Source organism: Youngiibacter multivorans (genome assembly GCF_017873395.1).
Taxonomy (GTDB): Bacteria; Bacillota; Clostridia; order Clostridiales; family Clostridiaceae; genus Youngiibacter; species Youngiibacter multivorans.
Map to the genome: position 1 here is coordinate 1 of NZ_JAGGKC010000009.1, position 57671 is coordinate 57671.

At 46.9% G+C, this 57671-nt stretch carries 55 protein-coding genes, 2 tRNA genes, 1 other RNA gene and 1 riboswitch (1 of these 59 running past the window's edge); of the genes, 40 read left to right on the forward strand and 18 right to left on the reverse strand.

The genetic code is table 11. The features are described 5' to 3' along the window. Both J2Z34_RS06515 and J2Z34_RS06520 read left to right on the forward strand, forming a co-directional pair. A partial coding sequence (locus J2Z34_RS06515; RefSeq protein WP_209459063.1) for a Cna B-type domain-containing protein occupies positions 1 to 1059 on the forward strand: 1059 nt, incomplete at its 5' end. 352 nt (positions 1060 to 1411) lie between these two features. Further along, positions 1412 to 2080, forward strand: a complete 669-nt coding sequence (locus tag J2Z34_RS06520; protein WP_209459064.1) for a hypothetical protein — start codon at positions 1412 to 1414, stop codon at positions 2078 to 2080. Positions 2081 to 2112: 32 nt separating this feature from the next. On the opposite strand, the gene J2Z34_RS06525 is transcribed toward J2Z34_RS06520, so the two are convergent. The 3 genes from J2Z34_RS06525 to J2Z34_RS06535 all read right to left on the reverse strand — a co-directional run bounded on the left by J2Z34_RS06525 (position 2113) and on the right by J2Z34_RS06535 (position 3620). Then, positions 2113 to 2700, reverse strand: coding sequence for a DedA family protein (locus J2Z34_RS06525; protein WP_245250541.1), 588 nt, complete (start codon positions 2698 to 2700; stop codon positions 2113 to 2115). 146 nt (positions 2701 to 2846) lie between these two features. Further along, positions 2847 to 3440, reverse strand: coding sequence for a 4Fe-4S binding protein (locus J2Z34_RS06530; RefSeq protein ID WP_209459066.1), 594 nt, complete (start codon positions 3438 to 3440; stop codon positions 2847 to 2849). A gap of 24 nt (positions 3441 to 3464) precedes the next feature. Next, positions 3465 to 3620 carry a DUF6132 family protein gene (locus J2Z34_RS06535; protein WP_245250542.1) on the reverse strand — a complete coding sequence of 52 codons (156 nt, stop codon included), beginning with the start codon at positions 3618 to 3620 and terminating at the stop codon, positions 3465 to 3467. A 262-nt stretch (positions 3621 to 3882) separates the two neighbouring features. Here J2Z34_RS06535 and rd point away from each other — a divergent pair, with 262 nt between their 5' ends. Beyond that, positions 3883 to 4044: a rubredoxin gene (rd, locus tag J2Z34_RS06540; protein ID WP_209459067.1), complete on the forward strand. Its 162-nt coding sequence runs from the start codon at positions 3883 to 3885 to the stop codon at positions 4042 to 4044. Between the two features lie 62 nt (positions 4045 to 4106). On the opposite strand, the gene J2Z34_RS06545 is transcribed toward rd, so the two are convergent. Further along, a tRNA-Arg gene (locus J2Z34_RS06545) sits at positions 4107 to 4181 on the reverse strand. A gap of 130 nt (positions 4182 to 4311) precedes the next feature. Then, positions 4312 to 5091 (reverse strand): prolipoprotein diacylglyceryl transferase, encoded by a 780-nt coding sequence (lgt, locus tag J2Z34_RS06550; RefSeq protein WP_209459068.1) that lies wholly within the window; start codon positions 5089 to 5091, stop codon positions 4312 to 4314. A gap of 108 nt (positions 5092 to 5199) precedes the next feature. Between lgt and J2Z34_RS06555 the strand changes: the two genes are divergently transcribed. Next, positions 5200 to 5580: a VOC family protein gene (locus J2Z34_RS06555; RefSeq protein WP_209459069.1), complete on the forward strand. Its 381-nt coding sequence runs from the start codon at positions 5200 to 5202 to the stop codon at positions 5578 to 5580. Between the two features lie 31 nt (positions 5581 to 5611). Here the strand turns inward: J2Z34_RS06555 and J2Z34_RS06560 are convergent, their stop codons facing one another. Continuing rightward, a complete protein-coding gene (locus J2Z34_RS06560) occupies positions 5612 to 6268 on the reverse strand; it encodes a VTT domain-containing protein (RefSeq protein ID WP_209459070.1) in 657 nt (218 codons plus the stop codon). 251 nt (positions 6269 to 6519) lie between these two features. On the opposite strand from J2Z34_RS06560, the gene ord reads away from it, so the two are divergent. The 15 genes from ord (at position 6520) to J2Z34_RS06635 (ending at position 22834) form a co-directional block, all read left to right on the forward strand. Then, positions 6520 to 7599, forward strand: coding sequence for a 2,4-diaminopentanoate dehydrogenase (ord, locus tag J2Z34_RS06565; RefSeq protein ID WP_209459071.1), 1080 nt, complete (start codon positions 6520 to 6522; stop codon positions 7597 to 7599). Beyond that, positions 7562 to 7876 (forward strand): 2-amino-4-oxopentanoate thiolase subunit OrtA, encoded by a 315-nt coding sequence (gene ortA, locus J2Z34_RS06570; RefSeq protein WP_209459072.1) that lies wholly within the window; start codon positions 7562 to 7564, stop codon positions 7874 to 7876. The genes ord and ortA overlap by 38 nt, the downstream gene beginning before the upstream one ends. Next, the gene (gene ortB, locus J2Z34_RS06575) at positions 7863 to 9284 is read left to right on the forward strand and encodes a 2-amino-4-oxopentanoate thiolase subunit OrtB (RefSeq protein WP_209459073.1); all 1422 of its coding nucleotides are present in this window, start codon (positions 7863 to 7865) and stop codon (positions 9282 to 9284) included. Before ortA ends, ortB begins: the two co-directional genes overlap by 14 nt. 13 nt (positions 9285 to 9297) lie before the next feature. Beyond that, the gene (locus tag J2Z34_RS06580; RefSeq protein ID WP_209459074.1) at positions 9298 to 9687 is read left to right on the forward strand and encodes an ornithine aminomutase subunit alpha; all 390 of its coding nucleotides are present in this window, start codon (positions 9298 to 9300) and stop codon (positions 9685 to 9687) included. Beyond that, positions 9668 to 11854 (forward strand): D-ornithine 4,5-aminomutase subunit OraE, encoded by a 2187-nt coding sequence (gene oraE / locus J2Z34_RS06585; protein WP_209459075.1) that lies wholly within the window; start codon positions 9668 to 9670, stop codon positions 11852 to 11854. The genes J2Z34_RS06580 and oraE overlap by 20 nt, the downstream gene beginning before the upstream one ends. A gap of 21 nt (positions 11855 to 11875) precedes the next feature. Beyond that, positions 11876 to 13231 (forward strand): GlmL-related ornithine degradation protein, encoded by a 1356-nt coding sequence (locus J2Z34_RS06590; RefSeq protein WP_209459076.1) that lies wholly within the window; start codon positions 11876 to 11878, stop codon positions 13229 to 13231. 24 nt (positions 13232 to 13255) lie between these two features. Next, a complete protein-coding gene (gene orr, locus J2Z34_RS06595; RefSeq protein ID WP_209459077.1) occupies positions 13256 to 14374 on the forward strand; it encodes an ornithine racemase Orr in 1119 nt (372 codons plus the stop codon). Between the two features lie 140 nt (positions 14375 to 14514). Then, entirely contained in the window at positions 14515 to 15597 is a 1083-nt protein-coding gene (gene serC / locus J2Z34_RS06600) for a 3-phosphoserine/phosphohydroxythreonine transaminase (protein WP_209459078.1), read from the forward strand. Positions 15598 to 15624: 27 nt separating this feature from the next. Beyond that, positions 15625 to 16533 carry a D-2-hydroxyacid dehydrogenase gene (locus tag J2Z34_RS06605; protein ID WP_209459079.1) on the forward strand — a complete coding sequence of 303 codons (909 nt, stop codon included), beginning with the start codon at positions 15625 to 15627 and terminating at the stop codon, positions 16531 to 16533. 99 nt (positions 16534 to 16632) lie between these two features. Continuing rightward, positions 16633 to 17880, forward strand: a complete 1248-nt coding sequence (locus tag J2Z34_RS06610) for a DUF1015 domain-containing protein (protein WP_209459080.1) — start codon at positions 16633 to 16635, stop codon at positions 17878 to 17880. A 375-nt stretch (positions 17881 to 18255) separates the two neighbouring features. Beyond that, complete coding sequence (locus J2Z34_RS06615; RefSeq protein WP_209459081.1) at positions 18256 to 19431, forward strand: ABC transporter substrate-binding protein; 1176 nt, start codon at positions 18256 to 18258, stop codon at positions 19429 to 19431. A gap of 22 nt (positions 19432 to 19453) precedes the next feature. Beyond that, a complete protein-coding gene (locus J2Z34_RS06620; protein WP_209459082.1) occupies positions 19454 to 20347 on the forward strand; it encodes a branched-chain amino acid ABC transporter permease in 894 nt (297 codons plus the stop codon). A gap of 4 nt (positions 20348 to 20351) precedes the next feature. Further along, a complete protein-coding gene (locus J2Z34_RS06625; protein ID WP_209459083.1) occupies positions 20352 to 21374 on the forward strand; it encodes a branched-chain amino acid ABC transporter permease in 1023 nt (340 codons plus the stop codon). Continuing rightward, on the forward strand, positions 21358 to 22125 hold the full coding sequence (locus J2Z34_RS06630; RefSeq protein WP_209459084.1) for an ABC transporter ATP-binding protein: 768 nt from the start codon (positions 21358 to 21360) through the stop codon (positions 22123 to 22125). The genes J2Z34_RS06625 and J2Z34_RS06630 overlap by 17 nt, the downstream gene beginning before the upstream one ends. A gap of 1 nt (position 22126) precedes the next feature. Continuing rightward, positions 22127 to 22834, forward strand: coding sequence for an ABC transporter ATP-binding protein (locus J2Z34_RS06635; protein WP_209459085.1), 708 nt, complete (start codon positions 22127 to 22129; stop codon positions 22832 to 22834). 98 nt (positions 22835 to 22932) lie between these two features. On the opposite strand, the gene clpB is transcribed toward J2Z34_RS06635, so the two are convergent. The 4 genes from clpB to dapF all read right to left on the reverse strand — a co-directional run bounded on the left by clpB (position 22933) and on the right by dapF (position 28365). Beyond that, the gene (clpB, locus tag J2Z34_RS06640) at positions 22933 to 25527 is read right to left on the reverse strand and encodes an ATP-dependent chaperone ClpB (protein ID WP_209459086.1); all 2595 of its coding nucleotides are present in this window, start codon (positions 25525 to 25527) and stop codon (positions 22933 to 22935) included. Between the two features lie 17 nt (positions 25528 to 25544). Next, on the reverse strand, positions 25545 to 26177 hold the full coding sequence (locus J2Z34_RS06645) for a hypothetical protein (RefSeq protein WP_209459087.1): 633 nt from the start codon (positions 26175 to 26177) through the stop codon (positions 25545 to 25547). A gap of 151 nt (positions 26178 to 26328) precedes the next feature. Continuing rightward, positions 26329 to 27516: an LL-diaminopimelate aminotransferase gene (locus tag J2Z34_RS06650; protein ID WP_209459088.1), complete on the reverse strand. Its 1188-nt coding sequence runs from the start codon at positions 27514 to 27516 to the stop codon at positions 26329 to 26331. 9 nt (positions 27517 to 27525) lie between these two features. Further along, a complete protein-coding gene (dapF, locus tag J2Z34_RS06655; RefSeq protein WP_209459089.1) occupies positions 27526 to 28365 on the reverse strand; it encodes a diaminopimelate epimerase in 840 nt (279 codons plus the stop codon). Positions 28366 to 29207: 842 nt separating this feature from the next. Between dapF and J2Z34_RS06660 the strand changes: the two genes are divergently transcribed. Beyond that, positions 29208 to 29624 (forward strand): VOC family protein, encoded by a 417-nt coding sequence (locus J2Z34_RS06660; protein ID WP_209459090.1) that lies wholly within the window; start codon positions 29208 to 29210, stop codon positions 29622 to 29624. 60 nt (positions 29625 to 29684) lie between these two features. Here J2Z34_RS06660 and J2Z34_RS06665 read toward each other — a convergent pair whose 3' ends face one another. Beyond that, positions 29685 to 30002 carry a hypothetical protein gene (locus J2Z34_RS06665; protein ID WP_209459091.1) on the reverse strand — a complete coding sequence of 106 codons (318 nt, stop codon included), beginning with the start codon at positions 30000 to 30002 and terminating at the stop codon, positions 29685 to 29687. 113 nt (positions 30003 to 30115) lie between these two features. Here J2Z34_RS06665 and J2Z34_RS06670 point away from each other — a divergent pair, with 113 nt between their 5' ends. The 7 genes from J2Z34_RS06670 to J2Z34_RS06700 all read left to right on the forward strand — a co-directional run bounded on the left by J2Z34_RS06670 (position 30116) and on the right by J2Z34_RS06700 (position 38760). After that, positions 30116 to 30844, forward strand: a complete 729-nt coding sequence (locus J2Z34_RS06670; protein WP_209459092.1) for a FadR/GntR family transcriptional regulator — start codon at positions 30116 to 30118, stop codon at positions 30842 to 30844. A gap of 98 nt (positions 30845 to 30942) precedes the next feature. Beyond that, positions 30943 to 32409, forward strand: coding sequence for an NAD(P)/FAD-dependent oxidoreductase (locus J2Z34_RS06675; protein WP_209459093.1), 1467 nt, complete (start codon positions 30943 to 30945; stop codon positions 32407 to 32409). Further along, complete coding sequence (locus J2Z34_RS06680; RefSeq protein ID WP_209459094.1) at positions 32390 to 33634, forward strand: NAD(P)/FAD-dependent oxidoreductase; 1245 nt, start codon at positions 32390 to 32392, stop codon at positions 33632 to 33634. The genes J2Z34_RS06675 and J2Z34_RS06680 overlap by 20 nt, the downstream gene beginning before the upstream one ends. Further along, positions 33631 to 33993: a DUF1667 domain-containing protein gene (locus J2Z34_RS06685; RefSeq protein WP_209459095.1), complete on the forward strand. Its 363-nt coding sequence runs from the start codon at positions 33631 to 33633 to the stop codon at positions 33991 to 33993. Before J2Z34_RS06680 ends, J2Z34_RS06685 begins: the two co-directional genes overlap by 4 nt. Positions 33994 to 34115: 122 nt before the next feature. After that, complete coding sequence (locus J2Z34_RS06690; protein WP_209459096.1) at positions 34116 to 35891, forward strand: sigma-54-dependent Fis family transcriptional regulator; 1776 nt, start codon at positions 34116 to 34118, stop codon at positions 35889 to 35891. Positions 35892 to 36119: 228 nt separating this feature from the next. Beyond that, on the forward strand, positions 36120 to 37304 hold the full coding sequence (locus tag J2Z34_RS06695) for an iron-containing alcohol dehydrogenase (RefSeq protein ID WP_209459097.1): 1185 nt from the start codon (positions 36120 to 36122) through the stop codon (positions 37302 to 37304). A gap of 13 nt (positions 37305 to 37317) precedes the next feature. Next, on the forward strand, positions 37318 to 38760 hold the full coding sequence (locus J2Z34_RS06700; protein WP_209459098.1) for a CoA-acylating methylmalonate-semialdehyde dehydrogenase: 1443 nt from the start codon (positions 37318 to 37320) through the stop codon (positions 38758 to 38760). A gap of 43 nt (positions 38761 to 38803) precedes the next feature. On the opposite strand, the gene J2Z34_RS06705 is transcribed toward J2Z34_RS06700, so the two are convergent. After that, the gene (locus J2Z34_RS06705) at positions 38804 to 39295 is read right to left on the reverse strand and encodes a MogA/MoaB family molybdenum cofactor biosynthesis protein (RefSeq protein WP_209459099.1); all 492 of its coding nucleotides are present in this window, start codon (positions 39293 to 39295) and stop codon (positions 38804 to 38806) included. Positions 39296 to 39524: 229 nt separating this feature from the next. Further along, a riboswitch (molybdenum cofactor riboswitch) is annotated at positions 39525 to 39642 on the forward strand. Here J2Z34_RS06705 and J2Z34_RS06710 point away from each other — a divergent pair. The 9 genes from J2Z34_RS06710 to J2Z34_RS06750 all read left to right on the forward strand — a co-directional run bounded on the left by J2Z34_RS06710 (position 39634) and on the right by J2Z34_RS06750 (position 47664). After that, positions 39634 to 40509 carry an ABC transporter substrate-binding protein gene (locus tag J2Z34_RS06710; protein WP_245250543.1) on the forward strand — a complete coding sequence of 292 codons (876 nt, stop codon included), beginning with the start codon at positions 39634 to 39636 and terminating at the stop codon, positions 40507 to 40509. (Overlaps the previous riboswitch by 9 nt.) Before the next feature lie 20 nt (positions 40510 to 40529). Then, positions 40530 to 41246: an ABC transporter permease gene (locus J2Z34_RS06715; RefSeq protein ID WP_209459100.1), complete on the forward strand. Its 717-nt coding sequence runs from the start codon at positions 40530 to 40532 to the stop codon at positions 41244 to 41246. Beyond that, on the forward strand, positions 41221 to 41931 hold the full coding sequence (locus J2Z34_RS06720; protein ID WP_209459101.1) for an ATP-binding cassette domain-containing protein: 711 nt from the start codon (positions 41221 to 41223) through the stop codon (positions 41929 to 41931). Before J2Z34_RS06715 ends, J2Z34_RS06720 begins: the two co-directional genes overlap by 26 nt. Further along, positions 41924 to 43147, forward strand: a complete 1224-nt coding sequence (locus tag J2Z34_RS06725; protein ID WP_209459102.1) for a molybdopterin molybdotransferase MoeA — start codon at positions 41924 to 41926, stop codon at positions 43145 to 43147. The genes J2Z34_RS06720 and J2Z34_RS06725 overlap by 8 nt, the downstream gene beginning before the upstream one ends. A gap of 11 nt (positions 43148 to 43158) precedes the next feature. Continuing rightward, complete coding sequence (locus tag J2Z34_RS06730; RefSeq protein ID WP_209459103.1) at positions 43159 to 45063, forward strand: molybdopterin biosynthesis protein; 1905 nt, start codon at positions 43159 to 43161, stop codon at positions 45061 to 45063. Between the two features lie 13 nt (positions 45064 to 45076). Then, on the forward strand, positions 45077 to 46036 hold the full coding sequence (moaA, locus tag J2Z34_RS06735; protein ID WP_209459104.1) for a GTP 3',8-cyclase MoaA: 960 nt from the start codon (positions 45077 to 45079) through the stop codon (positions 46034 to 46036). Next, positions 46033 to 46509, forward strand: coding sequence for a cyclic pyranopterin monophosphate synthase MoaC (gene moaC, locus J2Z34_RS06740; RefSeq protein WP_280922309.1), 477 nt, complete (start codon positions 46033 to 46035; stop codon positions 46507 to 46509). Before moaA ends, moaC begins: the two co-directional genes overlap by 4 nt. A 12-nt stretch (positions 46510 to 46521) precedes the next feature. After that, positions 46522 to 46959: an MOSC domain-containing protein gene (locus J2Z34_RS06745; RefSeq protein WP_209459106.1), complete on the forward strand. Its 438-nt coding sequence runs from the start codon at positions 46522 to 46524 to the stop codon at positions 46957 to 46959. 15 nt (positions 46960 to 46974) lie between these two features. Further along, entirely contained in the window at positions 46975 to 47664 is a 690-nt protein-coding gene (locus J2Z34_RS06750) for a HesA/MoeB/ThiF family protein (protein ID WP_209459107.1), read from the forward strand. A 36-nt stretch (positions 47665 to 47700) separates the two neighbouring features. Here J2Z34_RS06750 and J2Z34_RS06755 read toward each other — a convergent pair whose 3' ends face one another. The 3 genes from J2Z34_RS06755 to ypfJ form a co-directional block, all read right to left on the reverse strand. After that, on the reverse strand, positions 47701 to 48108 hold the full coding sequence (locus J2Z34_RS06755; RefSeq protein WP_209459108.1) for a VOC family protein: 408 nt from the start codon (positions 48106 to 48108) through the stop codon (positions 47701 to 47703). A 108-nt stretch (positions 48109 to 48216) separates the two neighbouring features. Further along, positions 48217 to 48438: a hypothetical protein gene (locus J2Z34_RS06760; RefSeq protein ID WP_209459109.1), complete on the reverse strand. Its 222-nt coding sequence runs from the start codon at positions 48436 to 48438 to the stop codon at positions 48217 to 48219. 79 nt (positions 48439 to 48517) lie between these two features. Further along, positions 48518 to 49360 (reverse strand): KPN_02809 family neutral zinc metallopeptidase, encoded by an 843-nt coding sequence (gene ypfJ / locus J2Z34_RS06765; RefSeq protein WP_209459110.1) that lies wholly within the window; start codon positions 49358 to 49360, stop codon positions 48518 to 48520. A 438-nt stretch (positions 49361 to 49798) separates the two neighbouring features. Here ypfJ and J2Z34_RS06770 point away from each other — a divergent pair, with 438 nt between their 5' ends. Then, complete coding sequence (locus tag J2Z34_RS06770) at positions 49799 to 53245, forward strand: pyruvate carboxylase (protein WP_209459111.1); 3447 nt, start codon at positions 49799 to 49801, stop codon at positions 53243 to 53245. Positions 53246 to 53317: 72 nt separating this feature from the next. Here J2Z34_RS06770 and J2Z34_RS06775 read toward each other — a convergent pair whose 3' ends face one another. Further along, positions 53318 to 54802, reverse strand: a complete 1485-nt coding sequence (locus J2Z34_RS06775; RefSeq protein WP_209459112.1) for a UbiD family decarboxylase — start codon at positions 54800 to 54802, stop codon at positions 53318 to 53320. Positions 54803 to 54929: 127 nt separating this feature from the next. Then, the gene (locus J2Z34_RS06780) at positions 54930 to 55748 is read right to left on the reverse strand and encodes a MerR family transcriptional regulator (protein ID WP_209459113.1); all 819 of its coding nucleotides are present in this window, start codon (positions 55746 to 55748) and stop codon (positions 54930 to 54932) included. A 261-nt stretch (positions 55749 to 56009) separates the two neighbouring features. Here J2Z34_RS06780 and J2Z34_RS06785 point away from each other — a divergent pair. Both J2Z34_RS06785 and ffs read left to right on the forward strand, forming a co-directional pair. Further along, positions 56010 to 56099, forward strand: a tRNA-Ser gene (locus tag J2Z34_RS06785). A 2-nt stretch (positions 56100 to 56101) separates the two neighbouring features. Beyond that, an RNA gene (ffs, locus tag J2Z34_RS06790) (signal recognition particle sRNA large type) lies at positions 56102 to 56365 on the forward strand. 101 nt (positions 56366 to 56466) lie between these two features. On the opposite strand, the gene J2Z34_RS06795 is transcribed toward ffs, so the two are convergent. Next, on the reverse strand, positions 56467 to 56820 hold the full coding sequence (locus J2Z34_RS06795; protein ID WP_209459114.1) for a DUF6954 family protein: 354 nt from the start codon (positions 56818 to 56820) through the stop codon (positions 56467 to 56469). A 215-nt stretch (positions 56821 to 57035) separates the two neighbouring features. On the opposite strand from J2Z34_RS06795, the gene J2Z34_RS06800 reads away from it, so the two are divergent. After that, positions 57036 to 57671: the 5' portion of an alpha/beta hydrolase gene (locus tag J2Z34_RS06800; RefSeq protein ID WP_209459115.1), read on the forward strand. 168 nt of this gene lie beyond the right edge of the window; only the first 636 of its 804 coding nucleotides appear in the window; its start codon is at positions 57036 to 57038; the stop codon falls past the right edge of the window.

A 57671-nucleotide genomic window follows, 5' to 3' on the forward strand; every position in this document is an offset into this window, starting at 1 on the left:
TACACTGTAGGACTTGACGAGAGTGAAGTGCCTTCAGGATGGGTACTGTCAGGACCTGTAATGAATGATGCGGGCGTATGGGTATTCACAAATACTAACAACGAGACAACATCACTGTCAGTGCTTAAGACTTGGGTAGGTGCACCTGCTCCGACAAGCGGAACAATAACTGCAAATGTCTATAGAAATGGAGGAGCAACACCTGTAGCTACCTTTGAACTGACATCGCCGACATGGGCACATACCTTCACAGGATTGGACAAGTACGATGATGCAACAGGATTGCCATATACTTACACTGTAGGTCTCGATGAGGCCGATATTAATGCAGCGCTCTGGATGCTGACTGGACCGGTACAGAATGACGCAGGCGTATGGGTATTCACAAATACTTACATCCCGCAGGATGAAACGGCATGGGCAGCAAATACAATGGAGCCAGGAACTATCAGATACACTAACAAGAGCTGGGCAACTTATCTGCAATATACTGGAGGAACTAAGACGGTCGCTATATTCACCGGACAGACTACTTATGTTGGTACTGCAACATTATCACCTATATCAGGCGGAGTAAGGATAGTTATCGCACTTGATGGTTATGAATTCCAGGAAGGTGGAGTTGTTCACATCCAGGGTTACACAAGTACTCCTCCAAAGAAGAATCCTGCAATTGGTAGCTTTACAGCAATTCCAGCATCGGGAACCAGCTTCAGCTTTGACTATCTTGGATCGTATAGCTACTATGGAATCCATATGATGGTGCATGAGGCAACAAATGGAGCTTTGGGTGCCATGATGATTGCTCCGATGGAAATGACTGAAGTAATAACTGCAGACGCGATGATTGAAGAACCTGCTCCAGAAGTACTTGCTCCTTTGGAGGAGCCACCAGCAGAACAGCCACCAGCAGAGCAACCGTTAGTAGAGGAGCTGCCAGTTGAGGAGCTGCCAGTTGAACAACCACCAGTTGAGGAGCCGCCAGTTGACCAACCTCCTGTTGAAGAAAAGCCCGGTAATGGAAATGACAAGGAACCGAATCCCAACAAGAAGGGCTGATCAGCAGGTATGACTCTGATGTTGTAATGTATGAAGCAGTAGTGTCGTTCAGAATGTATTGATGTCGAACTATGGGGTTGTGGGCTACCATGACCCCATTTCAAATGTCAGTTATAATAAATAATTCGATTTTCTCCTCGAAAATCGAAAGGAAAAGTATCCTGTGGATTTACATTGATACAACTCTTAAGCGATAGCAGCTTGTCATATAGGACCAGCAAGGGCCTCGGTGGTAACACCGGGGTTTCCTTTGGCTAATTTATGTACGCTGTAAATTTTCCATGAAGCTGTTTGGAGACGAACTGTCGTGTTATAGAGGGTATATAATGGAGATAAATAAGGAGGTGGAATCATGGGTCTGTTCAGTAAATTGACTGGTAAGGACAGGGCAGAAAGCTGGAAACTTCTAAGCGAGGAGATGGGTGCTCAATTCATTGACAGAGGGATGCTAAAGGGTGGTCCTAAGGTTGTAGCTACCTACAAGAACTGGGAAATCGAAATGGATATGTATAGTGAGACTAATAATACCGGACCTGCTGGCCATGATAACCATAATCACAGCACAACGACTAATTACACAAGGATAGTGGCTCCATTTGTGAAAAAGAGTGACTACAATCTTACAGTATATCGGGAACATGGCTTGAGTAAAGCTATGAAGATATTCGGTGGCCAGGACATTGAGATTGGCAATCCTGAATTTGACAAGAACTACAGGGTGAAGAGCAATGATGCAGAGCAGACGGTAGGACTTTTCATGAATGAGAAATTCAACAAAATGGTAACCGAAAATATTGGTAATGGTATGTTGGAGATTAGCGACATCAAGGGAATATTTACGAAGAAGGAAAATGTCACAATGGGCAAAGTATCTTATGTGGTAGTCGGTGAGATACTCGACCATGAATGGCTGAAATCATTGTTTATGATGATGGGCTATACACTTGATCAGATGGTTGAGATCGGGAAGGCATCTGAGAAGCCGGTAAGTGAAGTTGCTTATGCGCATGATGACAAATGAAAAAAATCCTGGGCTTTAAACCCAGGATTTTTCTATGCCGCTTTTCTGCCAGTGTAAATCTTGTATCCGATGAATCCTGCTATGGCAATGAAAATGGCGCCATATGCCACATTGCTGTAGATGTCCATGAACTCGAGCACCTTTTCCCAGTTTTCACCGAGCATTGCACCCGCAGTTACAAGTGCTGTATTCCAGATCAGAGTACCGAGAGTAGTATATAGAAGGAATAAATTGAATTTCATCTCAGCCATTCCGGCTGGGATAGAAATCAGACTCCTTAATATCGGCACCATCCTGCAGAAGAAGATTGTCCTGTAGCCATATTTGTCGAACCATGCGTCAGCCTTGTCGAGGTCTGATACCTTAAGCCTGAGGATATGGCCGTATTTTGTTACTATGACATCAAGCCTTTCCCTGTTCAGGATATGACCAATGTAGTAGAGGATTACGGCTCCAAGAAGGCTTCCGATTGTCGCTGCAATGATGGTTCCAATTACCGTCATGCTTGTGCTTGTGGTCATGAATCCTCCGAAGGTAAGTATGACCTCGGAAGGAATGGGAGGGAAAACATTTTCGAGCAATATCAGTAAAAATGTTCCTATGTATCCGAATTTTTCCATGATTTCAATGATATAAGATTGCATTTGTGTACCTCGCTATAATATTAGGCTAAAAGCCATACCCACATATTATAACCCAAATATTAACAGCATCTGAAATAATTGATGAAATTCTTCAGCAAATATGGTGAAAACTCCTGGAAAAATCAGGCACTATTCTTAAGTGATGTATTTGGTTTTTTTCCATCGATAATAATCATGTCTGATATGGTTGATACAGGACACACGGTACACCAGGTCCTCGGCCTGTAAAGGGCTCCCAGGATAAGACCGAATATGGTTGTGGTCATCATCATGGAGTACATCCGAAATGACAGGTGCGTCAGCCATGGGGCTAAACCTTCTATGCTAAGAAGCTGAGGGAATTGAATGGGTATTGGTATTACAATCATGAACCTTGGATAGAGTATAGGCATCATCTTTCCTGCAGCAACCCTTATTGTAGACATGGTTACAAAAAACAGGCTGATGCTGAAATATACCAGTATGATCTTCTTAAGGTCACCGTTAAGGATGAACTTGGGAATCATTCTTGTGCTTTTCTTCTTGAACTTTCCAAGTGTCGTAAAAAGACTTGCCCTTGGACAGTAGCCTGTACACCAGGTTTTCTTTTTATCCCTGTATGCGAGGACAAATGGCAGAACCATGCATATGGTTCCGAGAATTGAAAAATGAATGTTGATTATGCCGAGTGTAAAAAACGCGACAGTGGCAAGATAAAGATATTTGTTGTTTCGCAAATTGTCACCTCTGTTTTTCTTTTGTTATGCCAGAATCAATCCCATAACAGCACCGTATATTATTGATCTTATTGGACTTGATGTTATCGGACAGCTTCCGGTTCTGCAACCTACAATTTTGTAATAAAGGAATCCGAGGACTCCACCTATGATCGTACCGGTAATGTATCTTAATATCATTCTTTTCACTCCCTGTTGTTTGGATTCGTTGGATAATTTTATTCTGATTTGCTCTATCATCCATGGGGACGATACTTGAATTATACGCAGCGCTGCATAGGGTGTCAATAATTGTTTATTGATTATCAAGGATAATTGGTTTATAGATTAAACAATAGTTAACTGGATGTTAAAAATCAATGCGAGAATGATTATCCATTGTATATGCTTTTTTATAGGAATATAATGTTGTCATATCAAATGAGGAAGAGAGGTAACTATTATGAAAGGCTATGTTTGTATGGTTTGCGGCTATATCTATGATCCGAAGGTTGGGGATCCTGATAACGGAATAAAGCCAGGAACTTCTTTCGAGGATCTTCCTGATGACTGGGTATGTCCACTGTGTCAGGCACCAAAGAGCGACTTCGAACCAGAAGAGTAAGACAAGTTCCAAAAGAATTGCAAAAACAACAAAACCCCTTGATAATCAAGGGGTTTTGTCCATGGTACCCTCAACGGGAATCGAACCCATATCTAATCCTTAGGAGGGACTTATTCTATCCATTGAACTATGAGGGCGGGTACAAAAGCTATTGTATAATAATGGGACTGGGATGTCAATAAAATGTGCGGGTTGTATTGAAAATTTTTCGGCATTTTCAGCCGGATTTTCAGTGCCCGCACTTGGTTATCAGGTAATAGTTTACTTCTATGCCTTTTTCTTTCGGGTCAATATAAGCATTACTATTCCGAATGCTATCGCAAGGAGCGAGATTATCTGGGCCTGCCTTAGTCCCAGGAACATCAGGCTGTCGGTCCTGAGACCTTCAACTGCGAATCTGCCAATTGAGTACAGAATCATGTACCAGTAAATGAGGCTTCCATCTGCGCCTTCCTTCTTCTTCCCGTACAGATACATCAGGACTGCGAAGACCAGAAGGTTCCATATGCTTTCATAAAGGAAGGTTGGATGGTAATAGGTTCCCCCTATAAACATTCCGTTTTGGATGAATTCAGGGAACATTGATATGAATTCTTTGGTTACCGGCCCGCCGTGGGCTTCCTGATTGAAAAAGTTGCCCCATCTTCCTATAGCCTGAGCAAGGGGTATTGTAACAACTGCTGCATCAGCCATCTTGAGTACGTAGCTGAGAGTCTTCTTGTGGACGGCCTTGTATATTAGTACACCGATTGCAGCTCCAATAAGACCGCCATGTATCGCAAGACCTCCGCCTCTCACATCAAGTATCTTGAGCAGGTCTCCCTTGTACTGGTCCCACTCGAAAATTACATAGTAAAGTCTTGCGCCAATCAGAGCGATAGGGAATGCATAAAGGAAGGCATCTGTAATGTGGTCGAAGTCAGCTTCCTCCCTCCCCCTTTTTGTGTTGAACCAGGTAGCTGTTAGAGCTGCCAGGACTCCAATGGTTATCATTACGCCATACCAGGCGATTTCTAATCCGAAAATATCAAATGCGACAGGGTTCATATTGCACCTCGTGTTCTTTTTTGTTCAATTATATCACAGCCAACCTTTAAGATTTCTTATAAGGCAACCAAGGTGTATCATGGAGTAAACGGATAGAGGTGAATTACTATGAGGATAGCCCATGTAGCAATCTGGACCAGAGACATCGAGGTTATGAAGGAGTTCTACTGCACATATTTCAAGGGAGTGGCAAATGAAAAGTATGTAAATGAGAAGAAGGGCTTTGAGTCGTATTTTCTTAGGCTTGAAGGTGATGCGAGCCTGGAGCTCATGAGGAGAACAGACATTAAAGGTGAGCCGTCTGCAGGATCAGTAGGATTTGCACATATTGCATTTGATGTAGGCAGCAAAGAAGCGGTAGACCAGATGACAGAAAGACTGGCTGATTCGGGATATGTCCATAAGGATGGTCCAAGGACTACGGGAGACGGGTATTATGAGGCGGTGTTCCTCGATCCGGAAGGCAACCTGATTGAAATAACATGCTAGAAATTAAGGGATGCAATTGAGCATCCCTTTTTCATGCCTTATTTTTCCAAAGTCCCTCCATCCTTCGCCGAACGAGGAAAACAGTGGCAGGTACCATTGAAATTCCCATAATCAGAAATATAAGGAGATGAAATTTGTCCTGCACAGCTTCAATGTTTCCGAAAAGAAATCCCACTAAAGAGTAGAGTAAGGCCCATATTATATTACCAATTATGTTGAAGACAGCAATATCCCTGTACTCAACGCGGGTGAAACCAGCAACGAAAGGATTTAGTCCTCTGGCTACAGGCACGAACCTGGAAATGAGGAATGAACGCCTTCCCTTGTGCTTATAGAAGTTTTTTGCCCGTTCCCAGTCATCATGCCTGATAAACCTGTGGAATGTAGCAGCGTCATATCTGCCGCCGAAATATCTACCTATATGAAAATTTAGCAAATCTCCAAGTATGGTTGCGATAATGAATCCTGCAATGAGTATTGGAAGAGACAAATCTCCCCTTGCAGCGAAAGCCACTGCTCCGACAAGAAGCGAGTCTCCGGGCAGGAATGCAGTTATGACACCACCAGTCTCCATGAAGATCATCACGAAAAGCACCAGATAGGCGTAGGGTCCAATATTTTGGATCAGATCTGCAATGTGAGTGTCAAAATTGGACAGGTACCTGATAGTTTCGTATATCCAGCTCATCCTTTACCTCCCTTGCCCTTTATATAACTGTATAGCAAGAATCAGGGATTTGTCTGAACCAAATCTTACCAATTGGTAAACAATTGCGAAAAATAAACTTATGGAGTTGCTTGTCCAATCACCTCAGGGGGTTACAAAACATCAGCGCATTTGATATGCTTAAATTAGATGAATAAAAGGTTTACATTGCATAAAGACAATAGATAATTGGTATAAGAAGTATATTTTATTTTAATAGAGGTGAGTTTTTGATGATCAAGGTGGTTGGATGGGGCGTAGGGAAAATGGGCAGGGGTATCCTGGACATGCTCATGAAAAAGCAGGGAATCGAAGTAGTCGGTGCGATAGGGAGGACAACCGGGGTCGGGAAGGATCTTGGCGAACTTCTGGGATTTGACAGCCCTGTTGGAATTAAGGTTGATAATGATGCGGAGAAGGTGCTCTCATCTGCAAGACCTGATGTAGTGATACTTTCAATAAGCTCATACGTAAGGGGAGTTGCAGATGAAATAGAGCTTTGCGCAAGATATGGAGCAGATGTCATTACCATTGCGGAAGAGATGGCATATCCATTCCGGACCGAACCCGAATTGTCTAAGAAGATAGACAGCATGGCCAAGGACCATGGCATAACTGTACTTGGGACAGGGGTAAATCCGGGCTTTGTGCTGGATTCCCTTATTGCCGCACTTACCTATGGGACAAGGAGCGTCAGGCAGATCAAGGCCAGAAGGGTGAATGACCTGTCGCCTTATGGGAAGACGGTCATGGAGGAACAGGGAGTGGGACTATCCATGGAGGCGTTCATAGAAGGAGTGAAAGATGGACAGATACACGGCCATATCGGGTTCCTGCAGTCAATACCAATGATCGCTGATGCATTAGGTCTGGAGTATGACGAGATAGTTGAGACAAGGGAACCTATAATGTCCACTGTTGAAAGAAAGACTGACCTGGTCGACATAAAACCTGGAATGACGGCAGGCTGCAGCCATTCTGCTGTCGCATACAGGAACGGGGTTCCTGTGATAACCCTTGAGCATCCTCAGCAGGTGAGGCCGGAGCTTGAGGGGATAGAGACCGGTGATTTCATTGACATTTATGGCGATCCGGACCTGCATGTGGTGATCAGGCCTGAGACTCCTGGCGGTATAGGTACCATAGCATCCGCAGTCAACATAATTCCGCAGGTTCTGTCATCGCCTCCAGGGCTCCTTACAATGATGGATATGACTATACCACACTGCATCATGGATGACTTCAGGAATCACATAGGCAAAGGAGGAAATATCCGTGAAGGTTCAAAAGGGGACATGGGTCAGGATACATAGAGTTATCCTAAAGCCTGAAGAAAGGGCTGAAAACCTGCCTGAGGATACTGCGAAGGTTCCTCTCGAAGCCTGGACAAAGGGATTTCTTATGGAGGGGTCTGAAACTGGGGAGAATGCTGTAATCCAAACCCTGACCGGAAGGACGGTATCCGGCACCCTTGTACAGGTCAATCCAACCTATGACCATGGATTCGGAGAAGAATTCATCCCGGAGATACTATATATAGGAAGGGACTTAAAAAAACTCATCGGGGAGGGCAGCCATGACGAAGGATGATAGCTACCGGGCAGTAATGGACAGAAGAAACGAAATCATGAAAAAGGCGATTGGCATGGATTATTCCAGCTTCGAGATTTCGCCGCTTTCATTCGATTATGAGGCTCTTATGTCATCAACCGGCTATTCCCTTGAAGACTGCATCAGAATCCAGCATGACGCAGGAGTAGGCAATTCACCTCTTCTTGAGCTTAAGAACCTTACAAATGCTGCAAGGCTTGTTGCAGGTGGAAGGAAAGGCGCAAGGATATTCATCAAGGATGAAGCATCCAACCCTTCCGGAAGCTTCAAGGACAGGAGAGCTGCAATCTCAGTACACCATGCAAAAAAGCTTGGATACAAAGGGGTGGTGGCTGCAACCTCGGGCAATTATGGCGCAGCCGTAGCGTCGCAGGCAGCCATGAAGAACCTCAAATGCATCGTGCTACAGGAATGCTTTGATTCAAAGGGAGTTGGTCAGCCTGAAATACTTGAGAAACAGCGAAAGTGTGAATCACTTGGTGCTGAGGTAATTCAGCTGTCAGTAGGACCGGAACTTTTTCACACATTTCTCCTTATACTTGAGGAGACTGGGTATTTCAACGCATCGCTTTATTCGGCATTTGGGATAGCGGGAATTGAGACTCTTGGATATGAGATAGCGGAGGAGACTTTGAGACGGTTCGGCAAGCATCCTGAAGCAGTGGTTATAACCCATGCCGGGGGAGGAAACCTTACTGGTACAGCAAGGGGTCTTTTAAAGGGTGGGGCAGCTGAAACTAAGGTGATCGGCGCAAGTGTCGACCTTTCAGGCCTCCATATGGCATCAGATACAGACTTCAACAGGAAGTCCTTCACCACAGGCCACACTGGTTTCGGAGTGCCCTTCGCATCATACCCGGACAGGTCCGACGTACCGAGAAGCGCAGCCAGGGCCCTGAGATACATGGACAGGTACCTTACTGTTAGGCAGGGCGAAGTATTCTACATGACTGAGGCACTTGCCCAGCTGGAGGGACTTGAAAGAGGACCTGCAGGCAATACATCGCTTGCTGCAGCGTTTGCCTTATCAATGGAGATGGACAGGGATGAGATCATAGTGGTGCAGGAGACAGAATACACAGGTGCAGGAAAGCATCATCTTGCCCAGCTTTCATTCGCAAGACAGCACGGCATTGAAATATCAATAGGTGACCCGGCAACTGAGGTTCCAGGAAGATCAATAGTGCTGCCTTCTTCGCCGGAGCTTATTCGCCCGGTTGAAATAGACATGCTGAAGCTGAGAAGGTCTCTGGCTGGAAATCTCCTGAACCTGCGACAGGTAAAGTCAGTTGATCAAAGAGATATCCGGTTTCTCCTGGATGAGACGAGGCTTGACCTCAAAGAGGTTATAGGGATACTTGACGACAATGGGGTGGTTCATCCCTGATGGAGGGATAAATATGGCATTGAAGAGAGAAGATGATTTTGAATTAAGAAGAGAGCACCTTAAATCCCTTAGCGATGATGAGCTGAAGGAAAGGTTCTTTATGCTTTCAGAAGTTGTGACAGACCCGCTCATAGAGCTTGCAAAGAATAGCACAACCCCATCGATCGAGAGGTCTGTGCTGCTTAGGATGGGATTTTCGAGCATTGAAGCGAAAGAGATTGTGGAGAGGATAATCGATGCCGGCCTCATGGGAAAAGGAGCGGGGAATGTGGTCCTAAGGGTTTCAGAGAAGCTCGGGACTTATTATCTGACCACAGGACGCGAGATGGCAGAAGGATTGCACATGGATCTGGCAATTGAAGCCTTCAGGGGAGGTTTGGGAAATGGATCTCAGAAAAGATGAAAAGATAGACATCGATGAGATACTGAAGGATCTTGCCTCTTACAGGCCGAAGCGATATGGCTGGCACTGGAGGGAGAAGGCGGAAGGCATCAGAATGGGTCCGTTTGAATACAGGGAAATGACGAAGCCCCTTGAAAACAGCGTACCGCTTCCTTCATCCAAGTATTTTGGTGGAATTGACCCGCAGTGCGGTCCTGTCATTACAACTGAAATAGCTTCGGGAAGATTTGAGGATGATATTCGCAGGATGAGGATGGCAGCATGGCATGGCGCAGACCATATCATGGTGATAAGGACTGCCGGGCAGAGCCACTATGACGGACTCATAGAGGGTACGCCGCAGGGGATAGGAGGCATTCCCATAACCAGGAAGCAGGTGAGGGCACAGAGGAAGGCTCTCGACCTGATAGAGGAAGAAGTCGGACGGGAGATAAACTATCATTCCTATGTGTCTGGAGTTGCAGGTCCTGAGATTGCTGTCATGTTCGCCGAAGAAGGAGTCAATGGGGCACATCAGGATCCTCAGTACAATGTGCTGTACAGGAACATCAACATGGTCAGGTCCTTCGTTGATGCGGGAGAAGCCAAATGCATAATGGCATATGCTGGAATGGCTCAGATTGACGGGGCCCACAATGCAAATGCGACTGCCAGGGAGGCGTGGAAGGTGCTTCCGGAGCTGATAGTGCAGCATGCTATTAATTCAGTGTATTCCCTTAAGGCTGGTATCAGTAAGGAGAACATATGCCTTTCCACTGTGCCGCCGACAGCACCTCCGGCACCATGCATGAGGCTGGACCTGCCATATGCAGTGGCCTTGCGTGAGCTGTTTAGCGGCTTCAGGATGAGGGCGCAGCAGAATACAAAGTACATGGAGTCTGACACAAGAGAAGCTACTGTAACCCATGTCCTAAATCTCCTTATATCCGAGCTGACAGGAACTGACATACAGTCAACAATAACCCCTGATGAGGGAAGAAACGTACCGTGGTCCTATAACAACATTGCGGCGGTTAGCACAGCAAAGCAGGTTTTTGCAGGACTTGACGGTCTGATGGACATGATATGCCTGAAGGATACAGGTGACCTAAGGGAGAAGGTCAGGGAAATCAAGGAGAGGGCAGTCCTCTTCATGGAGGAGATAATAGAGGCGGGGGGATACTTCAAGGCGGTGGAGAATGGATTCTTCGTGGATTCGGGGTACTATCCCGAGAGAAATGGAGATGGAATAGCAAGGCGGATTGATGGCGGAGTTGCGGCAGGGACAGTTTACAAGAGAGACGATGACTATATGGCTCCTGTAACGGCACATTTCGGTAATAATCAACTGCCCGAAGGGACATTAAGACCATCAGACCTCATTGGAGGTTCAACATTCGAAAGGCATGAGAAGATAGCGTACATCGACGAGCTTGATCCGGAAGACAATGTCACAGTCAGGCTCAATGATTCAAGGCAGTATTTCTCGAGGGAGCATATAATGCCCGAGGCGGAATGGGCCGGGGACGGGGTAGTACTTCAGACCATGATGCTTCCTTTTGATGAAGAGACCGCAAAGGCTGCTGCCCTGGAGATTGGAAGGAAGCAGGGCCTTAAGGATGTAGAGGTGGTACACACCCTTGTTATGCAGCCTGCTGAAGGCACACTTGTTGAAATCAGGGGAAGGGTTGCATTTGACCTGGACGCGGCAAGCCTTGAAATCATGAGGAAGCCTGAGCTCCTGTCCGAAGAGGAAATAAGGAAAGAAATATCTGAAAGACCCATGAGGATAATCGGAGGAACTTTGGGTGAAGACGAACATTCGGTAGGTCTTCGGGAGATAATCGACATCAAGCATGGCGGGATAGAGAAATATGGAATTGAATGTATTTACCTTGGAACCTCCGTGCCTGTTGAAAAGATGATAGATGCAGCTGTTGAAGCGGATGCCGATGCGGTCCTTGCCAGCGTGATAATAAGTCATGACGGAATACATTACAGGAATCTGAAGAAGCTTTGCGACACTGCGATTGAAAAGGGCGTAAGGGAAAAACTCATCATCATCGGTGGTGGAACCCAGATATCAGATAAGCAGGCTATGCTGACAGGGATCGATGCAGGCTTCGGAAGAGGCACGAAGGGTATACAGGTGGCTGACTTCCTGGTAAGAAATAGACTTGAAAAATAGTGATTGGAGGTGGTGGTATCCATGGAATGCGATGTGCTCGTTGCTGAAATAGGTAGCACGACCACCAAGCTCAATGCGTTCAAGGAGATTGACGGAAGATGGCAGTATCTTGGTCAGGGCCAGGGCGCGACAACCGTAGCTGAAGGGGATGTGACAATTGGCCTGAAGAATGCTTCGGAAGACCTCTGCTTTAGGCTTGGGTGCAGTGAAATAACAGGTAAGGAATTCCTTGCCTCCTCAAGTGCGGCAGGCGGGCTCAGGATGACGGTGCATGGGCTTGTCCAGGACATGACCGTCAAGGCAGCGAGGGAGGCAGCTTTAGGCGCAGGCGCCAATGTCAGTCTGGTGACATCGGGCAAGCTAAGGAAGAGCGACATTGAAAAGCTAAAGTCCATTTCGCCTAATATCATCATGATAGCGGGAGGGCTTGACTTCGGCGAGAGGGAAACTTCTCTCCATAACGCAAGGGTGATAAGGGAATCAGGACTCAAGGCACCGGTAATCTATGCCGGCAACATAGAGAACCAGGACGAGATAAGAAGCATCCTCGATGGTTATGAAGGGAAAGTCTATATTGTGGACAATGTATACCCGAGGATAGACGTGCTGAATGTGGAGCCTGCAAGAAGGGTGATACAGAAGGTGTTTGAAGAGCACATCATGGAAGCGCCCGGGATGCACAAAGTGCGGGAAATGGTAAATGGAAGGATAATGCCTACTCCGGGGGCAGTCATGGAGGCTGCGAAGCTTCTTTATGAATCTCTGGGAGACCTTCTGGTCATTGATGTCGGTGGTGCGACGACCGATGTGCATTCTGTGGCTGAAGGTTCAGAAGAGATATCAAGGATCCTCATGGCGCCTGAACCCCTCGCAAAGAGGACTGTCGAGGGTGACCTTGGAGTGTATGTCAACAGATGGAATCTTGCAGACCTGATTGGCATTGATGAGCTTGAGAAGGAATTCGGGAAAGTTGCAAGTGAGCTGGTAAGGGACCTGAGGCCTATCCCGTCAGAGGAACTTGAATTGAGAATGGCATCAAGACTTGCTGAAAAGGCTGTCGAAGTTTCAGTCAGAAGACATGCCGGAGTCACAAGGCATCTGTATGGTGAAGCAGGAGGAAGGCGAATGGCAGCTGAAGGAAAGGACCTTACATCTGTGAGGCATATCATAGGTACTGGCGGTGCATTATCAAGGCTTCAAGGTGGCAGGCACATACTGGAGGGAATCCAAAGGATTGGAAAGGGAACTGAGCTTCTTCCCAAGAATGAGGCCGAGGTGCATCTGGACACGAGGTATATCATGGCGTCTGTCGGTGTAATGGCGGGGAGCTACAGGGAAGGAGCCCTTGAGCTCCTAAAGTGGAGCCTGGAGATCTGATCCGGGCAAAAGGGAGGTGAGGACATGTATCCGCAGGTAGAGGTGGATCTTAAGAAGATTGAAAGAAACACTCAGACCATGGTCCATGACCTCGGTAAGAAGGGTATCAGCGTAATGGCCGTTACTAAGGGTTTCGGGGCCAAGAGGGAAATAGTTCAGGCAATGCTAAAAGGCGGTGCACAGTTTATAGCAGATTCAAGGATACAGAACCTGAAGAAGCTTAAGGATATTCATGCCAAAAAAGTACTTCTGAGACTTCCGCAAAAGAGCGAAATTGATGATGTGGTCCTTTATGCGGACTACAGCCTGAATTCTGAAATAGAGACGCTGAGGCTTCTTGGCGCATCTGCAATCAGAAGAAGAAAGGTACACAAGGTCATAGTAATGGTAGACCTTGGAGACTACAGGGAGGGCATCAGGTACCACAGGGTTCCTGATTTCTGCAGGGAAGCTGTTAAGGTCAGTGGAGTTGAGATAGCCGGCTTCGGGGTTAACCTCACCTGCTTCGGAGGAGTCATACCAGAAAGCGATACGCTTAAGAGGCTTGTGGATATAACCGAGGCGATGAAGAAGGAAAACAGCCTGAATATCGAGATAGTTTCGGGTGGAAGTTCATCCAGCGTCTACCTGCTTTATGAGAATGAAGGATTCCCTGAGGGAATAAATAACCTGAGGCTCGGAGAGGTGATCCTGCTTGGAAAGGAAACAGCCTTTGGAAGGCATCTTGAAAAGCTGCACGACGACAACTTCATATTGAAGGCACAGATCATAGAGGTCAAGGAGAAGCCATCCGTACCTCATGGCAGGATCGGTATGGATGCATTCGGAAACAAGCCTGTTTATCGCGACAGAGGCATCATAAAGAGAGCGATAGTTGCAATCGGGAAGCAGGATGTGGACCCTTCAGCAATATATCCGCTTGAACCTGATGTGGAAATCATAGGGGCAAGTTCAGACCATATGATTATGGATGTTTCAAAGTCCGTCAGGGAGTATAATGTAGGTGATGTACTCAGGTTCGGGCTCAAGTATGGCGGATTGCTGAGCCTGATGACTTCGATGTATGTAGATAAGGTGTATCTTGAGGATGGAATACCGCTCAGCATCGATGAGATGGGGGTCAATCTTGAGGTGACAGTATGATCTTTAGCAGATTAATCTGATAAACGTACGATTATTTGAAAAAGTGATTTTACTTTCGTGTATTTGCATGCAATAATAGTAATACGACATTCAATAGTTAAATAATTGTCAGAATTGACTATCAGAAAAGGAGATGCGAAATGACTAGAATCTACAATTTTTCAGCCGGTCCTTCAATGCTGCCAGTAGAGGTCCTTGAGAAAGCAGCATCCGAAATGCTCGACTACAACAACTCAGGTATGTCCGTTATGGAAATGAGCCACAGGAGCAAGGTCTATGATGGGATAATCAAGGAAGCGGAAGCCAAATTCAGAAAGATCATGGGAGTCCCTGACAACTACAAGGTGCTTTTCCTTCAGGGCGGAGCAACTCTCCAGTTTGCCATGGTTCCACTGAACCTTCTGACAGGCAGCGGAAAGGCTGACTACGTGGTCAGCGGAAATTTCTCGAACAATGCATACAAGGAAGCCCAGAAGTTCGGAACCATAAACCTCGCCGGTACTTCAAAGGCAGACAACTATGCACATATTCCGCAGCAGGACGAACTGACGCTTGACCCTGAAGCAGACTACCTGCACATCTGCACGAACAACACGATCTACGGAACCACTTGGAAGTATATACCTGAGACCGGAAATGTGCCGATAGTCGCTGACATGTCGTCATGCATCCTTTCAGAGCCTGTGGATGTATCAAAGTACGGATTGATATATGCCGGAGCCCAGAAGAACATGGGACCTGCAGGACTGACAGTTGTCATAATCAGAGAGGACCTGGCTGGAAAGACTCAGCCGACGACCCCTGTTATGCTGGACTACAAGGTCATGATAGACAATGATTCAATGTACAACACGCCTCCTACCTACGGGATATATATTCTGAAGCTGGTCCTTGAGTGGATCGAGAAACTAGGCGGTCTTGTTGAGATGGAGAAGATCAACAAAGCAAAGGCGAAGGTACTATATGATTTCCTGGAAGAGAGCAAGATGTTCAAGAGCACTGTTCTTGAGAGAGACAGGTCAATGATGAACGTCACATTCAAGACTGGTGATGAAGCTCTGGATGACAAGTTCGTAAAGGAATCGAAAGCGGCAGGATTCGAGAACCTTAAAGGACACAGGGCAGTGGGAGGAATGAGAGCATCAATTTACAATGCGATGCCGACTGAAGGTATCGTCAAGCTCGTTGAATTCATGAGGGAGTTCGAAGCAAGAAATTCATAAAAAAATCGAATATTTCCGGAGGGTATGATGATAAGGATACTGGCTGCAGACGGCCTTGAAAAAAGCGCCGTCTCAAAACTTGAAAATCTTGGCTATGAGGTAGTTTCAAAGTTTTATGAACCAGAGGAGCTGAAGGAAAGGATCAAAGAGTTTGATGCTTTGGTTGTGAGGTCTGCTACAAAAGTAAGGCAGAATCTCATAGACGAAGCCCTGACGGCAGGCAGGCTGAAACTCGTGATAAGGGGCGGTGTAGGCGTCGATAACATAGATGTCGCCTATGCAGAAGAACATGGCATTGCTGTGAGGAACACCCCGAAAGCCTCAAGCGTATCTGTTGCGGAGCTTACAATCGCACATATGCTGAACATAGCTAGATTCATACACATCTCAAACCATACGATGAGACTTGGCCAGTGGAACAAGAAGAAGTACGAAGGAATTGAGCTTTCGGGTAAGACCCTTGGGCTCATAGGAATGGGAAGGATAGCGAAGGAAGTGGCGGTTAGGGCCCGGGCGCTTGGAATGGAAGTGGTCTACACCAACAGGACAGGACCCAAGGTTGAAAATGAGCCATACAGGTATATGGAGCTGGAGGAGCTTTTAAGTACCTCCGATTTCATATCGCTGCACATGCCCAAGCCTTCCGACAAGAAACATATCATAGGAACTGAAGAGATAGCTCTCATGAAGGATGGAGTTTACCTCGTCAACACCTCAAGGGGCGGACTCATAGATGAGGATGCGCTTTGCGATGCCCTGGATTCAGGGAAGATATCGGCGGCTGCTCTTGATGTATTCAGCGAGGAGCCGACTAAGAGCGAGAGAGTCTACACCCATGACAAGATATCCCTCACTCCCCATATAGGTGGAGCCACTAAGGAGGCGCAGGAGAAGATAGGCGCTGAGATCGTGGCTATAATTACAGATTTCTTTTAAAAATGAAGCACGGCGCACGTTCCTACATGGAACTCTATAGTTCCATGCGGAACGTGCGCAAAGTCTAATATATGAAAATATGGAGGTTACTGAAGAGATATGGCAACAATCAAACCCTTTCGCGCACTTAGGCCAAGAGAAGACCTTGCTGACAAAGTGGCTGCACTGCCCTACGATGTCATGAATTCCGAGGAGGCAAGGGAAGCCGTTAAAGGCAACCCATACTCCTTTTTACATGTTGATAAAGCGGAGATTGACCTTCCTGTGGGGACCGGCCTATATGACAAGGCGGTATATGAGAAGGCAAAAGAAAATCTATACGGATTTGCAGATAGCGGCGTATTTATAAGGGAAGACAGGAAAGCCCTCTACATATACAGGCTCATTATGGATGGCTATTCTCAGACTGGCCTTGTGGTCTGTACGTCGATTGACGACTATCTGAACAATGTCATCAAGAAGCATGAATTCACGAGAGCCGACAAGGAAGAGGACAGGATAAGGCACGTTGACACTACAAATGCCCACACAGGCCCGATCTTCCAGACCTATATCGCGAAGGAATCGATAACAGGCATAATTGAGGCATACAAGGCTGAAAATATGCCCTGCTATGACTTCGTGGCAGATGATGGAATCTCACATACGGTCTGGGTGATTAAGGATGATGCTGTAATAGAAAGGCTTGAAAAGGAATTTTCTTCAGTTGAATCACTATATATCGCTGACGGACACCACAGGGCAGCTTCTGCGGTAAGAGTTGGTGTAATGAGACGAGGCGCAAAGCCTGATTTCACGGGAGAAGAGGAGTTCAACTATTTCCTGTCGGTTCTGTTCCCAAGCAATGAGCTGAGGATAATGGACTACAACAGGGTCGTAAAGGACCTTAACGGAATGTCAGAGGAAGAATTCATTGCCAGGGTGGCTGAGAAGTTTAGAGTGACAAGATATGAAGGCGAGGGACAGCTTAAACCTTCGAGGAAGCATACATTCGGAATGTTCCTTGGCGGAAGCTGGTACGAGCTTGAAGCGAAGGCCGGAACATACGATGAATCGGATATACAGAAGAGGCTTGATGTGGCAATAATGCAGAACAACCTTCTGCACCCGATACTTGGCATAGAGGATCCGAGAACCGACAAGAGGATTGATTTTGTCGGAGGAATCAGAGGACTTGCTGAACTTGAAAGGCGGGTAAGCCTGGATATGAAGGTAGCGTTCTCAATGTTCCCGACAACCATAATGGACCTTATTGATATCGCTGATGCCGGAGAGGTAATGCCTCCAAAATCCACATGGTTCGAACCGAAGCTGAGAAGCGGATTGTTCGTTCATACACTCGACTGATATCATTGGCAGGATCGCATTGATCCTGCCAGCTCCGCTTTGAAGTGTCGGAAAATTCTGATGTTTTTATGAAGAGTACAAAATGACTTCTTCTGTCAACCTGATGCGGAATGGCAATTTATTTGAGATATTTGGATTTATATGCAAAAATCTGATAAATATCGGAGTAAATTTACGAAACAATCAATCTTATGCTATAATAATGCTAATTCGATATTATATATTTTGCGGAAATACCAAATCGATAGCCCGGATTTGTTCTCCGTGAATATACATTTGACTTTGAATGGCGGTGGCATTAGACTTAAATCACAAATATTCAATAGTTTCGTTACCCTTTATTAACAAATACACAAAAACATGGGAGGGAAAAACATGAAAAAGAAGCTAATCGCTGCGGTAATGACAGCAACAATGGCAATGGTGGTTGCAGCAGGCTGCGGAGCAAAGGCACCTACCACGCCGACGACACCTAATACCCCTACAACAGCAGGAGTAATCAAGATCGGTGTATTCGAACCACTTACAGGCGCAAGCGCTGCAGGCGGCGAGATGACACTTGAAGGAATCAAGCTTGCGAACGAAAAGGTAAGCGAAGTTCTTGGAATGAAGGTCGAGCTTGTGGTTGTTGACAACAAGTCTGACAAGGTTGAGGCAGCAAACGGCGTATCAAGGCTTATCGAGAGTGAAAAGGTAGTTGCGATCATAGGAAGCTACGGAAGCTCGCTTTCAATGGCTGCAGGAGATATCGTCATGAGAGCCCAGGTACCGGCTGTCGGATGCTCACCGACTAATCCGCTTGTAACACTTAACAATGACTACTACTTCAGAGTATGCTTCATAGATCCTTTCCAGGGAACTGTAATGGCAAACTATGCGATACAGGAGCTTGGAGCAAAGACAGCAGCTATAATCCAGGACGTTCAGCAGGATTACTCCGTTGGACTTTCGACTTACTTCGTTAAGGCGTTCAAGGAGAAGACCGGAGATGCGAACAGCATAGTTGGAACTGCTTCATATAACACCGGAGACCAGGACTTTACAGCACAGCTTACAAACATCAAGGAAAAGAACCCTGATGTCATATTCGCACCTGGCAACTACGGCGAATCAGCACTCCTTATAAAGCAGGCAAGAGAGCTTGGAATCACTACTCCAATACTTGGAGGAGACACATGGGAAGCTCCAGACTTCCTTGAAATCGGCGGAGAAGCAGTTGAAGATGCAGCCTACAGCTCACACTTCACAGCTGCAGCACCAGTAACTGAAGTTTCAAAGACTTTCCTTGCAGACTTCAAGGCAAAGTACAACGAGGATGCAAATGCATTTGCAGCTTTGGGATATGATGCTTATATGCTTATAATCGATGCTATAACAAGAGCAAACTCTACTGATTCTGTAAAGATCAGGGACGCCATTGCAGCTACGAAGGATTTCGTAGGATCCACTGGCAACATAACTCTTGATGCAAACGGCGATGCAGTTAAATCTGCAGTCATCAACAAGGTTGTTGACGGCAAGTTCGAATATTTCACGACAATAGAACCATAGGACTTAAATTGGAGGTTGAAAAATGAGTATTCAGGGATTATTCCAGCACCTGGCCAACGGCATATCCCTAGGGAGCCTTTATGCCCTGATAGCTATAGGCTACACGATGGTGTATGGGATCCTAAGGCTGGTCAATTTCGCACACGGCGACATATTCATGCTTGGAGCGTATCTAACCTTCTATGGCATGACCTATCTGCCGCTGCCATGGTGGCTGGTATTCCTATTGGCTTCCGTGACAACTGGCTTTCTTGGATTTCTCCTTGAAAAGCTGGCCTACAAGCCCCTCAGGGGACAGCCAAGGATAACGATACTCATATCAGCCATCGGAGCTTCGTTTCTGATTGAGAATGTTGCGATACTGGTATTCGGGGGAAGGCCAAAGGCCTTCCCTGTACCTGATATCTTCAAAGGTGTGCTTGTCGTAGGCGGAGTATCTATTTCTACTGTTACCTTTGTTATACCAGTTGTTACACTTGTACTTCTTTTCCTACTGACCTGGTGGATAAACAAGACGAAGACAGGAATGGCAATGAGAGCGCTGTCGAAGGAATATGAGGCGGCAAGTCTCATGGGAATAGACATCAACTCGATAATATCCATTACCTTTTTTGTGGGTTCCTTTCTCGGCGCAGTCGGTGGAATATTATGGGGCATCAAATACCCGCAGCTGGTTCCACTCATGGGTATCATTCCCGGTATAAAATGCTTTATCGCTGCAGTCATCGGGGGTATCGGCAACATCAAGGGTGCGGTGGTTGGAGGTTTCATTCTGGGACTCGGAGAGATACTGCTGGTAGCTTTCCTGCCTGCTCTTACAGGCTACAGGGATGCCTTCGCGTTCGTGCTCCTCATACTCATCCTCCTTGTGAAGCCTACAGGTCTCATGGGAGAGAAAATGGCGGAGAAGGTGTGAAGACATGAAAAAAGGTAAATTGACTAAATATGTTGTCATGCTGGTTGTCGCAATAGCTTTGCTCTTCGCTGCGAACCTTTTCCTGGACAGCTATCAGCTAAGGATTATAAACCTCTGCGGTATATATGTAATACTGGCGCTGTCGATGAATCTCATCAATGGATTTACAGGTCTGTTCTCGCTTGGACATGCCGGATTCATGGCTGTCGGAGCGTATACAGTAGGACTTCTTACGATGAACCCTACTACCAAGCAGATGAATTTCTATATGAAGCCGATAGTTCCCTGGCTTGCAGAGGTGGAGCTGGGATTCCTGCCTGCTATTCTATTAGCGGGGATCGTCACGGCATTTGTGGCGCTTCTTATTGGTGCTCCTGTGCTGAAACTCACTGATGATTATCTGGCAATAGCAACTCTGGGATTTTCTGAGATAATCAGGATACTCCTGACAAACATGCAGAGCGTAAGCAATGGCGCCCTTGGACTGAAGGGTATCCCGAACAGGGCAACCACTCCGTGGACATGGGGTTTAGCAATATTTACGATAATCGTAATGACACTGCTGATCAACAGCAGCTATGGAAAGGCCTTCAAGGCAATCAGGGAGGATGACATAGCGGCAAGGTCAATGGGAATAAACATATTCAGCCATAAGCTTCTCAGCTTCGTAATTGGAGCTTTCTTTGCCGGAGTCGGCGGAGGACTTATGGGTTCACAGCTTGGTACTATTTCACCTGACTTCTTCAAGTTCACCTATACCTTCAACATACTGCTTATAGTAGTACTTGGTGGAATGGGAAGCATTAAGGGTAATGTGGTCTCAGCCATTGTCATAACAATTGCAATGGAGGTCCTGAGGTTCCTTGATGGACCGCTGAACCTTGGCTTTACTGTGCTGCCGGCACTTCCAGGCTTGAGGATGGTTGTATTTTCCCTTATCCTCATGTTGGTAGTACTTTTCAGGAAGGACAGCAAGATATCGAAAAATATCATGCTGGCGGTGAAGAAGCATGCTAAGACTAAATAATGTAACTATGAAATTTGGCGGTGTAGTAGCCGTCAACGAATTCAATGCGACAGTTGACGACGGATCCATAGTAGGTCTTATCGGTCCTAATGGAGCGGGCAAGACCACTGTCTTCAATATGGTCACTGGTGTGTACAAGCCTACCTCAGGCGACATAACCTATACCAAGGGAGACAGAGAGCTTAAGGTAGCTGACAAGAGGCCTGACCAGATAGCTAAGGCAGGAATATGCAGGACATTCCAGAACATAAGGCTTTTCAAGGAGCTGACAGTGCTTGAGAATGTCTTTATTGGAAACCACCTGAGGATAAAGTCAGACGTCATATCAGCAAGCTTAAGGCTGCCGAACTATGTGAAGGAAGAGAAGGCTTTTTATGATAAGTCGGAGTATCTTCTGAAAAAGGTAGGACTGTATGAGGAAAGGAACGAACTTGCTTATTCGCTTCCATACGGTAAGCAGAGAAGGCTTGAGATAGCGAGAGCACTTGCAACAGACCCTGAACTGCTTCTTCTTGATGAACCTGCTGCAGGCATGAATCCACAGGAGACAATTGAACTCATGGGATTCATATCAGACATACGCAAGGAATTCAACCTGACCATTTTCCTAATCGAACACCACATGGATGTTGTTATGGGAATATGCGACAAGATATTCGTACTTGACCATGGTGTACTGATAGCTGAAGGTAACGCTTCAGAAATACAGAATAATCCAAGGGTCATCGAAGCTTACCTGGGGGTGGACTAGAATGCTTAAGATAGAGAACCTTAGCGTAAGCTACGGAGGAATCAATGCCCTCAGAGGAGTCAACCTTCAGATCGAGGAGAACAAGATTGTCACACTCATAGGCTCCAATGGAGCCGGGAAATCTTCTACGCTAAGGGCCATAATGGGACTGGTAAAGAAGGAAGGCAAAGTGACCTATGACGGGGAAGACCTGTCATCACTGAAGACCAAGGACATTGTAAAAAAAGGGATAGTTCTCGTTCCTGAGGGCAGGAAGGTATTCTCGAACCTTACAGTCGAGGAAAACCTGATCCTTGGAGCCTACACAAGGAACGACAAGGATGGCATAAAGAAGGACATGGACAACGTGTACGACCTGTTTCCAAGGCTTAAGGAGAGATCCTGGCAAAAATCCGGAACACTCTCCGGCGGTGAGCAGCAGATGCTTGCAGTCGGCAGGGCGATGATGACAAAGCCTAAGATACTCATGATGGATGAGCCTTCACTGGGTCTTGCTCCGATACTAGTCAAAGAGATCTTCTCAATAATCAAGGAGATCCACAGGCTCGGAAACACAATACTCCTTGTAGAACAGAATGCAAAGAAGGCGCTTGAGATAGCTGACTATGGCTATGTTCTCGAGACCGGAAGCCTTGTCCTTGAAGGTCCGGGAAAAGAGCTCCTTGTCAACGACAAGGTAAAGGAAGCATACCTCGGAGAGTCAAAGTAGCATCCTGTAAATTTTTAACATAATGAAATATTGTAAATAAAGAAAGTTCAAAGCCCTAACTTCAATGGAGCCATCCATTGAAATTAGGGCTTTGTTCGTTATTCTTTTTCTTTTCTTATTGTGAGCCTTCCGTTAGCTGCAGTAATCTCCACTGTAGAACCATCAGTCACTTCCCCTGATATCAGCGCTCTTCCCAGAAGAGTTTCAAGGCTTGACTGTATGTACCTCTTGAGAGGTCTTGCGCCATAGACCGGATCGTATCCTTCATCGATTATGAGGTCCTCGGCAGTCTGGTCAAGAGTCAGGGTTATATCCCTTCCTGAAAGCCTTCCCTGGAGGTCCTTGATCATCAGACCGGCTATCTTTCTGATTTCAGTCTTCATGAGAGGCTTGTATAGGACAATGTCATCAAGCCTGTTAAGGAATTCAGGCCTGAAGGTGGACCTGAGCTCCCTGAAGACCATATCTGAGGCTTCTTTCGATATGCTGCCGTTAGTGTCTATACCTTCCATGATATACTGAGAGCCAAGGTTGGACGTGAGTATGATGACTGTATTCTTGAAGTCCACGGTCCTTCCCTGTGAGTCAGTTATCCTTCCGTCATCAAGTATCTGAAGCATTATGTTGAATACATCCCTGTGGGCCTTTTCAATTTCGTCGAACAATATTACCGAGTATGGCTTCCTTCTGACTGCCTCAGTCAGCTGGCCTCCCTCCTCATAGCCTACGTATCCCGGAGGTGCTCCAATCATCCTTGCTACGGAATGCTTCTCCATGTACTCTGACATGTCGATCCTCACAAGGTTATCCTCGCTGTCAAAAAGTGCCTCAGTAAGTGCTTTTGCAAGCTCTGTCTTTCCGACCCCTGTAGGCCCGAGAAACAGGAAAGAGCCTATGGGTCTGTCCGGATCCTTGATTCCTGCCCGGGACCTGATAATGGCATCTACAACCTTAGAGACTGCCTCATCCTGTCCGATGACTCTCTTGTGTAGTATCTCATCAAGCTTAAGGAGCTTTTCACGCTCACCCTCCACCATCTTGGACACAGGTATTCCTGTCCATCTGGATACTATCTTTGCAATCTCTTCAGGAGTGACGCTTTCCCTGAGAAGGGCGTTACCTGAATCTCCTACTTTTTCCTTCTTCTCCGCAAGCCTTTTCTCGAGCTCGGGAAGCCTTCCGTATTTAAGCTCAGCTGCCTTGTTAAGGTCATAGGTCCTTTCTGCTTCAGCAATCTTGTGCATCACATCATCGATTTCTTCCTTTATTGAGCTCAATCCCTTGATCTTTGACTTCTCATCTTCCCATTTGGAGGTGAGGGCAGCCATCTTGTCTTTCTTTTCTGCGATATCTCGTCTTAGGGATTCTAGCTTCTTTATGCTGTGCGGATCAGTTTCCTTCTGCATCGAGACCTCTTCGATCTCAAGTACCATGATGTCCCGCTTTATTTCATCGATCTCCGTTGGCATTGAGTTAAGCTCTGTCTTGATGAGCGCACAGGCTTCGTCGACCAGGTCTATTGCCTTGTCCGGGAGGAACCTTTCGGTTATATACCTGTGGGACAGGATTGCAGCCTGTATCAGGGCAGAGTCCATGATGGTCACTCCATGGTATATCTCGTACCTTTCTTTGAGGCCCCTCAGTATCGACACTGTCTCCTCGACGCTTGGCTCGTCGATCATTACAGGCTGAAACCTCCTTTCAAGAGCCGAATCCTTTTCAATGTATTTCCTGTACTCGTCGAGAGTAGTCGCACCGATGCACCTTAGCTCACCACGGGCAAGTAGAGGCTTCAGCATATTGCCTGCATCCATGCTTCCCTCGGCCTTTCCTGCTCCAACAATATTGTGGAGCTCATCTATGAAGAGTATTATGCTCCCTTCGCTCTTCTTTACTTCATCAAGGACAGCTTTCAGCCTTTCTTCGAATTCACCTCTGTACTTGGCACCGGCTACCAGGGCTCCCATGTCCAGGGACCATACGGTCTTGTTCTTGAGATTTTCCGGGACGTCGCCTCTTACTATCCTTTGTGCAAGGCCTTCAACCACTGCTGTCTTTCCAACACCGGGCTCTCCGATCATGACTGGATTGTTCTTGGTTTTTCGTGAAAGAATTCTTATCGTATGCCTTATCTCCTCGTCACGGCCGATGACCGGGTCAAGCTTGTTGTCCTTAGCCATCTTGACGAGGTCTGTTCCGTATTTAGCCAGAGCATCGTAGGTACCTTCAGGATTATCAGTATCCACTGTCCTGTTCCCGCGGATCTTCCTCAGCATGGCAAGAAAACTGTCCCTCACGATTCCGAAATTGCCAAAGAGCTTCTTGAGGCTGCTTCCGGAATTATCGATAAGACCAAGCATGATATGCTCGACGCTTATGTAGTGGTCGCCCATCTTTTCCATTTCCTTCTCGGCTGCCATAAGCACCTTGTTTGCATCCATGGATAGAGTAGGCTCACCAGTTGAACCTGATACCTTCGGCATGCGAGACACCAGCTCTTCAGAAGATCTGGTGAATTTTGGCATGTCAATTTCCATTCCTCTGAGTATGTTTGGGATGAGCCCGTCGTTATCAGATAAAAGTGCAGAAAGGAAATGCTCAGGCTCTATCCTTGAATTTCCATTGGCTACTGCTGACCTTACCGCTTCCTGCAGTGCTGTCAGTGCATTTTGTGTATATTGCTCGTTGTTCATTTCTTATCCCCCCAAAGTTAAAATCCATATCTCCTGTCGAGATAGTCGAGAAGTGCCTGAAAATCCATGTGCCTGGTACCATTATCTACATAGCTGTTCATTGCATCCATAAGCCAGCTGAAGGTCCTGAAAATGTCATCAGAAATGTGCTTTGCCGAAGCTGACGCAGGGTAGTCCTTTCTCAGCTCGTACTGCCCGATTCCCGATTCATTGATTATGTGCAGGTATTGACGCCCTCTGCCGACTCCATGTAAGGCTATCTCCCTGAAAAGCTCAGAAAACATTGACAGGAGAGGTGCTGAGGTGGTTCTTGTGGTAATCCTTATGAATGCAGCGGTTCCTGTTTCTGATGGCTCAAACCTGACTCTGTAGATTATCTTAGGCTGATACGAATATCGGATGCTTGTGCGGAATTCGATAGCATCCTGCAGCAGTCTTTGTACAGATACCTGGGCATCCTCGAGACTGAGCAGTCCGGCAAGACTCTGAAGAAGGTCTGGAAGCCTTGTTGCAGGATGGTCCTTCAGATATGCTGATGACAGGATACCGTCTATGAGGGATGACCTGCTTTTTCCGCTTCTTCTGCACTCGGCATCAATAAGGTTCATGACCTCTTCAGACAGAAGAAGGCTGTATATCTTTTTACTCATTAGGATCACTCCTTTGAGAATATAATAGCTCGAGTCGATTAATTTGTAAATTAAATTAATATTAAAACTTACAAATTTATTGTGCAATTTGAGAAAGATATGTTGTGAGTTAATGAGAAAATTAAAGGGCACGGTTACCCGCGCCCTTATACTATGCTTTATTCCTCAGCCTTTTAAGCCTTTCCATTGCTTCAATTGTGTTTTCCCTGTTGCCGAAGGCTGTAAGCCTGAAGAAGCCTTCGCCGTTGGCTCCGAAGCCTGCTCCAGGAGTTCCTACGATGTTTGCCTCCCTCAGCAGGTAGTCGAAGAATTCCCAGGAGGTCATTCCGTCAAATGCCTTGAGCCAGATGTAAGGTGAATTCTTTCCACCAGTATACCAGACGCCAAGCGAATCAAGTGTCTCAGCGATGATCCTTGCATTCTCCCTGTAATACTCGATGTTTGCACGGATCTCCCTCTGTCCTTCCTCTGTAAATACAGCCTCTGCAGCCTTCTGTATGACATAGGGAACTCCGTTGAACTTTGTGGTCTGCCTTCTTAGCCATAGCTTGTTGAGGCTCACTCCCTCGAATACAAGGCCATGTGGCACTATTGTGTAGCCAAGCCTTGTTCCTGTGAATCCTGCTGTCTTTGAAAGCGAATTGAACTCTATTGCGCAGGACTTTGCACCCTCGATCTCATATATGGATCTGGGAAGGTCTTTGTCCACTATGTATGACTCATAGGCAGAGTCGAAAAGTATCACTGCATTGCACTTAAGGGCATAATTTACCCACTTTTCGAGTGCTTCCCTTGTATATACCGCTCCCGTAGGATTGTTAGGAGAGCAAAGGTAGATGATGTCCGCGGGGATGCTTTCATCAGGAAGCGGCAGGAAACCGTTCTCCATGTTTGAGTCGATGAAGGTGACATTCCTTCCGAGCATTATGTTGGTGTCAAGATAAACGGGGTATACCGGGTTCGGTACCAGTACCCTGTTATCAATATGGAAGATGTCAAGGATGTTCGCAAGGTCGCTCTTGGCTCCATCGCTTATGAATATCTCGGTGGATTCAAGCTTTGCGCCATAGCTTCCGTAATAGTCCCTTACTGCATCTCTCAGGAATCCGTAGCCCTGTTCTGGTCCATAGCCCTTGAAGGTGCTTTTGTCGGCCATGTCATCAACTGCCTTATGAAGGCTACGGATGACCTCTTCAGCAAGGGGGAGTGTGACATCTCCGATGCCGAGCCTTATGATTTTTGCGTCCTTGTTTTCCTTCTGGTACTCTTCGATTTTTCTGGCTATTGTGGAGAACAGGTAGCTCTCCTCAAGGTTCAGGTAGTTGCTGTTAATCTTCATCATTCTCTCCTATATCTCAACATTTCCGGTGAAGGCTTCGACCGCATTACCTGTCATGAATACCGCATCGTCGGTATATCTTATTACCAGGTCCCCACCTATAAGCTTTACTGTGACATCAGTATCCTTGTCGCAATAGCCGTTCAGCACTGCTGCGGTTACTGTCGCACATGCGCCTGTTCCGCACGCAAGTGTCTCTCCGCTTCCTCTTTCCCATACCCGCATCTCCAGGGTGGTCCGGTCTATTACCCTCACGAATTCAGTGTTTATCCTTTCAGGAAATAGTGGGCTGTTCTCAAAATGCGGTCCTATCTTAATAAGATCAAGACTCTTTACATCAGGAACGAAGGTCACGATATGAGGATTCCCCATGGATACGGTAGTGATATTCCAGGTTTCATCTGCAGCTTCTATTGGATAGCCAATGAGGAATTTTCCTTTGCCTTCCTCAATTGTAATCTCATCTGCTGTGAGCCCTGCTGCTCTGCCCATGTTTACCGTTGCTGCAGTAACTTTTCCATTTTCTGCGAAGACATGGATCTTCTTGATTCCTGATAGGGTTTCGACATTGATGTCTTCGTTTCTGGCAATACCTCTGTCATAGATGTACTTGGCTACACATCTTATGGCGTTGCCGCACATTTTTCCTTCGGAGCCGTCTGCGTTGAACATCCTCATCCTGACATCAGCAGATTCTGACGGACAAATCAGGACAATACCGTCACCGCCGATGGAAAAGTGCCTGTCTGAGAGCTTAATGCTCAGATTCTCAGGGTCTTCAATCATGTTCTCGAGGCAATTGAAATAAATGTAGTCATTGCCAGCACCGTGCATTTTTGTAAATTCCATGGTAACCTCCCCAAAATAGTAAAAAGATAGAGTAAATATATATACAAAAAGAAAACGGCGGGACCTTGGGCCCGCCGTTGGGTAATACTCACTGATTGCTTCCTAAAACGATACACCATCTGGAAACAAATTAGGTATATTTTATAGCATGGCAGGAGAAATTACAACAGAAAAAAGATATTTCAATAATGATTTTTCAGGAATCAATTACTGATTTTCAGGTTTTCTCCTGATCCCTTAGCGGCTGGCATAGTGAAACCGCCTGAAGATACTCTGGTTTCGGGCTTGTGCAGCCTTCACCTGTTTGTCTTTCAGGCGGCCTTTTCGCATGTCAGGGAAGCTTTACGGGATACTTAAGACCTTCTTCCCTGACTGAATGCATTGAAATGTCAGAAGGGCTTTACCTTCTTCTGCAACTTCCAGGTCTTCGCAGTCCACGATCCGCTTCTCCCGGCATCATGCCTGAGTAAGGATTGATGGTGCGGATATTCCCGATGGAGCATTGCATTTTTAGAAACATTTCCATAAAGGTACGGATGAAGTCTTGAGCTGTTTCCGGGCAACTCAAAACATGCACCATAAGCCTTTATGTTTAGTGTATTAATGTTAGCATTGAGGTGTTAACTGAGGATGAAGCTGTTCAGAACAATTGGTTGCATTTCCGTATACGTATTGTGAAGATAATGTGACATACAATTAATTAATATTAGTCCTAATGAATATTGAGTTAACGGATTGGAAACTTTGAGTCAACATGGTGACGGGCACCTATACAGCTTGAATAGGTAGATATACAATCGAATTGGCGGGAGAACCGTACGATATTTTAAGGAGAATACGATATGGCAATACAGGTATATATCAACTTTGATGGGAATTGCCGTGAAGCAGTAACAGTCTATCAGAAGGTATTCGAAACCAACGAGCCGAATTTCATGACCTTTGGCAGCATGCCGCCAAGCGAAGAGCACCCGATTCCGGAGGCTGCAAAGGACCTTGTAATGCACACCGAACTGGTAATTTCTGGTGATACTGTAATGTTCTCTGACACTTGGCCGGGAATGCCGCTTGTAGTCGGAAACAATATCAGCCTTACTATCGTGGACACTGATATGGACAAGATCAAGGCATGGTTCGCAGCCCTGAAGGAAGGCGGAACGGTTGAGATGGACCTGCAGGAGACCTTCTGGAGCAAATGCTACGGAAGCCTGAAGGACAAATTCGGCATAATCTGGCAGTTTAGCTACAAGAGCGAATAGAAAAAATAGTACAGGACCGTCAAGCTTTGACGGTCCTGTGTACTTACTTTAATCGTATCCTCATATTTCAATCAGCGACCTGAGGTCGAAGACATATGCATCTAAGATGTATGTTGCTATGAAGAGAAGGGTTACCATGACAAGAAGCTTGATCAAACCTTTCTTCTTGGCTGAAGGCTCCTCCTCGCCTGCAAGCCTGCTGAGCTTGCTGAAGATGAGAGCTGAAACAAACAGGATTCCTGTAAACAGTGCTGCGATCGTAAGATAAGCAGCGGCCTTGTCTGCGAAGCCAATCAGCCTGAATATCGCTGCAGTGACTGAAAGCTCGATAAGCAATATGAGCAGGACGGAAATATGATTTCTCTTTTTTCTCTCCAAAGTGCACCTCCAGTCTATATCTGAAAGTATAACATAATTGAAGGATTTGGAACATGAGCCATGGCAGGTGACGGCCTATGAATGTAAATTGGAGGATGTTATTGTACAATGGTATGAGAACTAATGACTTTAGCGGGGTAGATAGCATGGACAAGGAGTTCAGGACACTTCCGGGATACGTTGCTGAGCAAATCACGGAGATGATATTCAGGGAGAATCTTTCGATAGGGGCTAAGCTTCCGAGTGAAACAGAGCTTGCGAGGCTTTTTCAGGTAAGCAGAAATACCATAAGGGCAGCAGCAAGGATGCTGTCTGAACAAAACATAGTTGAGATAAGGCAGGGTTCAGGTACCTACGTATCCTCATATGTAGAATTAGAGAAGGATCCTCTTGGCCTGTCTCTTATCCATGACAAAAGAAGACTGGTCATGGACTTTGTCCAGATAAGGCTTCTTGTTGAGCCAAAGATGGCCTCACTGGCAGCGCAGAACGCTCTGCTGGAGGAATCGGAACGGCTCAGCAGGGTCTGCTCCGCAGCCGAGGAGAGCTTTGATAAATTCGGACACTATGAGAACTTCGATTTTGAATTCCACTCAGGTATCTGGAACATGAGCAGGAACCTTGTTATGCACAATCTTATACCATCCCTGAGGCAGGCTCTTGTGCTTCAGGAAGAGCTATTTGGGGCAAGCCTTGGAAGACAGAGCCTTGAAGACCACCGTCTTATAGCAGATGCAATCAAATCAGGAAAAAGCAGCGACGCTTATGATGCCATGCTTTCCCATCTTGCAGCGAACTTCAAGAGGATCACAAGTCAGAGAACGAATACGTCCAATCTATAACGAATAGAGAGTCAAGTCATCCCATTTTTATACCTCCATGACTATTCATTCTTGATGTATGGTATACATTAATCAATGATGATCATGGAGGTATCCTTATGTCGAGTGATGTGATAATAGTTGGAGCGGGGGTAATAGGCTCTGCAATAGCAAGGGAGCTTTCGAGAAAGAAGCTCAGGATACTTGTCCTTGAGAAGGAGCTTGATGTTGCCTTCGGCAACTCAAGCAGGAATACAGGGATGCTTCATGCCGGCTTCACATATAAGCCGGGTTCCCTCAAGGCGGAGCTTTGTGTAGAGGGGAACAGGGAGTTCGATGAGGTTGCGGATGAACTTGGAGTGAGCTTTCGAAGGACAGGAAAGGTCGTCATAGGATTCAATGATGATGACCTGGAACGCATACTGAAATTCAAGGCAATTGGAGAGGAAAATGGAGTTGAGGACCTGGAGATAATTGATAGGGCAAGACTCGATGAGATTGCCCCGGGTGCAGGCGGGAACTTTGCCATGCACTGCCCGACTTCAGGGATACTTGATCCAATCGGCTATACAATTGCACTTGCTGAGAATGCAGCAACTAACGGAGTAGAGTTCAGGTTCGGGGAAAAGGTAACTGGGATCGAAAGAAATGACGGAATGTATGAGGTGACTACAGATAAGGGACTGCATATGGGAAGATGGATAATCAATGCTGCCGGCATGAATTCATGCGCCATATCCGACATGCTTGGTTTTAAAAGGGACTATATCGTGAAGGGCTTCAAGGGTGAATACATTGTTCTGGACAAGAGCCTGGGAAAGCACCTTAACATACCTGTATATCCAGCACCTGATGAAAAGGGCGGATTTTCAACACATGCAACTCCAACAATTGATGGAAATGTCCTGGTAGGACCTGATTCCTATGTTACTTTTGACCTTGAGGACTATGAAACAACAAAGCTGCATCTTGATGGGCTGTATGAGGATGGGAAGCGTATGTTCCCCTACATGGACAGACAGTCATATATAAGAAGTTTTGCCGGTATCAGGGTAAAGAGAGTGAATCCAATGACAAATGAGAATCTTGATTTTCTGATTGAAGACGACAGTGAATTTCCGAATGCAATAAATCTTGTCGGTATTGAGTCACCGGGGCTTACATGTTCCCTTCCGATTGCAAGGCGTGTATCAAGCCTATTGGGTAAGGCTGAAGCTCTTGAAGAAAATTCAAACTTCAATCCGGTAAGGTTAAAGACTGAAAGGTTCAGTGAAGCAACAAATGAAGAGAGGGCAAAGCTCATAGAAAATGACCCTGATTACGGCGAGATCATCTGCAGATGCGAAAAGGTGACCAAAAAGGAGATAATCGAAGCCATCAGGAATCCGCTCGGAGCTGCGACTGTAGCATCAGTCAAGAACAGGACCCGTGCAGGTATGGGCCGCTGCGACGGAGGATACTGCCAGATGAGGATAACGGAGCTCATTGAATCAGAGCTTGGACTGAAGGAAACTGACATCAGATACAAGGCCAGGGTCTCATATATGTTCACGGGGAGGGTAAGGGATGAAATCAAGGAAGGTTGATGTGCTCATAATCGGCGGTGGACCTGCAGGGCTTGCTGCCGCCGCAGCTCTCCATGGGATGGGAATAACAGACCTCCTGCTTGTCGAGCGGGAGGATGAGCTGGGCGGAATACTCAGGCAATGCATCCATGAGGGCTTCGGGCTAAAAAGGTTCAAGACCTCACTAAGCGGACCGGAATATGCCGCGAGATTCGTCAGAAGGCTTAATGAGCTTGGAATAGAGCACATTTGCGGTGCGGCAGTGACAGATATGACGGAGGATAAAAGGTGTACAGTTGTCTCGAGGGATGGCCTCATGGAGATAACTGCCAGGGCTGTAATTCTTGCCATGGGCTGCAGGGAAAGGACCAGGGGTGCAATAGCTATCCCCGGATCAAGACCTTCCGGTGTGATGACAGCAGGGGTAGCCCAATCCTATATGAACATACATAACAAGCAGGTGGGCAAGGAGGTCGTGATACTTGGATCGGGTGACATCGGCTTGATAATGGCAAGGCGACTTACCCTTGAAGGGTCGAGTGTGTTGGGAGTATACGAACTGCAGCCCTATGCCAGCGGCCTTCCAAGGAACATAAGCCAGTGCCTTGAGGATTATGACATTCCTTTGCACCTGTCCAGGACCGTATCAAGGATACATGGCAGGGACAGGCTGGAAGGGATAACAGTGATGGCTGTGGACGATAAGCTCGTACCAGTCAAGGGAACCGAGGAGTTCATATCATGCGATACCCTTATTTTGTCCGTAGGACTCATTCCTGAGAACGAGCTGTCACTTGCAGCTGGGGTTGTGCTCGATCCCAGGACAAAGGGTCCTGTAATCAGCGAAGCTTATGAGACGAGCGTACCGGGTATATTTGCTGCCGGGAATGTACTCCAGGTCCATGACCTGGTGGACCAGGTATCAATGGAAGCTGAAAGGCTTGCTGAGGGAGTTGCAAATTACCTTGAAGGGAAGAAATCTGATTTGGGATTTGCAGGAATGAAGTCAGGAGCATATGTGTCCTATGTGGTACCCCAATGGGTAGCAATGAATGAGGATAAAGAGATCACTGTTTCATTGCGCGTAAAGGAGCCTTTAAGGAATAGGATGCTGCATGTCATGCAGGAAGGGGTAAGTGTATTCTCAAGAAAAATCAGCCATGCCATACCTGCAGAGATGATCCAGTTTCAGCTTCCTGCAGAAAGCGTAAAGTCAACAGGTGACATGGAGGTGATGATATCTTGAAGAGGACAATGACCTGCATAGTCTGTCCGAAGGGCTGCAGACTCCAGGCTGAAATCACAGAGGGAAAGCTGTCAGTAATGGGAAATGAGTGCAAACAGGGTGAAAAGCATGCGTATCAGGAGCTTGTTGAACCCAAGAGAAATATCGCCTCATCAGTAATAGTGTCAGGAGGAATCCTGCCGCTGGTAAGTGTAAAGTTGACCGCGCCAATCCCGAAGGACAGGATATTCGATGTCATGGATGTTGTGAAGGGGTGCATATGCACAGCACCTGTATTTGAGAAGGATGTTTTGAAGAGCGATATACTTGGCCTGGGAATTGACCTTGTAGCCACTAAGGATATTGGAGTCAGAAGGTAAATTGGTGTCCGATAAAATGCACTTAAAGTGATTGGTGTAATAATTATCGGACACTTATTCTTTATTGTCTTTAATAATAATGGTACATTGGGAATGAATAGAAAAATAACGGAGGTCATGGTATGTCCGAAGAAATCAGGAACAGTTCAAATTACAGTGATTCAGAATCCATAGTAAGGGACTGGATGACCAGGGACCCATTTACAGTGAAGCCTGAATCTACTGTGGAAGAGGCTATAAACATACTTGATGTGCATGATATCTTCAGCGTTCCTGTAGTTGACGGCGACGGGATGTATCTGGGCCTCGTGACCAAGACCGTGCTTATGCAGCTATTCCTAAAGGACAAGTCACTGGATACAAGAGTAGATGCAGTTATGACGAGGGATGCCACGGTTATCGGGCCTGATGACCCTGTCTCGAAGGCGATGGGAATGAAGGACGGAGCACTGCCGGTAGTGGATGGGCTTGGCCATCTCCAGGGGATAATAACTAGGACCGACATCCTCAGTGCAAATTCCGGATACATCAGGAAGGTGAAGGATAAGCTTGATTCATCAGAAACGCTCAAACATGTGTTGAATTCAGCATATGAGGGTGTGGTGGTAGTAGACAAGAACTGCACCATCCTGGAGTTCAATGAGGCTTATGGAAGGTTCATCGGAAAGAGGCCTGAGGATGTCATAGGAAAGAATGTGGAGGATATCATTGAGAACACCAGGCTTCCTGTGGTTGTAAGGACTGGTATAGAAGAAAGAGGTCATATCCAGAGGATAAGAGGACAGGACATGGTAGTCCATAGGATCCCCATCAAGAAGAACGGGGAAGTCACCGGGGCGATTGGAATGCTCATATTCGCTGATGTCAATGAGCTCTACAACATCATCGGAAGAGTCCATAAGAAGAGGGACCTGGACAAGAAGGGGAAAAATGAACCTACAAGGAAGGAAAAGTTCCTTCTTGGCAAGATAATAGGAAGCTCCGGACCCATGCAGAAGGCAAAGGACCTGGCGAGGCGAGCTGCAAGGACACCTTCGACAGTCCTCATTACCGGTGCCAGCGGTACCGGAAAGGAGCTTTTTGCCCAGGCAATACACGATATGAGCCTCTTTTCGGAAGGTCCCCTCGTATCAGTGAACTGTTCAGCGATACCGGAAACACTTCTGGAATCCGAGCTTTTCGGATATGAGGAGGGGGCGTTCACTGACGCCAGGAAAGGCGGAAGGAAGGGGAAGTTCGAGCTTGCCCACAACGGTACCATATTCCTGGATGAAATAGGGGACATGCCTCTCTTCATGCAGGCGAAGATCTTAAGGGTGCTTCAGGACAGGATAGTGGAGCCTGTGGGAGGAATACAGAAAAGGAAGATAAACGTGAGGATCATAGCTGCCACTAACAAGAACCTTGAAGAGATGATCATAAATGGAACGTTCAGGGAAGACCTATATTACAGGATCAACATAATAAGGCTGGAGCTTCCGGAGCTGAAGGAAAGGAAAGAGGACATAGAGGAGCTCCTCCTTGGATTCATCAGGAGGTTCTGCAGCGAGTTCGGCTTCCATGAGAAGGTGCTGACACCTGAGGCGATGGAAATGCTTGTCTCTTACGGATGGCCTGGCAATGTCAGGGAACTTGAGAATGCTGCGGAGATGCTTGTGAGCCTTACAGAAGGGGATGTCATTGGAGTTGGCGACCTTCCGAAAAAGATATCGGATGCCGGCATCAGACAAAATCACGATACATCCTCTGCTTTGAAGGACAGGGCGATGGAGGGTGAAAGGCAGGCTATCAGGGAGATGCTTGAGGAATGCAGCGGGAACAAGGCAGAGGCTGCAAGAAGGCTCGGGATACAGCGCTCCACCCTATATGAGAAGATGAAAAGGCTCGGGATGGATTAGTGTAGTTTTAATTGTACATGTAACGCTACATGTGTATAAAATACTGAACATATTTGGGATTGTGGCTGAAGTGACAAATACTTGTCAATCATTGGGCCGCATGGATTTTGTTGAGGGAAGCGCGTTTTGGCGCTTTCCTCATTTTTTCGGGAAAATGTCCGGAGTAAATTGAAGTTGGCACAGTTCTTGCTCTTAAGGAATCGTATACATCAAAAGGGAGGTAGGGATATGAGTCAGATTTCAAAGTTCGAGCTGCCTGAGAAGATAGTCTATGGACAGGATGCTCTGAGCAAGCTCGGCGAAACAGCCGCTGAACTTGGAAAGAAAGCGCTTGTAGTCAGTGACAGGATAATGGAGAAGGTCGGGTACGTGGCAAGGGTTGAGAAAGAGCTTGCAGACAAGGGTATAGCCTGCAGCTTTTACCTGGATGCAAATACCGAACCGACAGACCTTTTCGTGGATGATGCGCTTAAGATCTGCAAGGACGGAGGGTGTGACCTGGTTGTTGCAATCGGCGGCGGCAGCTGCATCGATACGGCAAAGGCTGTAGCTGCACTTGCCACCAATGGCGGATACATAGGCGACTACATGGGCGGTAAAACCATGGCGAAGGAGCTTCCGCTTCCTCTCATTGCGATTCCGACCACATCAGGTACTGGATCCGAGGTCACCAACGTGACGATAATAGCAAGCACCAAAGATGACGTCAAGATGATGATAAAGCAGAAGGCATTCCTTCCAAGGGTAGCGATAGTAGATCCCCTGCTTACAATGACATCACCCAAGGGAGTCACAGCAGCAACCGGAATAGATGCGCTGTGCCATGCTGTGGAAGCTCATATCTCGAGGAAGGCTCAGCCAATAACAAGCACCTTCGCGCTATCAGCGATTTCACTCATAACCTCAAACCTCAAGGCTGCATATGATGATGGCAATAACCGTGAGGCGAGGGAGAAGATGTCCCTGGCATCCATGGAGGCGGGTACTGCGTTCTCAAACGCTTCAGTCACATTGGTACATGGAATGTCGAGGCCCATAGGAGCCTTGTTCCATGTTCCGCATGGAGTGTCAAACGCGATGCTGCTCCCTGCAGTGCTGGAATTCACAAGAAGCGAAGCTCTTGAAAAGCTGGCTGAGATAGGCAGACTTATTGCTCCTGAAGCAGACCTCTCGACTGATGACGAGTGGGCAGACAAGGCGATATCAGAGATAAAGGCGCTCTGCGGATACCTTGGAATTCCAAACATGAAGGTCTGGGGAATCAAGAAGGAAGACCTCGAGAAGTATGTTTCAAAGATGGCAACCGATGCCATAGCAAGCGGAAGTCCTGGAAACACACCAAGGGTCCCGAGCCATGAAGAGGTTGTTGAGCTATACTGGAAGTGTTTCGACTACGATTTTAAGAAGGAATAGAGGAGGAAAAGAAATGGCAAAGTTAAAGAATTTCATAAACGGGGAATGGGTGGAATCAACCACTGCAAGATATGATGAGGTACCGAATCCTGCAACTGGAGAGGTGCTTGCTGAGGTTCCCATATCGACAGCGGAGGATTTTGATAAGGCAGTTGCTGCGGCAAAGAAGGCTTTTGAAGGCTGGGGCACTACTCCTGTTCCTCAGAGAGCGAGAATACTGTTCAAGTATCAGCAGCTCCTTGTAGAGAATTGGGATGAGCTTGCAGGATTTATAACCATGGAAAACGGAAAGAGCCTTGGAGAAGCCAAGGGTGAAGTACAGAGAGGCATAGAATGCGTTGAGTTCGCATGCGGAGCGCCTACACTTATGATGGGTTCGCAGCTTCCTGACATCGCAACTGGACTTGAATCAGGAATGTACAGGTATCCTCTTGGAGTAATCGGAGGAATAACACCCTTCAACTTCCCTATGATGGTTCCCTGCTGGATGTTCCCTATGGCTATAGCCTGCGGAAACACCTTCATACTCAAGCCTTCGGAAAGGACTCCGCTTCTTGCCAATAGGCTCGCTGAGCTGACAGTTGAAGCAGGATTCCCGAATGGCGTATTCAACATAGTACATGGAGCGCATGACGTGGTCAATGGAATACTCAGCCATCCTGATGTAAAGGGAGTATCATTCGTTGGTTCACAGCCTGTTGCTGAGTACATCTACAAGACAGCCGCTGGAAACGGCAAGAGGGTTCAGGCGCTATCAGGCGCAAAGAACCACAGCATAGTATTACCTGATGCTGACCTTGATAATGCGGTAAAGAACATCATAAATGCAGCATTTGGTTCCGCAGGTGAAAGGTGCATGGCTGCATCTGTAATAGTTGCCGTCGGAGAAGTTGGAGACAAACTCGTAGCTGAACTGAAGAAGGCAGCAGATGAGATAAGGATGGGCAACGGACTGGACAAGGATGTATTCCTAGGGCCGGTCATAAGGGAAGTCCACAAGAAGAAGACGCTCGGATACATTGAATCCGGAGTTGAGTCAGGCGCGACACTTGTCAGGGATGGAAGGCTGGATGAAGCCTGCAGCGGACCTGGATACTTCGTCGGAGCAACCATATTCGACAATGTAAAGACGGATATGAAGATCTGGAAAGAAGAGATATTCGCACCAGTGCTTTCTATAGTCAGAGTTGACACCCTCGATGATGCCATAAAGCTGACGAATGAATCAGAATTCGCAAACGGTGCCTGCCTGTTCACTGACAGCGCCAGCGCAGTAAGGAAGTTCAGGGACAACATCGATGCCGGAATGCTCGGAATAAATGTGGGAGTACCTGCCCCAATGGCGTTCTTCCCGTTCTCAGGCTACAAGAAGTCGTTCTACGGCGACCTGCATGCCAACGGTAAGGATGGAGTTGAGTTCTACACAAGGAAAAAGATGGTTACTGCGAAGTACTAGAAAAAAGGGCCGGGAATCCTCAAACGGATTCCTGGCCTCATCTCTATGTCCTTGCACATTCTCCATCTTCGCCGCGCATGATCTCAATCCCGTGCTTTAGTACGGGTATGATGACATCCAGGCACTCATCCACTGCCTTTTTGCTTCCAGGCATGTTGACTATGAGAGTTCTCTTCCTTATGCCGGCAGCAGCCCTTGAAAGCATGGCTCTGTTTGTCACCTCGAGGCTCTTGGCTCTCATGGCTTCAGGTATGCCGGGTACGACCCTGTCGATGACGTCCATTGTGGCTTCAGGAGTAATGTCCCTTGGGGACATACCGGTTCCGCCTGTTGTAAGGATAAGATGAAGCTCAAGCTCATCAGCCATTCGCCTCAGGTTTTCAGAAATTGTTTCCCTGTCGTCAGGGACTACAATGTATTCAGCCACCTCGCCGGGAATCTCCTTAACTCTTTCCATTATGAGCTTTCCGCTCTCGTCTGCTCTCTCGCCCCTGGAACCCTTGTCACTTGCTGTAAGTACCCCTACTCTTATCATAATCTATCCCCCTGTTTGTAAACATAATATACAAGTGTATTCTAACATACTTTATCGTCAGGTGGAGGAAAATGAAAGCAACATATGGGAATGCAACTGGGTCACCGGTATGTAATTGGATTTTTCAGGAATTTGTATCCAAACAGGACAAATCAGAGTGATTTCTCAACAATTTGTTAATAGATAGTCAATAATTTATCATTGATATTGATTACAATAAGAAGTAAACTATACATGTAAGCCTCGAGCATTATCGCCTAAACCACTGTGCATGGCGAAATGCCGTTAGGGTGTCTCTGGAAACGGATGCGCCTTCCATTGTGAAAAGGGGGATAATAATGCAAAATCTGAAAGCCGTAAAAGGCACCATTCTCATTTCCTTCGCACTGACAGCGGTAATGCTTCTGTCAGCATGCGCTAAGACTCCGGCAGCTCCAACTGAGCCTGCAAAATCGACATTCTCCGATACCAAGATCATACTTTCCACAACTACCAGTGTTAATGATTCAGGTCTTCTTGAATACCTCCTGCCATTTCTGAAGGAAGATACAGGAATCCAAGTGGATGTCCTTTCCCAGGGAACAGGACAGGCAATACAGACCGCCGTCGACGGCAACGCCGACGTTATTCTTGTTCACTCAAAAGCGGCTGAGGAGACCTTCGTGAAGGATGGCTTCGGAGTGGAGAGAATAGAGTTCATGTACAACTTCTTTGTAGTTGTAGGACCTAAGGATGATCCGGCTAAGATTAAGGGGGCAGGACTCACTGCTTCAGAAGCCTTCAAGAAGGTCATGGAAGCTAAAGCGACATTCCTTTCAAGGGGAGACAAGTCAGGAACCCATAATAAGGAGCTTGCACTATGGAAGACAGCGGGGATTGAACCTGCAGGAGACTGGTACGTTGCAGCTGGTAAGGGTATGGGAGCACTTCTGACAATGACTTCGGAGATGAAGGGATATACTCTGACAGATAAGGCAACTTATCTGTCCATGAAGGACCAGCTTGACCTTGAAATAGTACTTGAGGAATCAGCTGACCTTAAGAACCAGTACAGCGTAATCGCAGTCAATCCTGACAAGCATCCGGATACTAACACTGAAGCGGTGGATATATTCATTGAGTGGCTGACTTCAGATAAGATACTAGACCTAATAGAAGGATATGGAAAAGATAAATATGGCGAAGGATTGTTCCTGATAAACTTCGCAAAATAATGAAAGATTGGTGAGACATAGTGATTGGCATAACAAGGGGACTTGGGGAAGCGTGGAATTTGATAGCTGCATTTGACAGGGAGCTCTACGGGATTATTGGGCTTACTCTAGTCATGACTTTGTCGAGCACTCTGTTATCCACATTCTTAGGAGTCCCTCTGGGAATGCTTGTCGGTACCACAGAATTCAGATTGAAGAGATTCGTCATAAGAGCGCTCAATGCCCTAATGGGCCTTCCGCCTGTTGTGGCGGGTCTCTTCGTCTATCTTTTGCTGACAAGGACCGGTCCGCTCGGAGACTTTGGCCTTCTTTACAGCCTTCCTGCAATGGTGATAGCGCAGGTAATGATAGTGACTCCGATAATTGCGAGCCTTACGATTTCTGGTATTCGCATGAAGGTTGTTCCAATAAGGGAGACGTGCAGAGGCTTGGGTCTCGGGAAAGGTAAGACAGACCTCCTCATGCTTTATGAATGCCGCTATCCTGTCCTGTCGGCTGTTGCGGCAGGATATGGAAGAGCCATAGCAGAGGTAGGCGCGATAATGCTAGTCGGAGGTAATATACAGTTCAAGACCAGGGTCATGACAACTGCCATACTGCTTGAAACCAGCAAGGGGAATTATGGCATGGCTCTAGCTTTAGGTCTGGTGCTTCTCCTCATAGCATTTGCTGTAAACTGGGGTATCAGCCTGATCCAGGAGAGGAGGACAAATGAAGATAGAAGTCAGGAAAGCTAGAAGGCAGAGAAATGGCAGGACCATACTGGATGCTGAAGGCCTGGTAATTGAAAGCGGAACGATTGCAGCTGTGATCGGTCTCAATGGTGCTGGCAAGACAACACTGCTGAGGGCGCTCTCAGGACTTGAGAGTGAAGAAGGGGACTATATACTTTATGACGATGAAAGAGAGATCCCTCATGACAGGATTGCGCATCTGACGCAAAGCTCATACCTCTTTGACATGACTGTCAGAGGAAATGTGCTTCTCGGGCTCCATGGAAAGGGTTATACGGAAGCTGAAAAGGAAGCTATGGCACTTGACGCGCTGAAGCGTGTTGGAATGGAATCCTTCATTGACAAGAAGGCAAGGACGCTGTCCGGAGGGGAAGCACAGAGGGTGACGCTTGCAAGGACCCTGGTCATGAAAAAGGACCTTCTGGTGCTTGATGAGCCATCCTCTGCAACAGACATACAGGGTGCAGAGCTCATGGAAGACTTGATACGGGATGTAAACAAAAGAAGCGGAGCGACCGTCATAATGACAACGCATAATCCATCACAGGCTCTGAGGCTTGCAGACATGATCGTGTTTATGAGCGGGGGACGGATACTTGAATGGGGGGAGCCCTCGAAGCTGCTGAAGGACCCCCAGAATGAAGAGACAATGAAGTATTTCAGGAATTGGAGAATAGACGATGTTTGAAGTTAAGAGTGTAAAAGAGACCTTTGGGATAATATATGACAATTTCAAATACAATGATCCAGGAAGCGAGCGAGTATCAATACTTGATGCGCTGGGTAGGCTGCTTGATGAGGACCTGGTATCAGATAGTGATATACCTGCCTTTAACAGGTCGTCTGTAGACGGGTATGCTGTAAAGGCAAAGGATACCTTTGGAGCAAGCGAATCGATGCCCTGTCAGCTGAACATAGTCGGAGAAGTGAAGATGGGTGAGAAGCCCGGGTTTGCTATAAAATCTGATACTGCTGCCTACATACCGACAGGTGGAGAACTGCCTGAGGGTGCTGATTCGGTGGTTATGGTGGAGTATACCGAGGATTTCGGGGACGGAGACATATTCATAAACAAGCCTGCGGCACCTGGAAATGGACTTGTATATAGAGGGGACGATGTCAGGCAGGGCAGTGTGGTCCTGAAGAAGGGACAGAAGCTCAGGAGCCAGGATATCGGCATGATGGCTGCCCTGGGATATGTAGAGGTTCTTGTAAGGAAGAAGCTAAGGCTTGGTATAATCTCAACAGGTGATGAGGTGATTCCGATAGGATCAGCTCCCAAAGGAGCCCAGGTGAGGGACATCAACAGCTATGCGGTTTATGCTTCTGCTCTTAGGATGGGGCTTGAGCCTGCGCTCTTCGGAATCGTCAAGGATGGATTTGATGAGATACAGGATACCGTAAGAGATGCCATGGAGAAATGCGACATTGTAGTAATTTCTGGCGGCAGTTCCATGGGTACAAAGGATGTTACGGTGAAGGTCATCGATTCGCTTGGCGAGCCAGGTGTTCTGGTTCACGGAATCGCTGTGAAGCCGGGAAAGCCTACCATATTAGGCAAGGTCGGAACAAAGGCTGTGATAGGATTGCCAGGACATCCTGCTTCAGCCTACGTAATATTCAATGTCTTCGTAAGAAGGCTGGTTGAGGTAATGGAAGGAAGGTCCGGCAGCCTTGAGGAATCAGTGAGAGCTGAAATGGATACGAACTATCCTTCAAATCAGGGCAGGGAGGAATATCTTTCCGTAACGCTGTATGAGAAGGATGGGAAAGCTTACGCAAGTCCTGTCTTTGGAAAGTCAGGGATGATCTCTACACTGACGACCTCACACGGATACATACATATCAGCAGAGGAAGCGAGGGTGTATCAAGAGGCCAGATGGTTGACGTGATGGTATTTTAGGAGGGCTTTGAATGAATTACTCTTATCTTGAAAACAAGGAGCTAAGTGAGGCTCTTAAGTACTACAAGTCCAGATTGCAAATTGGGAACTTCAAGCTTGAGCCTGAGACCGTAGATGTCCCTTCTGCACTTGACAGGATAACCAGCAGTGCGGTTTATGCGAGGATTTCTTCTCCTCACTACAACGCCAGCGCCATGGACGGAATCGCTGTAAACGCACATGACACCTTCGGAGCTACAGACACCACTCCAATTGTATTGAAGAAGGGTGTGGGATACGAGGTGGTGGATACCGGCGATCCCCTTCCTGACGGACGGGATGCTGTCATAATGGTGGAGGATGTCATCGACATCGATGAGGATACCGTGAAGATCATTTCAGCAGCAGCACCATGGCAGCATATCAGGCAGGTTGGCGAAGACCTTTGCCAGGATGAGATGGTCGTTCCCTCAAACACAAGGATAGAGCCTTCGACGATGGGTGCGATGCTTGCAGGCGGAATATCCCAGGTTGAAGTCTGGAAGCTTCCGAGAATTGGAATAATCCCTACAGGAGATGAGATTGTGGCTCCGAAGAAGGATCCACTTCCCGGAGAGATACTTGAGTTCAACTCAACCATATTCTCAGCCATGGTAAGAAGATGGGGAGGAATCCCGGTAACATATCCCATTGTTCCCGACAAATTTGAACTGATCAAGGGAGCTTTAGAAAAAGCTGTTACCGAATGCGATATTGTGATCCTTAATGCTGGTTCGTCTGCAGGAAGGGATGATTACTCTTCAATGGCCATAGGGGAGCTTGGTGAAGTGCATGTGCATGGTATAGCGATCAAGCCTGGAAAGCCGACCATACTTGGAACTGTCCATGGAAAGCCAGTCATAGGTGTTCCGGGATATCCGGTATCAGGGATAATAGTGCTCGAGAAGATAGTCAAGGAGATCCTCGAGACAGTAATAAAATCACCGCTGAGGACATATCCTAAGATAAGGGCGGTTCTGTCGAGAAGGCTTATGTCAACTCTGAAGTACGAGGAGTATGTCAGGATGAAGCTTGGAAGGGTAGGCGGGAAGCTGATCGCAACACCTCTTAGCAGAGGTGCGGGAGTTGTCTCTTCCTTCGTGAAGGCAGATGCACTGTTCACGGTACCGATGAACACTGAGGGCATAGAGGCCGGCGAAGAGATCGAGCTGGAGCTTCTGAAGACTGACAAGGAAATCGACAACACGCTGGTTGTTACAGGAAGCCATGATCCGCTCATCGATGTGGCATATGACCTTCTTAGGAGGAGCAATCCCGAGAGGTATGTAAGCTCGTCACATGTCGGCAGCATGGGTGGAATAATGGCGATAAAGCGCGGAGAGGCTCATGTGGCAGGAATTCACCTGCTTGATGAGGCAACAGGAGAATACAACAGAGCGTATATCGACAAGTACCTAAAAGGCCAGGATATAGTAAGGATACGCGGAGTAAGAAGAAGCCAGGGGCTTATGATCGCAAAGGGAAATCCTCTCGGACTGACCGGGGTGGAAGACCTGGCCAGGGGCGGTCTTAGGTATGTCAATAGGCAGAAGGGCTCCGGAACAAGGATACTTCTTGATTACCTGCTGAAGCAGAAGGGTGTCGACAAGGAGAAGATATATGGCTATGACAGGGAGGAGCTGACTCACATGTCGGTAGCCATACAGATAGCAACCGGCAGTGCAGATTGTGGAATGGGTATTTATTCTGCAGCTAAGATCTACGGGCTCGACTTCATACCGGTATGCGATGAGGAGTATGACTTCATAGCTCCTGCAGAATACATTGATTCAATTCTCATCACAGACTTCCTTGGAATCATAAGGTCAGAGGAATTCAAGGAAAAGCTAATGGAGCTTGGAGGCTACAGCACCGAAGGATGCGGGACCATCCTTTGAAGGGGGAAATAGAATGATAGACCAATATGGGAGATCCATAGAATATTTAAGGATATCTGTCACTGAGAACTGCAACCTGAAGTGCATATACTGCAATCCTGACGGTAAGCTTTTATGCGATAAGGGCTCAAACTACCTTTCACCTGTTGAGATAGAGAAGATCGTCAAGGCGATGGCAAAGATCGGCATAAGGAAGGTAAGGATAACCGGAGGAGAGCCTCTGGTGAGACCCGATGTATGTGAGATCATAGAGAGGATTGCAAAGATTCCAGGAATTGAAGACATTTCCATGACTACAAACGGTATAAATCTTGACACCATGGCTGAAAAGCTCAAGGAAGCAGGACTGAACAGGCTGAACATCAGCCTCGATACACTGAAGTCTGACAAGTTCAGCTACATTACAGGCGGAGGAGACATCACCAGGACTCTCAAGGGTATAGATAAGGCCCTTGAACTCGGACTTACACCTGTGAAGCTTAATACGGTGCTGATCAAGGATATCAACGATGATGAGATTGACGACCTGATTAGTCTTGCAAAGGACAAACCGATTGAAGTCAGGTTCATCGAGCTCATGCCGATAGGCTTCTATGGGGAAAAGAACAAGGATAAGATCATGTACAGCGATGAAGTGATAGAGGCAAGGCCACACCTTAAGTTCCTCAAGAAAACAGACAAGGGTGCTCCTGCAACCTATTACGGAATTGACGGATACCTTGGAAAAGTAGGATTCATATCTCCCATGAGCCACAAGTTCTGTGGAGACTGCAACAGGATAAGGCTTACATCTGATGGGAAGATAAGGCCATGCCTTGGCCACAACGGGGAAATTGACATCAGGGGATTCCTGGATATGCCTGCCAAAGAGTTCGATGATAAGATCAAGGGGATAATATACAGCAAGCCAAGAGGCCATAATTTCGAGGAAGGCTTCTCGTCATCAAGAAAAATGAGCATGATAGGAGGCTGACAATGGAACTGAGCCATATAGATGAAAAGGGTAATGCAAGGATGGTTGATGTTTCCGGCAAGGAGCATACGGTAAGGGAAGCGGTGGCTTCGGGAAGGGTCCTAATGGACAGGAAGACTCTTGACCTGATTATAAGTAACGGTCTTCCGAAGGGGGATGTGCTTTCTACTGCAAGAATAGCAGGCATAATGGCTGCAAAGGATACATACAGACTAATACCAATGTGCCATAACCTGCCTCTGGATGGAGTAACTGTTGAACTTTATCCGGATCTGGGGAGATGCTCCATAGAAATCAGGGCAACTGTCAAATGTGTATGGAAGACCGGGGTAGAGATGGAAGCGCTGACTGCTGCGTCAGTCGCATGCCTGACCGTATTTGACATGTGCAAGGCTGTGGATAAAAGGATGGTAATAGAGGACATCAAGGTTCTTAGAAAAACCGGAGGAAAATCCGGTACGTTTGAAAGATAGGGGGAAAGACAGATGGCAAGGGTAGTAGCGGTAAACATCAGTGACAGGAAAGGTGTAATCAAGACTCCGGTGGAAATGGGGGAATTTCAGACGGACCTTGGTCTAAAGGGTGATGCTCACAGCGGAAACTGGCACAGGCAGGTGAGCCTGCTTGCACAGGAGAGTATAGACAAAATGAGTGCCAGGGGAATTCTGGAGCTTACATCAGGAAAATTCGCTGAGAATCTCACTACGGAGGGTATTGAGCTTTTTACTCTCCCCGTAGGAACCAGGATGGAAATAGGAGAGGTCCTCATGGAGGTAACCCAGATAGGCAAGGAATGCCACAGGGGATGCCAGATCATGAAGATGGTGGGAGACTGCATAATGCCACGTGAAGGCATATTCACAAAGATTCTCAGAAACGGTGTCATAAGACCCGGCGATGAAATCAGGCTGTCTGTTGAATAGCCGAAGGGGAATAAGATGGACAGGAGATATGAGCGCAACATAGGAATGCTTTCGATTGAAGAGATGGAGAAGGTCAGGGCTAGCAGCGTCTGCGTGATCGGATGCGGAGGTCTTGGTGGCTATATCATCGAGCTGCTGGCAAGGCTTGGCATTGGAAAAATAACTGCAGTTGACGGTGATGTCTTTGATGAGACCAATCTGAACAGACAGCTGCTGTCATATCCTGGAAACATTGGAACAGGGAAGGCGATAGCTGCTGAAGAAAGGGTAAAGCTGATCAATCCCGATGTTCAAATTAAGCCCTTGAACATATTCATTGATGAGACAAATGCATCTGGAATAATCCATGGACATGATGTTGTCGTCGATGCACTGGACAGCATAGGAGCAAGGCTGATACTTCAGGAGGCCTGCAAGAGTGAAGGCCTGCCTATGGTCCATGGAGCCATAGCAGGATGGTATGGACAGGTTTCGACGATTCTCCCAGGAGATGACACGCTGAAGCTGCTCTACCCTGACAATGCGAAAAATAGCAAGGGTATAGAGAAGCAGCTTGGGAACCCATCCTTTACACCGGCACTCGTAGCTTCGATTGAATCAGGTGAGGTCCTAAAGGTAATCATCGGAAGAGGAAATCTCCTGACAAACAGGATACTCAGGATTGACCTTCTTGAGCAGGAATATGACATAATCCAGATAAAATAGAAATAGCAGGAAGCTCATACGGGCTTCCTGCTATTATTATCTGCTCTGGAAAAGCTCAACAAGCTCACCGTCTGGTCCCTTGAAGAAGGCAATTGTTATGGGTGCCGGCGGATTGCTTGGGAGCACGAGGTCCTTAGGCTCCATGGTTATAATCATTCCCTCAGCGCGAACTCTTTCGAGTACGGACCTTGTATCTGCAGTTCTTAGCGCAAAGTGCAGCTCTGCCCAGTCCGGCTTTTCATCAGGGGTTCCGCCTGAAAACAGCTCAAGGCATGCGCCATCGCCGGAATCAAGCATGATGCATGACCTGTTTCCTGAGTTGAACTCCGTTACCTTTTTGAACCCGAGCACTTTAGTGTAGAAGGTCTCGGATTTCTTGATGTCATAGACATTAATTGAAATATGGTGGAATCCTCCACCTCCGAGTATCTCGTTTGTTCCCAAAGCTATCATCTCCTTCGCAGTAAGTCCGGCAAAATAAGTCCGGTTGGTCCAAAAGTTTCAAAAACTGGCAGGAGGTCTTCATAAAATAAGACCCCTGCCAGTTTTTTTCTACCAGATAAGCGCTACTATGACGATAAGTATCAGTGTTGCAGCCAGTGAGACTATTCCGAAATGCCTGAGCTGTTTCGGATTGGACATTTTCAGTATGTTCACGTTCCTTCTGTTTGCGGGCCTCTGCTCATAGAGCTTCCAGAAAGCCAGGCCTGAGAAGCCGACTCCCATGAGTACTCCTATGAGAAGCAGGTTCCTTATGAGTGTTATTGTATCCATCAGGTGCTCCTTTAAATTGTTCTACACTGGATATGATACCACTGTTAAGGAATTTGGTCACTAAATCTGACGGAAAATATTACAGGTCGTCTGCTCCGAATGTATCAGAACCTGATAGGTCTCCGAGCTCATATCCCTTACGGAACCAATTAACCCTCTGTTCGGAGGTGCCATGAGTGAAGCTGTCTGGAACCGTATAGCCCATGGTCTGTTTCTGGAGAGTATCATCCCCTATGGCGTTTGCTGCATTAAGGGCTTCCTCGATATCTCCTTCCTCAAGATACCCCTTGCCCTGGACATGATTTGCCCAGACTCCTGCAAGATAGTCAGCCTGCAGCTCAAGCTTCACGGAGTACTCGTTGTATTCGGTTTTGCTGACCTGCTGCCTTATCTTCTCCATCTCATCAAGGATACCGGTCAGGTTCTGGATATGATGCCCGACCTCATGGGCGATGACATAAGCCATTGCGAAATCTCCCGGCACATTGTATTTGGTGCGCAGGTCCTTGTAGAACGTAAGATCCATATATACGGTCTGGTCAGTAGGGCAGTAGAAGGGACCTGTTGACTCTCCGGCTACACCGCAGGCAGACTGGATGCTTCCTGAATATATCATCATCTTGGGCTGAACATATTCTCTACCGCTTGCCTTGAAGATGTCACCCCAGACAACCTCGGTATCGGCCAGTACAACTGAGAAGAAGTCTGCCATCTCTTCTTCCTCTGCTGTCCACTGGACTGAAGGGGATGTGCCTGGATCTATCACTGAGTTCTGGAACAGGGATCCAAGGTCACCACCTCCAAGCAGCGTCATAATAAGAAGAAGGATCATGCCGATCCCGCCTCCGGCCGCTATTTTACCTCCTGTACCTCCGCTGCTTCTTCCTACATTGCTGCTTCCTGATCTGTCTCTCCATTTCATATGAATTTCCTCCTTTCAGAGATTTCCTTCATTTATAAGCATTGCTGCTGTCCCTGTGATTAGATTATAGCAAGTAGGTGGTGCTGTACTTGTAAACAGGGGGTATCCTTTTTGTAACCGGCATATGAATACGCGTTTTTGTATCCATTGACAATATTCAAAATTGAGCGCCAATTAACGGATTTTGCGACTTTGCGTTTCATGCGAAAGTTAATATAGCTGGCTTGCCATTATGTTCGTGTATTTCCGGATGAAATAGCTGGTATTTAAGAAAAAATTTGCGCGAACTTGTATGTGTTATTGAAATAACGGTGTGGATGCAGTATAATTTTGAAATGATTCCATGGTAATTTGGAAAATACCATCCTGTTTTTGAAAAAATGCAGGATTGAAAAAGTAAAGCTTCATTTATTTAGGATATTTTGGGGAGGAAAAGACATGAGCAAATTTAAAAGGGTCCTGGTTGCAAACCGCGGAGAAATCGCGATAAGGGTATTTAGGGCATGCAACGAGCTGGGGATAAGGACAGTTGCAATCTACTCGAATGAGGACAAGTATTCACTTTTCAGGACAAAGGCTGATGAATCCTATCTTATTGGTGAGGGTAAGGGGCCTGTTGATGCATATCTCAATATCGAGGAAATCATAAGCCTTGCCCTGAAGAAGGGTGTTGATGCCATTCATCCTGGCTACGGCTTCCTTTCAGAGAATCCTGAATTTGCGAAGAGATGCGCAGAAGAGGGGATTGAATTCATCGGACCTACATGGGAGATGATGGACAGCCTTGGTGACAAGATCAAGTCCAAGATTGTTGCGAGAAAGGTCGGTGTTGCGACCATTCCCGGCTACGAGAAGGATGTAAAGTCAGTAGAAGAAGCGGCACTGCATGCCGGCGAAATCGGATATCCCCTGATGCTGAAGGCCGCTGCAGGCGGTGGCGGAAGAGGCATGAGGATAGTCTGGAAGGAGTCCGAGCTTCAGAACGCCTTCACAAGCGCCAAGAATGAAGCAAGGAAGGCATTCGGGATTGACCATATCTTCATGGAAAAATACCTGGAAAAGCCTAAGCACATTGAAGTACAGGTGCTTGGTGACAAGTACGGCAATATAGTCCATATGTTTGAGAGAGACTGTTCAATTCAGAGAAGACATCAGAAGGTAGTGGAGTTTACACCTGCCTTTTCAGTACCTCAGGAAACAAGAGACAGGATTTATGAGGATGCACTGAAGCTTGCCAATGCTGTCAAGTACAGGAGCGCGGGAACCCTCGAGTTTCTTGTGGATAGCACTGGAAGGCATTATTTCATTGAGATGAACCCGAGGATACAGGTCGAGCACACAGTCACCGAGATGGTCACAGGCATAGACATTGTCCAGGCTCAGATACTTGTTGCGGAGGGCTTTGCCCTTGATTCACCTGAGATAAACATTAAGTCGCAATCTGATGTGAAGCTTAACGGCTTCTCGATCCAGTGCAGGATAACTACTGAGGACCCATCTCTGAACTTTGCTCCTGACACTGGAAAGATTGAGTCCTACAGGACTGGCTCCGGATTTGGAATAAGGCTGGATGGAGGCAACGGATTTACAGGTGCTGAAATCAGCCCATATTACGACAGTCTTCTGGTCAAGAACATTTCATGGTCAAGGAACTTCCAGGATGCCATAAGAAAGTCGGTAAGGTCAATAACTGAGATGCACATCACAGGAGTCAAGACTAATGTCGACTTCCTCATTAACGTGCTCAACCATCCTATTTTCCTTGCCGGTGAATGCCATACGGGCTTCATTGAAGAAAATCCGGACCTGATCTCATCTGCGACAAGAGGAGATGAGGAAGGCAAGGTATTGAGGTTCATAGGGAACATCGTCGTCAATGAGACCATGGGTGTAAAGAAGGCATATGACGTGCCCAAGGTTCCTAAGGTAGAGTATGTAAGGGCAGAGGATTTAAGAGGTACCAAACAGATACTTGATACCAGGGGACCTGAGGGTCTCGTGAAGTGGATAAAGGAGCAGGACAAGGTGCTGCTCACGGACACCACTATGAGGGACGCTCATCAGTCACTGATGGCTACAAGGGTAAGGACGAAGGACATGATAAAGGTCGCGAATGCGGTCTCTGTATACGGAAAGGACCTTTTCTCCATTGAGATGTGGGGAGGAGCAACCTTTGACGTAGCATACAGGTTCCTCAATGAATCACCTTGGTCAAGGCTTGAGGAGCTTAGGAGAAGGATACCGAACATACTGTTCCAGATGCTCCTGAGAGGTGCCAATGCTGTAGGATACAAGAACTATCCTGACAATGTCATCAAGGCCTTCATAAAGGAGTCAGCGAAGTCTGGAATTGATGTATTCAGGATATTTGACTCACTAAATGAGCTTCGAGGAATGCAGCTGTCCATAGATGAGGTAGTGAAGAACGGCAAGGTGGCAGAGGCTGCCATATGCTATACGGGAGACATACTTGACAGCAGGAAGGAAAAATACAATCTCAAGTACTATATCGACCTTGCAAAGGAAATCGAAAAGTCAGGAGCCCACATACTTGCGATCAAGGATATGTCAGCGCTCCTCAAGCCGCATGCGGCATTCAAGCTGGTAACAGAACTCAAGAACGAAATCGGAATTCCAATACATCTGCACACTCATGACACAACAGGAAACGGAGTCGCGACAGTCCTCATGGCTGTTGAAGCTGGAGTTGACATAGTAGATACCGCGTTCAACAGCATGTCTGGACTTACAAGCCAGCCAGCCCTGAACTCTGTTGCCGCTGCACTTAAAAACACCCAGAGGGATACTGGTATCGACCTTAAGGGCATCCAGAAGATATCCGATTACTGGGAGGCAGTGAGGCCTGTATACGGGAAGTATGAGTCAGGTCTGAAATCCGGATCTGCCGAGATATACAAGTATGAGATCCCTGGTGGCCAGTATTCGAACCTAAAGCCGCAGGTAGAGAGCTTCGGATTGGGCCATAAGTTCACTGACATCAAGGAGATGTTCAAGACCGTCAACGACATGCTCGGTGACATAGTCAAGGTCACACCATCATCAAAGGCGGTCGGCGATTTTGCCATATTCATGGTCCAGAACGGGCTGACACCTGAAAACATATACGAGAAGGCTGCCACAATGGCATTCCCTGACTCGGTGGTTTCCTACTTCAAGGGGATGATGGGACAGCCTATGGGTGGATTCCCTGAAAGGCTCCAGAAGCTGGTCCTCAAGGGAGAGGAGCCGATAACCTGCAGGCCGGGAGAGCTATTGGCACCGCTTGATTTTGATGCGATAAGCGAAAAGCTATCAACCAAGTACAGGATTGAGCCGACCATGAAGGATATACTTAGCTACGCCCTTTATCCTGAAGTGTTTGAAGGCTACCTTAAGTTCAGGTCCCAGTATGGTGACCTTGGAAGAATAGGCAGCGATGTTTTCTTCCACGGACTTTCAGAAGGTGAGACCATTGAAGCTGAGGTTGCTGAAGGAAAGGCGCTTATGATCAAGCTCCTGACAATCGGTAAGCCGGATCAGGAAGGAAACAGGACTCTCGTATTCGAGGTAAACAGGAACAGGCGTGAGATAAAGATCAAGGATAAGAACAGCACGATGAGAGATTCCAAGAACGGAGAATTCACAGCTGTTGAGATGGCTGACCCTGACAACATTAACGAGATTGGGTCGCCAATACCTGGAACAGTGATTTCAGTACTGGTTAAGGAAGGCGAGCAGGTTGCTGAAAACCAGGCTATTGTCGTAGTCGAGGCCATGAAGATGGAGACGAGGATTACCAGCCCTAAGGCAGGCACCATAGCGTCAGTCAACGTATCTGTCGGTCAGCAGGTAAAGTCCGGAGAGCTTCTCATAGTCATAAAATAGTCTGATGCAAATTGAAGAGACAGGCACTGGCTTCTAGCCGGATGCCTGTCTCTCTTTTTTGTCTGAGATTGCTTATTTGTAGTCAGGTACCCATCTTGTCGGGTCTACCTCCATGAATTGTGACCTCTGGAACTTGTCCTTCAAGGAATAAGGGACCGTGCAGTCGAATATGGTCTTGCAGGAGATTCCCTTGTCCTTGATAAGTGGACTGTATTCAGGACTCTGTGAGGGATCGAGTGGATGGCACCTTACGCCCGGGATGAAGGTTGTGTCTACATTGCCCTGGTATCTTGTGTTGAGTGCCCAGAGCACATCGTTTGAATCGAATATGTCCACATCCTCATCAACAAGGACCACGTGCTTCAGCTCGGAGAATGCTGCAAAAGCCAGCAGAGCTGCCTGACCCTGACGACCTTCGTCGCTTGGCTGGCTCTTCTTGAACTGCATCACGGCCATATATTTGCCGCCTCCTGACGAGTGGGCATAGACATTCAGCAGCCTGCCAGGCATCGCCTTCTCGACCATCTGGAGGATGCTAGCCTCAGTAGGTATTCCTGCCATGCTGACATGTTCCTCGCTTGGACCTATGACTGTCTGCATTATCGGGTTTATCCTGTGAGTCACAGCCTTGACCTTGATTATCGGGAGCGAATTGTTGGCTCCGCCGGTATACCCCGGGAATTCTGGCATCGCCTTGCCTGTTCCTGTATTCTGGTCCTCTTCGACCCTTATTCCAGGAAGAAGCTCGCCCTCTACGACATACTCCGCATTTGCAATGGCTCTCTCGTTTATTGTCATGCACTTTACGAGCTCTACCGCCCTGCCTCTGATGGCGCCTGCAATGCTAAGCTCGTCGAAGCCGATTGGCGTTGTGGGTGGCTCGAAGCAGGCTGCGATCTCTATTGCAGGGTCAACTCCAATGCTGATTGAAATTGGAAGCGGCTGTGAAAGTTTCTCTGCCTTTTGCCTGAAAACTTCAAGATGCCTTGCACCAGGTACGAAATACATGGAAATCTCGTCCTTTGACTGCAGGCACAGCCTGTGTATAGTCACATCTGACTCCTTAGTCTCTGGATCTGATGCATAGCACATGCCCATGGTTATGTACGGGCCTGCATCTTCAGGAGTGTTTGTAGGAGCTGGTATCAGCTTCCTTATGTCGAAGCCCTCATCACTTGAGTAGTGGACTATCTCCTGGCACGGTGCAGCATCATGCTGAACAACTATCGGGTCGATTGGTTTTTTAACTGCATCATTGAGAAGGAATCCAAGCCTTTCAGGCTTGCAGCCCAGCATTAATCCAACTCTTTCCCTGCTGGACAAAAGACCAATCAAGGTTCTGGAATCTTCATGGCCGATGACATTATTGAAGATCATTGCCGGACCTATTCTTGTAGGCCTCATTACGGTACCACCGGCTCCGATGTACCTGTAAACACCGGCTAGCTCTGCATTTGGGTCTACGGGGACATCTGTTTCGATCAGCTGACCAGGCACGGTTTTCAGAAGCTCAAGTGCTGAACGCAGATCATTGACTGCTGTTTTTTCATTTGACATTTTAATGCACCTCTCTTTATTTGAACTCAGTCTAAGGTGTATATCAGCAATACAGTCAAGGATTTTTTTAGCCAGGTGATTTTTTAAAAAGGAAATGCTGCCACCGTAGAATTTGGTGGCAGCATTATCATTTTATCCTTATCTGCAGCTGGCAATAGTCGACATTCCTGTCGGCACCATAAAACGTGGTGTCAAGCAGACAAAGGTCAAGGATATCCCCGTTTATCTCATATCCAGAGCCATTGATATGCTCAAGGAGCCTTTGCAGCGGATCCTTTTCATAGGGCATTGCGTTTTTGTTCATGCATACATATTTCCCTGACTCAATGATGATTTTGCTGTCTATCTCTTCCTTGTAATATGGAAGGAATGCTATTACACCAGCTCCCTTGAACCAGTCTTCATCATTGATGCTTCCTTTCCTGATCATCGTTCCGAATCCGTCTGAAGAGAGCATGTCATGCTTCCAGAGTATCTTCCAGGCCTTCATCAGAGTGACGTGGAGCTCCTTTCTGCAAATGGGGTTTTCGAAAGGTACAAAAACGGCGTAGCGTTCAGGGAATTCAATGATTGCAGGATTGTCCAGGTCTTCCTTGTACCTGCTCATGTTGCTGTAGAAGTCGAGCCTGTGGCTGATGAACTCTCTGGTCAGGGTAAGCCTCGCTATCTCCCTATCCAATGCTTCCTTCTGGCTTTTGAGAAGGCTTGATGCTGAATCCAGGCTCCTGCTTCCTATATGATTCTTTATTTCATCAAGAGGTATGCCAACATTCTTAAGGTAGCAGATTTCCCGGAGCACAGGAATCTGAAGGGTGTCGTAAGCCCTGTATCCGTTGCTTTCAGTGTGGTCTGGCTTGAACAGACCTATCTTGTCGTAATAGATCAGGGTTTGACGTGTTATGTTATGCAGCTCTGCCATATCACTTATCGAAAGGTATTCGCTCATAGGTACCCCCATGGTTATCGGCGTAAAGAAGTATTTATTTAGTCATGATTTTAGCATATTTTCTGAAGGATTTCTTGAAATTCGACGCCAAAATAAAATTCAGCATTTCACTTCAACTGGATTATTGCAGATTTTTTGCTGCTATTTCCGTTGAAACCTCAGCTTAAAAAACTATTGACGTAAAAAAAACTATCCATTATAATTACAATGTTGTTCAATGCATGTAAGTTTTATAACAACTTAAGTGTGTTGATGTGATGTGGAGAGGTGGCCGAGTGGTCGAAGGCGCACGCCTGGAAAGTGTGTATTGGGGAAACTCAATCATGGGTTCAAATCCCATCCTCTCCGCCATTCCGTGCTAGATGGGGAACCAGCGGTGCCCTGTAACCTGCAATCCGCTACAGCAGGGTTGAATTCCTTTCCGAGGCCCAAGGCTTCAGGGCCTGACCCATGAAAGTAACGTTGATGAATTGGTCCCACGCAATGTACGGCTATGAACCTCGTCAGGACCGGAAGGTAGCAGCGATAAGTAGTTTGTGTGTGTGCCGTGGCAAACCTGTTCTGAGTTTACTGCTAGGGTAACGCCTGGAACCTTTCTGTCGGAGAAAGGTGCACGGTTTAATTGTACATATCCACCCATGATGGTTTATGCCATTGAGGGTGGTTTTTTTATTTGTTTTATTTTAATGGAGCGCTTCCCTGAAGAAGCGCTCCTTAATCAATAATTCTTCCTGGTCTTGCCGTGAAGGTGGTGCCCAAGCTTAACCGATACGAAGGTTATTAAAACCAGAAGCACCATATAAAGTAGGATCAGCAGATATAATTCAGAGAAAAGGAAAAGGGTCAGGAACACAATGCCTGGTACAATTAGGAGTAGAGCTGCAGTTATATGCATTTCAGAGAAGAAGAATCCAAGCAGCAAGCCGAGTAATCCGTATATGACGAGTATCACTGCTATGATAACAAGCCTTTCATCCATGGCTCCATCGGAAAAAACCGAGTTCATGACTCCGAAGAAACCGAACAGCAGGCCGAGGGCGAGTGAAAGCACTGATCCCAGGATTTTCTTCATGAATTGACCGCCTTTCAGGGCAGGGTTTAGCCTTGCCAGAAGTATTCACCTCAATTGTAGTATCATTTTCAGCAGGATGCAATTAAGTATAAGCACCTGAGCTGCAGGATTCTGTTTTTCTTATTGGTGATGATGTCAAAAAGCATGTAGTGATGATATGGTATAATAATGTAGATGGAAACGTTTAGATTTCAAGGAATAATAAGGAGGGTAAAATGAAAGAGAGAATTTTCCAATCGTATGATGGGACAGGTCTTTTTGTTAAAAAGGACGAGGTAATGCACAATAAGGCTGTTGTACTTATAGTACATGGACTCTGCGAGCATCTTGGAAGATATGACTATCTTACTGAGAAGCTGAACAGCAGCGGGTATTCTGTTTACAGGTTTGACCACAGAGGACATGGAAAATCTGAAGGCAGGCGTGTATTCTATGGAACCTATAATGAGATATTCGAGGATGTCAATGCTGTGTTCGACCTCATGAAGTCCGAGAATCCGGGAACCAGGCTATTTGTTGTAGGCCACAGCATGGGAGGGTACGCATCCGCACTTTTCGGAAGCCACTATCCGGGAAAAGCTGACGGCTATGTGCTTTCTGGAGCGCTTACAAGAAACAACGCTGGAGCAGGCTCAGCCTTACCTCCTGATTTACCCGCTGAGACATACTTCCCCAATGAGCTTGGTGCAGGAGTGTGCAGTGACCCAGAGGTAGTGGCAGCCTATCAGAAAGACCCTCTTGTCGAGAAGCAGATTTCAGCAGGCTTGTTCTATACTATTTTTAAGGGAATCGGATACCTCAAGGGGAATCCCGGAAATTTCACAGATCCTGTATTCCTTATGCACGGCTGC

Excerpts from the sequence above, each read along its gene's own strand:
- J2Z34_RS06520 (WP_209459064.1), top strand. The coding sequence starts at position 1,412 with ATGGGTCTGTTCAGTAAATTGACTGGTAAGGACAGGGCAGAAAGCTGG.
- J2Z34_RS06525 (WP_245250541.1), bottom strand. The coding sequence starts at position 2,700 with ATGGAAAAATTCGGATACATAGGAACATTTTTACTGATATTGCTCGAA.
- J2Z34_RS06535 (WP_245250542.1), bottom strand. The coding sequence starts at position 3,620 with ATGATATTAAGATACATTACCGGTACGATCATAGGTGGAGTCCTCGGA.
- rd (WP_209459067.1), top strand. The coding sequence starts at position 3,883 with ATGAAAGGCTATGTTTGTATGGTTTGCGGCTATATCTATGATCCGAAG.
- lgt (WP_209459068.1), bottom strand. The coding sequence starts at position 5,091 with ATGAACCCTGTCGCATTTGATATTTTCGGATTAGAAATCGCCTGGTAT.
- J2Z34_RS06555 (WP_209459069.1), top strand. The coding sequence starts at position 5,200 with ATGAGGATAGCCCATGTAGCAATCTGGACCAGAGACATCGAGGTTATG.
- J2Z34_RS06560 (WP_209459070.1), bottom strand. The coding sequence starts at position 6,268 with ATGAGCTGGATATACGAAACTATCAGGTACCTGTCCAATTTTGACACT.
- ord (WP_209459071.1), top strand. The coding sequence starts at position 6,520 with ATGATCAAGGTGGTTGGATGGGGCGTAGGGAAAATGGGCAGGGGTATC.
- ortB (WP_209459073.1), top strand. The coding sequence starts at position 7,863 with ATGACGAAGGATGATAGCTACCGGGCAGTAATGGACAGAAGAAACGAA.
- J2Z34_RS06580 (WP_209459074.1), top strand. The coding sequence starts at position 9,298 with ATGGCATTGAAGAGAGAAGATGATTTTGAATTAAGAAGAGAGCACCTT.
- oraE (WP_209459075.1), top strand. The coding sequence starts at position 9,668 with ATGGATCTCAGAAAAGATGAAAAGATAGACATCGATGAGATACTGAAG.
- J2Z34_RS06590 (WP_209459076.1), top strand. The coding sequence starts at position 11,876 with ATGGAATGCGATGTGCTCGTTGCTGAAATAGGTAGCACGACCACCAAG.
- orr (WP_209459077.1), top strand. The coding sequence starts at position 13,256 with ATGTATCCGCAGGTAGAGGTGGATCTTAAGAAGATTGAAAGAAACACT.
- serC (WP_209459078.1), top strand. The coding sequence starts at position 14,515 with ATGACTAGAATCTACAATTTTTCAGCCGGTCCTTCAATGCTGCCAGTA.
- J2Z34_RS06605 (WP_209459079.1), top strand. The coding sequence starts at position 15,625 with ATGATAAGGATACTGGCTGCAGACGGCCTTGAAAAAAGCGCCGTCTCA.
- J2Z34_RS06610 (WP_209459080.1), top strand. The coding sequence starts at position 16,633 with ATGGCAACAATCAAACCCTTTCGCGCACTTAGGCCAAGAGAAGACCTT.
- J2Z34_RS06615 (WP_209459081.1), top strand. The coding sequence starts at position 18,256 with ATGAAAAAGAAGCTAATCGCTGCGGTAATGACAGCAACAATGGCAATG.
- J2Z34_RS06620 (WP_209459082.1), top strand. The coding sequence starts at position 19,454 with ATGAGTATTCAGGGATTATTCCAGCACCTGGCCAACGGCATATCCCTA.
- J2Z34_RS06625 (WP_209459083.1), top strand. The coding sequence starts at position 20,352 with ATGAAAAAAGGTAAATTGACTAAATATGTTGTCATGCTGGTTGTCGCA.
- J2Z34_RS06630 (WP_209459084.1), top strand. The coding sequence starts at position 21,358 with ATGCTAAGACTAAATAATGTAACTATGAAATTTGGCGGTGTAGTAGCC.
- J2Z34_RS06635 (WP_209459085.1), top strand. The coding sequence starts at position 22,127 with ATGCTTAAGATAGAGAACCTTAGCGTAAGCTACGGAGGAATCAATGCC.
- clpB (WP_209459086.1), bottom strand. The coding sequence starts at position 25,527 with ATGAACAACGAGCAATATACACAAAATGCACTGACAGCACTGCAGGAA.
- J2Z34_RS06645 (WP_209459087.1), bottom strand. The coding sequence starts at position 26,177 with ATGAGTAAAAAGATATACAGCCTTCTTCTGTCTGAAGAGGTCATGAAC.
- J2Z34_RS06650 (WP_209459088.1), bottom strand. The coding sequence starts at position 27,516 with ATGAAGATTAACAGCAACTACCTGAACCTTGAGGAGAGCTACCTGTTC.
- dapF (WP_209459089.1), bottom strand. The coding sequence starts at position 28,365 with ATGGAATTTACAAAAATGCACGGTGCTGGCAATGACTACATTTATTTC.
- J2Z34_RS06660 (WP_209459090.1), top strand. The coding sequence starts at position 29,208 with ATGGCAATACAGGTATATATCAACTTTGATGGGAATTGCCGTGAAGCA.
- J2Z34_RS06670 (WP_209459092.1), top strand. The coding sequence starts at position 30,116 with ATGAGAACTAATGACTTTAGCGGGGTAGATAGCATGGACAAGGAGTTC.
- J2Z34_RS06675 (WP_209459093.1), top strand. The coding sequence starts at position 30,943 with ATGTCGAGTGATGTGATAATAGTTGGAGCGGGGGTAATAGGCTCTGCA.
- J2Z34_RS06680 (WP_209459094.1), top strand. The coding sequence starts at position 32,390 with ATGAAATCAAGGAAGGTTGATGTGCTCATAATCGGCGGTGGACCTGCA.
- J2Z34_RS06690 (WP_209459096.1), top strand. The coding sequence starts at position 34,116 with ATGTCCGAAGAAATCAGGAACAGTTCAAATTACAGTGATTCAGAATCC.
- J2Z34_RS06695 (WP_209459097.1), top strand. The coding sequence starts at position 36,120 with ATGAGTCAGATTTCAAAGTTCGAGCTGCCTGAGAAGATAGTCTATGGA.
- J2Z34_RS06700 (WP_209459098.1), top strand. The coding sequence starts at position 37,318 with ATGGCAAAGTTAAAGAATTTCATAAACGGGGAATGGGTGGAATCAACC.
- J2Z34_RS06705 (WP_209459099.1), bottom strand. The coding sequence starts at position 39,295 with ATGATAAGAGTAGGGGTACTTACAGCAAGTGACAAGGGTTCCAGGGGC.
- J2Z34_RS06710 (WP_245250543.1), top strand. The coding sequence starts at position 39,634 with ATGCAAAATCTGAAAGCCGTAAAAGGCACCATTCTCATTTCCTTCGCA.
- J2Z34_RS06720 (WP_209459101.1), top strand. The coding sequence starts at position 41,221 with ATGAAGATAGAAGTCAGGAAAGCTAGAAGGCAGAGAAATGGCAGGACC.
- J2Z34_RS06725 (WP_209459102.1), top strand. The coding sequence starts at position 41,924 with ATGTTTGAAGTTAAGAGTGTAAAAGAGACCTTTGGGATAATATATGAC.
- J2Z34_RS06730 (WP_209459103.1), top strand. The coding sequence starts at position 43,159 with ATGAATTACTCTTATCTTGAAAACAAGGAGCTAAGTGAGGCTCTTAAG.
- moaA (WP_209459104.1), top strand. The coding sequence starts at position 45,077 with ATGATAGACCAATATGGGAGATCCATAGAATATTTAAGGATATCTGTC.
- J2Z34_RS06745 (WP_209459106.1), top strand. The coding sequence starts at position 46,522 with ATGGCAAGGGTAGTAGCGGTAAACATCAGTGACAGGAAAGGTGTAATC.
- J2Z34_RS06750 (WP_209459107.1), top strand. The coding sequence starts at position 46,975 with ATGGACAGGAGATATGAGCGCAACATAGGAATGCTTTCGATTGAAGAG.
- J2Z34_RS06760 (WP_209459109.1), bottom strand. The coding sequence starts at position 48,438 with ATGGATACAATAACACTCATAAGGAACCTGCTTCTCATAGGAGTACTC.
- ypfJ (WP_209459110.1), bottom strand. The coding sequence starts at position 49,360 with ATGAAATGGAGAGACAGATCAGGAAGCAGCAATGTAGGAAGAAGCAGC.
- J2Z34_RS06770 (WP_209459111.1), top strand. The coding sequence starts at position 49,799 with ATGAGCAAATTTAAAAGGGTCCTGGTTGCAAACCGCGGAGAAATCGCG.
- J2Z34_RS06775 (WP_209459112.1), bottom strand. The coding sequence starts at position 54,802 with ATGTCAAATGAAAAAACAGCAGTCAATGATCTGCGTTCAGCACTTGAG.
- J2Z34_RS06780 (WP_209459113.1), bottom strand. The coding sequence starts at position 55,748 with ATGAGCGAATACCTTTCGATAAGTGATATGGCAGAGCTGCATAACATA.
- J2Z34_RS06795 (WP_209459114.1), bottom strand. The coding sequence starts at position 56,820 with ATGAAGAAAATCCTGGGATCAGTGCTTTCACTCGCCCTCGGCCTGCTG.